The organism is Pseudoalteromonas sp. SG43-6, from assembly GCF_014164365.1.
GTDB classification, from domain to species: Bacteria; Pseudomonadota; Gammaproteobacteria; order Enterobacterales; family Alteromonadaceae; genus Pseudoalteromonas; species Pseudoalteromonas rhizosphaerae.
Map to the genome: position 1 here is coordinate 1 of NZ_JACJEZ010000036.1, position 51371 is coordinate 51371.

A 51371-nucleotide genomic window follows, 5' to 3' on the forward strand; every position below is an offset into this window, starting at 1 on the left:
GATTATATCAACGGATATTACAACAACGTTAGGCCGCATCATTATAATGCCGGTTTAGCGCCAAATGAATCTGAGATTAGATACAAAGATTCTAAAACTGTGGCCAAAATTAGTTGACCACTACAACTAGAGCCTTTTGATTCGGGTTTGGACTATGAAGAACAGCCATTAGAAACATTAATAGTTTGCGACTGGTACAAACTTGAATTATCCAATCCAGAAAATTTGGATGGGATTGATATGAATCATGATATATACACTGATGCAGAGGCTTCTGTTTATGTCGGCTGTGCTCATAATTGGTGTCATGTAAAGAAGCTGAGTCTAGAACTAATTTCACCTAGCACCTATCAAATCTCTGGCGAGCTATTAGTCGAGTTTGAAAATGAAGGTGTCGGAGAAAATGAACCATTTAATTTTACAACTGTAGCTACATATGCAAAGGCTTAATATGTTGCTCAAGCCTCGTTCCGGCGCAATAAAACGCGCCTCCTCTGGACAGTCAAACTGCTGCTTAGCAAAGCGTTAGTTGCCATGATGCAGCGGCACTCAAATTAGAGAATCTTTACCAAATTCTAAGGAAAGAACCATTGAAAGATAGCGATATTATAGATTTAGCATGTGATGTTTTTTCTAAGATTACTGGTGATTTAAATTCAAATTTATATAAGGGACTAAATGGCAATCTATCAATTCGCTGGAGTGAAAAAAGGTGCTTTTATGCATATGCCGCTGCCGATCCTGATGTAAGCGGCCCACCAAAACATTTTATTGGCCTAACATACGAGACTGCAATCTTGCTTTATCGCGATATAGAAGATTATCATCTCTATATTGGTTATGGCGCAAACAATCAAAAATTTGATGTTATTTTCCAAGATTTTGAATACCCAAAGACCCTATCTACTGAATCGACTAAAGAGCATTGCTGTAAAAACATGTTTATAAGCGGCATTACATGGATATTATTCCATGAGCTAGGGCATCTAATTCAAGAGCATGGGCATATACGATCTTTATATAATTGTAATGTAGGCAACAAGATTGTTGATTGCGCTGCAAACGATAGCGAAACTAATACTAAGCTATCCGGAAAAGCTTCAGCGGTTTCACATGTTACGGAAATGGCTGCAGATTATTACGCTATGGTTTCATGCCTTAGGGCTTTACTTCGTCACTTCGAAGAAGACGAACTTAAATCTGAGGTTAGGTCTTTCTCTTCTGTTCTAGCACTTGTACTTTATAGATTTCATGGGGTTAATTCATATATTCCAACAGAAGTACCTGAAGGCTCACATCCGCCTCCGTTAATTCGGCTTGAGCAAACAACACCATTGATCTTCGAGCTATATTCTAAATTAACAATAATAGGTCGACTCGAGCTCATCAATATAACTTCATGGTCATCTTATACTGTTGGTCTTTTCTGGCTTAGAAAGAATAGGCAGATGAATCCTCAGTTGCCAGATGATTTCTTTCTAGCTGGTAGTCTTCAAAGACCTGGAATGGTTAGGTATCATAAGGTTATGATTGATACATGGGATGAAATTAAGCCTATTATAGATAGTGTTAAGCGTATTGATGATCATTTTTCCGAATTACAGTTCAATGATGAGTACAGAAAAAAACTATTAACTTTAAAATCGATTTAGCTGTGATTAAGTGGCAACTAATCGGGTAGCCGGAGGTTTCTAACGTAAGCGTCTAGCAAAGTGCACCTGCCAGTAACTCGTCAAACCGATTAAACTATTTCTTAATTTCAATTAGGAGATAGCCATGAGAAAAATACGTAGCCTTGAGCAGTGGCGCAACATTATCGAAGAACAACAAGACAGCTATTTAACTATTACTGAGTTTTGCCAGCAACATGCCTTATCAAAAACAAGCATTTATGCGGCACGAAGTAAGCTTACTGCTGCATCTGGTAGTTTTGTTCGCGCAAAAGTCACTAAACACGTAAACAACTAACGCAGACAGCCACTCTTATTGAACAAGCAAAACTGTGTCACTAAATTTACTCTTTTAGGCTAAAATATATCTTTTGCTACTTGGTTACTTTCACCTCATCCATTAAATAGGTCATTGTCACTATTAAACCTAAATTACATGCATGACAATAACTGCATGATGAAGTTTTAAATTTTTACTGAGTAGTTTGATTCTCATGCAAGTAACTTTTCACAGTTACTCATATTCGCTCTTCGTTTCCTTCCTAAATTATCACAATAGCTTTCATGTGACGAAGGTCTTCCAACAGCGCCATGGAACACGCGGGTAAATTGCGTTGTGAGTTTTAACCAGTTCTCTGGGCTAATATTGACTCGCTCTAATAAAGGAAGGGATGTGTTTTCAATGTATCCTCGCTTATCTTCTCGCATTACACGGCCCGTTAATTCAACAAGTTCAAAATACGATTTAAGCTCAAACGGGAGTCCTTTTGGCATTCTTTGCCGTGGCATCCCTGCAAAACGTAATAGCTTTTTAGGTTGCTTACCTGTGGTTGCACTTTCAATTCGTTTTTGCACACTGGTATGGATTGATTCTTCTGGCGTGTTGGCTATTTTTGCTCTTATTGGGTTTAAATCAACATAGGCCATACAGGCTGCAAGTGCTGCTTCATCTAGTAGAGCTTGTTATTTAAAGCGACCTTCCCAGAATCGGCCTGTGCAGTTATCTTCTTTATTGGCTCTGCGGGCAATATCTTCATTTAACAACCGCATAAACCAGCTAATACTGGATAACCGCTCTCGATATTGCTCAACCGTTTGATTAAAAAAGATGAGCTCTGATTTACTTAATTTTTCACCTTGCAAATATTTTTTCGTCAATAACGTGCCTTTACACAGCTTATGCCAGCGTAGAATAATGGCTTTGTCATTAAGGCGTTTGGCTTTTTTATCATCAACATACAACACTAAATGTGTGTGATTGCTCATCACTGCATACGCACACACATCAATGCAAAATACCTTAGCCAATGCGAGTAGTTTATCTTCTACCCAGCCTCTGCGGTGCTCATAGGACTGACCTGTAAAACGGTCTTCACCGCATAAAAAAGCACGGCGTACACAGCGTGAAATACAATGATAGTACTTTGTATCAATCAAACTTACTTGACGCTTTCTTGCAATTGCCATGGAACACCCTATTTGTTTTTCATACTAATTTAAAGCTAGTAAAAAATAGGGGAAATACAAACTTTAGGGTGGGTGTCATCTTTGTTCCAAAAAGATCAAGAAAACACGGCAGCCTGCTTGACCAGAACTTTCTAATGGGTGACCCCTTTGGTTTCTCTTTTGGACATAAACACGTAGAGTATTTAATCAGTAACGCTTCGCTTAACCAGCGCAAAGTAGAAGGCTAAAATTAGCGACGAAGGAGCGCAAGCCTACTGTTGTGCGTCCTATGTGGTTAAAGCGTTTATTAGCTTTTAATTGCAAGTTGATCAATTAAACCCGGCAGCTCACTGCGCAATTGTTCCAAGTTTTCGTGGTCATCAAGAACCTTAACAATACCACCAACTTTATTAGCCTCGTGAATATATATAGATGCAAAGGCTGTCTGTTTATATGCTTCAAAAAGTTTAAATACTATATTGTTTTGAGTTGCTGTACCCGAACTATTTTTTTCTATAAATTCAACAATTGAATTGTATGCTCGGATATGATCACGGAATACACGAATATTGTATCGTTGTTCCTCAGTAAAACTATCAGCAACATCACAATAAAAAGCGTCAAGAACAGGTGTTGAAACAGGAGCACCTAGCGAGCAACTATAGTTGTGATTATGACCGTATTCTAAAGCTGATTTCTTAGCAGTTTCACTACGCTCACCAAGAAGTATTTCTAAATCTTTTAATTCTGTAGATATAGCTAACTTTAGTTTTTTAATTTTAGATTTTGATTTTATTAGTTCCGTCAGTTGTGATAAGCCCCAACCAACTACTAAAGCAATTAATGCTACTTGCAATCTATCCACGATTCTTCCTTAAAAGCTAATGCTTCAAGAAGAGGCACGCGCGGTTTGCGCGTCCTTCTTGCTTGACTTGTTAAGTTCCATTTCATCAAGCTGTGCTTCTATTGATTGAATGGCTTCAGCTGGGTTTTTTGGTATTTCAATTTTTTGAACCTGACCAAGGGCTAAAAATAGATAATAAATACCACCAATGAAGCCAATTATCCCTAACATGCTATAAACTGATTGAAACAAAAGCCCCAGGGATATCCAAATCAGCCCCTTAATAAGTTCACGCAAAGATGAATAGATAAGCCCTGTTTGGCAGGCATGCCCCTGCAGGTCTTCATTTTTATTAAAGTGTTCTACTCCAGTATATTTTAGCCAAAGCGTTTTAAGCCTTCGGCTTTTTATGCCTTGTGAATACTTCGACAAAACTCTCGCTATAAACCCTAATACTTTGGGAATTATAAAAACTATGAGAGCGAATAATGCCGATCCGAGTGCACCATAAATAATGTTCTCTATGTTTAAACTTTCAAATTCCAAAATTCTCTCCATTTGAACTTAACATTTTAGTATTTGTGCGACACGCAGTTTGTGTTGCATAATCGCTTGTTGGACTGAGGCGCTACCTGCTCGGTGTGTCAGAGTTAGTGTTACTAATGCTATGGGGATTTGCTTTTAATAGTCTAAGCGATATCAAGCCAACTTTACTGGCGTGTCTATCGTATCTAAGCTGTCCCTGCGTTACTCAGCGTTTATTATGTATCCATTAAACCTAATGTTTCACCATTAAGCAATTATATTTAGCCAACCCCCAATGACCGCTGATCGCTCAAAATCGACCTATAGAGTATTTACGTTAACTCATAATGGGGCAGAAACGAGTTACGCCTGAAGGTCTGATTTTGGCACATCTGTGACAGCCAGACTTGATTGAGTCCTATTTATCGGTTCTGACAAATCAAGTTAAGACGTAATCACATAGGTCTCTTAAGTACGTCTACTTACATTTTACGGATAGCATTTATTTTATTAATCTTCTTAATAACTCCTGACTCAAAAAGTTGCTGCGCGCTGGACTTGAGCAATTGAGTTTCCTCAAGCGTTATATGCTCTTTAATGATTAAGTTTGCATAGGTAATTTGCAGCCGGTTTATTGCACGGGTTTTCTTTCTGCATTCAAAGCACTTGATCGCATGTGCATCAATCCAAAACTTTAATTCTTCAAACCAATATTGCTGCTCTTTAGCAAAAAATATAAACGCTCTATGGCAATCTACACATTGCTCTTCTATATCAACATAGAGTTGCCTTGGATATAAACTGTCACATTGTTTTTCGATAACTGCGGGGATTGCCGTCTCAGGGAAGTAATGAACACTTGAATATCGCCAAAAGGCATTCTCGATTTCTTGCTTTGTATAACTATTACCAGAGAGGATTGGCTCGCTGCCATATCTTGGGTGGTTTACATAATTGGTCATCTTAGCTATTTACCCAGCACAAAAAGGATGGCTAAAGCGCCGACTGCTAGAGCAATAATTAAACTTTTATTTAGTTTACTCAACCAAGGAGAAACAATAACGTCATTTTCTGAGTCGTTTACTCGCGGTTGAGGCTGTTGAGCTGTTGGTCTTGCTGGCAGTTCGCTGTCTGCAAGCTGCTGCAAAGTCATTACAACCTGTTCAGGATTAACATGGTCGCCATTTGCAATCGTTATATTCTCAATAATGCCACTGCAGTCGGCCATTATTTCTAAAACAACTTTTTCAGTTTCAACATCAAATAACACATCACCGGCATAAACGAGTTGGCCTTCACTAACATAAAGTTTAGCGATATCCGCTGTGTTTATTGAGTCTGGAAGCGTGGGGACTTTAACATCTATGTTCATAATTCCTCCCTGGATATAATACCAATCGACTTAAATATTTAACCATTTATCTGTCGCTATAAATGGTCAGTAACTTAAAACGATTGGTACAACACTATATATTAACAATTAAAACTAAAAAACTGAAAGCTAAATTATCAACCAAACGCGACATTAGCGAACACGGCGGTCATCAGTATCGGACACACATAACGTATGTACTGAGCAAACCAATAACGCATGCCACTTGCAGCCTCATTTAATTGATTACCACGGCGCCACAACCACCCTACAGTGATAAAGTAAAATAAGCCCATAAGCGGTAATTGATACTGAGTCAGTACCATGATCACTAAACCAAATAGCCAATCAAAATTGAAAATAATCAACGATGACGCGGCTAAAACCGTTAAGCTCACTAAAAACGTCGCTTTTTTACGCTCTACTTGATGGTTTTCAACTAAAAAAGCCACTGGAATTTCAGTGGATGAAATAGTCGATGTGAGCGATGCAATCGACATAAGTACAAAAAACAGTAAACCAACCAATAAGCCAATTTCGCCCATAGTATTAAATAACTGCGGTAGAATTGCGAAAATTAGTTGCCCTTCTCCCACTAATTTTCCATCACTAAATACTTGCACGCCATTGTGCTGCGCCACGTAAATTGCAGGAATAATTAATAAACCCGCTAAAAAGGCAACCCCTGTATCAAGTAACGCTACCGACGCGGTTAACCGCGGCAAATTAGCATCAGGCTGCAAGTACGAGCCATAAATCATCATACAACCGACACCCAGTGACAGTGAAAAGAACGCCTGTCCCATTGCCGCAATAATTAAACCTGGGTCGAGTATTTGGCTAAAGTCTGGCACTAAATACGCAGCAAAGCCTTCACTTGCGCCATCAAGCGTGGCTATATAAGCAATTAGCACAACGAGTAACACCAATAGCATCGGCATTAACCGTCGCGACCATGTTTCTATGCCAGATTTAACACCTTTGAGAATAATACTCGCAGTGAGGATCAGCATCAGTGGTGTAAATACAAAATTACGCGCCATCGAATCCGTGTGTAAAAACGCACTGACGGTGGTAAATCCAAAAAAGCTAGCAATGGGTTCAAGGGCATAAGCAAGCATCCAACCTGCAACAATTGAGTAAAAGCTCAGCATCACAATCGCACCGGCTAAACCTAAATAACCAGCAGCAGCGCCTACTTGCGGTGCTTGCTCTTGCCATGCTTGTCTAAGTGCTTTAACCGGATTAGCTTGCGCTTTATGACCTAAGTACAACTCAGTGTATAAAGCTGGCAAGGCTAAAAAAAAGATAACTATAAAATAGACTAGTAAAAACGCGCCGCCGCCATGATTTGCCGCTTGCGTGGGAAATCCCCAAATATTACCTAATCCAACTGCAGCGCCAGAAGCTGCTAAAACAAAGCCAAGGCGGCTTTGAAAACCATCACGCAATTGTGCCATACATCTACAAATCTGTTATTATTTTTCATTATTGTGAATTAAACCATATTTAACTCTCACAGAGTAATAAATTTGCCTTGGCTTAATTAACCAGCGCACAACCGCACAAAATATAAACATGTTTGTTCTTTTATCACTTTAATTGTGGATTTTATGCCTGCATTATTTTTTCAACAGCAACTCGTTATCACCAAACACAGCGTGCAGCCGTTCAATGCGAAAACTATTTTATTATTTGATGCCCAGCAGTTAAATGTTGATGAATTCGATTTAAACGCACTATTAAGCCCATTTGAACTGACGGTGATCACCCGTAGAAAAAGTTACAAAGCCAAGCAAGAATATTTAGCCACTCGGCTACTGCTTAAGTATTTGGTAAAACAAACGATGCCACAATTTCGTGATCTAGCAAATAACCATATTAGCTCTGAATTTGACCAGCAAAGCAGTAAATTACTGCTACATATAACTGACAGTGACACTGTATTGCGTAGTTGTTTATCCCACTCTAATGGTTTTGTGGGTGCTGCATTAAATGTAGAACGAATTGAATTTGGTTTTGATATTGAAAAAATAAACCTGAAGCGCCCATTTGCAAAGCTCGCTAAGCATTTTTATCATCTTGATGAGGTAAATTTAATAACGCAAGATCAGCAAAGTGCAGAACGATTTTTTAGAATATGGACCTTAAAAGAAGCACTTGCCAAAGCCACCAGCCAACCAATTGCAAAATTACTCAGCCCCAATGTATTTACTGAACTTGAGCGAGCAAATTTAACAGCGCTGAGTTGTCAATATCATGAGTTTGATATCAGTGTGGTAAGTGACAAGAGCACTGACTGGCAGTGCTCTGTGGTAAATTCTACCGCCCAATTACGCGGCGTTTTGAACTTCTAATAAACGGCTGTGGATCGCTTGCACAACAAAGTCTGACTCGCTCTGCTCCACTAAAAAGCACAGGTTATGTTTACTTGCGCCATGACAAATTAAGCGAATATTAAAATCGCTTAATACATTCATTAAGTTAATTTCTTGCTGACGTAATTGAATTTGTGAACCAATTAATGCCACTAAGGTTAAGTTGTTCTCAACCGACACGTGGCAAAACTCCGCTAACTTATCAAGGCATTCTTGATCAAGCTCAGGACGCGAGGCATTTGGCGCATTATCTAAAGTAATTGCAACACTTATCTCTGAGGTAGTTACCAAATCAACCGAGATATTAAACTCACTTAAAATTGTAAACACGTGAGCTAAAAAGCCACTAGCCAAAAGCATTTCGGGGCTTTTTAAGGTTAACAATATTTGATTTTTACGCTGCGTGACAGCACGAATTCCGGGGATTTGTGATTTCTCACGTTCGATCCAGGTACCACCACGTTCAGGCTCACGGCTAGAACCAACAAACACACTAATATGGCTGCGGCTCGCAGGTAAGATAGTTGCCGGATGTAATACTTTCGCCCCAAAGGTAGCCATTTCGGCCGCTTCATCAAAACTTAAACGCGCAATCGGCGTAGCCTTAGCACATAAGCGCGGATCGGTGCTAAAAATGCCCACGACATCAGTCCAAATGTGCACGCTTTTAGCGTTTATGGCTTCGGCCAGTAATGCCGCACTGTAATCTGAACCACCACGACCAAGTGTGGTAGTTTGACCATGTGCGTCGCTGCCTATAAAGCCTTGAGTTACAATAACCTGTTCAGCTAATAACGGAATTAAATGCTCTTTTGCGGCCATTGCTGTTGCAGCTACATCTGGGGTTGCTTTAGAAAACTGGCTGTCGGTTTTTAATACCTGTCGCACATCAAAACGCACCGCATTTAAGCCATTTAAACGCAGTACCTGAGTAAATAAATAGGATGATAAACGCTCACCAAAGCTCAATAACTCATCATGTTGTTGCTTTGATTTTAGTGGTTCACTGGCAAGTGACTTAAAAGCTTTAATGGTTTCATCAAAGCCATGAGCTAAATCAGCATCCAATGACAGCTCATTTAAAATAGCTTCTTGAATAGCAATAACGCCAGCAATATTCTCATTGCGCTCTTCTGCTGATAAATCTTTTTTACATAAGGTCACAAGGTGATTAGTCACTCCTGCGCTGGCACTAACGGCCACTACTCGTACGTTGTTATCGGCTACAATAATTTCACTGCAACGGCTCATCGCTTCAAAGTTAGCCACACTGGTGCCACCGAACTTTGCGACTACGTAGTCTGATTTTTGATTTTGTGCTGACTGTTGCAAGTTAGTTGCAGCTAATTGGGTATTCATGTCGTCTCCTTTTGTGGCATTCATACCACGATAAAACAAGAAGAACTTGGCAAGGGGGTGCTCGATAAGAAAAGTCCACTGCCAGAAGCTCTCCACCTAATTGGTGACAGTTTTGAGGATTCAGCCCCATAAACCGAAAAACCACTGTGACGTCCAGTTGCTTTCCTCGGCGAGTACTTCCCTCCTTAATGATTACAGGCATACGTCGCCTAACATTAAGTACCTAAGTACCGCACCTCTTCTGAATGTTAGATTAATTACGTAAATTATTAGCAATTAAATAACAAAACCCGCTATTAAGCGGGCTTTGAAAGTTATCGTTTAGACGTCTAGCTGTCAAGTTGTTTTAAATAATAAAAGCAATTAAATAAAACTACCTGCTAAATACGATCCCATATAACCAATTGTATAAGCGATTAATAAATACACCGACATACGTAAATAACTCATAAAGGTAAGCGCTTTTACTTTACTCATAGCGATAATACCGGCAGCCGAGCCAATAATAAGCATGGACCCACCCACTCCAGTTGCATACGTAAACGACAACCATTGTTGTGGACTCATCACTATTTCAGCTTTAAGTAACGCAGCCGTTAGTGGTACGTTGTCAACCGCAGCTGATAATATACCCATTAAATAATTAGCGTATTGTGCTGGCATTAACTCGTAAAGATGAGTGAACTTACTGAGCATACCGACTTCTTTCAGAGCGCCTACAAGTAATAATACGCCAACGAAGAACAGTAAGGTGTCGTATTCTATTTCGCGAATATAATCGATGATTTTTTTATTCACATCTTTTTTGCGCATTAAAAATTGCGCTACTAAAAACATCAACGACAAACCAAATAAGAAAGTTAACAAAGGCGGCACATGATAAAGCACGCTTAACGTTAATGTCCCGACAATCGTTGATAAGAAAATCACTGCAATAGTGATATCTGTTTTCTCAATGCGACGGTCCTCTTGTTTGGTAAACTCAACTTGGCCGTTGAGTCCAAATGACAGCATAATGGCCAATAGCGCCACGCTAAATAACGCAGGCACAACCAACAATAGCAAGTGACCAATGGTAACTTTGTCATCAAGGAAAATCATCAAGGTAGTAACATCACCGGTAATTAACGACACTCCGCCCGAGTTCACACTAAAGATGATAAGCGTAGCGTATTTAATTAGCTTTTTCGGATCGAGTTTTAACGACATCACCACCGCAAGGGAAATTAATGTGGCTGTGATATTGTCTGAAATCGACGAAAATAAGAAGGAGAACCCGCCAATCAAAAACATCAGTTTGCGTTCGCTAATAGCACTGGGCATTATCTTATGCACAATATTTTGGATAAAACCTTTGGAGTTCAAATAGGCTACAAAGGTCATTGCAGCCATTAAAAACAACCAGAGTGTGGCAATCTCTAAAATATTGTGGTCAAGTTGATGTTGTACGTTTTCGGGGCTTTGCCCGTGAAGCGGCGAGATAAATAAGATAATCCAGCATAAAGTACCAAAGAAAAGCGTGGTTTTGGCCTTGTTTACATGGATAATATCCTCTATAACGATGAGCACGAATGCTAGCGTTATCAGGGTTAGGATAATTGCAGTTACCATGGTGTTTGAACAACCTTTATAAAAATGTAAAAATTGTATGTTATGAGCCGCAGGACGACACGGCGCGCAGTCTAGCACCAAAGAATGTGTAAAACTATTGTCAATTTGCTTTTCTACGACTAATCGCTGAGGCCTAACAAGCCGGCTTTACAAGATAAATTAGGATTTTTGGAGTTTTATGATCCCAGCTAAAAAGTTGCTAAATACCCTAACAGAGCACTGGGGAATGTTAGAGCTGCTATTTAAACGTTTTAAAATGGCTGATTTCAGCCTAAAAGACGTGCAAAATGCGATCAAACAAAAACAACCTACGTGGTCAAATGAGCGCATTTACAAAGAAACCAACCGCCTTTTAAACCAAGATATTATTATTCCCTTGGCTAAATCGTCACAACTTGAAATTAACCGTGCAATTGCAGATTTTGCCACTTTTTTATTGCAGGAAGAACATTTAGGCTTGGCGCAAGAAATTAGCGTGCTGGTTGAAGATTTAGCCCGTTTGGGTAACCGTTTAGACAATGCCGGTAGTATTGAAGACTACGACGAGATGCGCCGTTTTAGCCGTATTATGGATGATCGGGTGCGTAAAATAATGAAACTATTTGCCCACAACGAAAATGCCATTTTAAATATTGTAGAACAAGCAAAAGCTAATAATGCGGTGCAATCATTACAAAAGCGTTATCAAGCGGTAATTGAAGCGTTCGATGAATACATTGAACCAATGCTTGAAATGGTCGATATTCGTGGCGATTTTCATGCTTGTTTTAATACCATCGAAACACAAATCAGCACGCAAATCGAACATATTGAACGCAGCGGTAAAGCTTATCAAGATAAACGCATGCTTGAACGATTACGTACCCGAATTTTAGAAATGCATTTAGTTGGTCGCGAAAGCCTGCGTAAAAGTGCCGATATGCTAATGCCACTGCGTGAAGAGTTGCGCCGTAATAATATGATCACTCGTCAAGCAGCTAAAGTACTTGGTTTAGTACGTAAAAATGGCGTTGATAATATGCTCAGCGCCGTACAACCACATTTTGTCTCTGACACGCAGCGATTCTCATTGGGGCAACAGCGCCATATGGTCGCTTATATGGCTGCACTTGTTGAGTTTGAACACAGTGAATACGAACTTCCTGATCAACAAGATGTGCCTGCTTTTGTTACGCCCAATATTCCAGATTACAATAATGTTAAAGCAAACTTTAAAAAACGCTTCAATGCTAAACGTAAAAAGCCACAACCATTATTGACCTTTTTAGAGCAAAGCTACCCCGACCTTGAAGCCGACGAAATGCTGTTTTTATATCAAAAGCTGGTAAGTGACAGCGATATTGAAATCAATCAAAGTGATGAGAAAATGCGCGTGAAAATTGCCGGGCAACATTTTTCTCTTTTCCCTTTTAATTCTAAGCCTGTTGACCCTCAGCAAACACCAACAGTGGATGAGTAACCGTTATGACACAGATAAATTTAGATGAACTTAGTCATCTACAAGCAATTAATAAAAAATTAGTCACCGGCTATCACATTAGCGAACAAGACACCGTAATGTGGCAAGAGCTTGATCAACAAATTGATCATTACCGCGCATTATTCAGCGCCCTTGGCCACGATTTACAACATGACAGCCGTGGTTTTTATTACTTTGCCAGTGATGAAAGTACACCCAATATGGGGAAAATTTCCCGCGCGATTGCCTTAACCATTTATATCTTAATTGAGCACTATGCAAACTCAGGTAAAGACCCAATGCGTGCCCTATTTGATGAAGTGAATGATTTAGAACTGATGCAAACTTTAGTGCAAATGAACAAGCACTTATTTGATCAACTCGAAATTTTTTCAGGATCAGACCTACGTAAAGACGTGTACTTACGCATGATACGACTTGGCCTTGCCCGTGAAGTAGAAGGCGGCTTTATGCTGCAAGCACCTATCTACCGTTATATTGATGCCTTAATGGAAGTAAACGAAGAAACCTATATTGGAGAGGACGAATAATGAAAAACCTATACGGCCTCAGTAAGCTGGCATTATTAAACACCGCCGGTTATGCCAAATGTGTGATCCCGCTTGATAAAAGCAGCTCAATTTGTGCACCAAATAACACCGGTAAAAGCTCGGTGATCAATGCTCTACAATTTCCGCTTATTAATGATTTACGCCTAACAGAATGGGACGGTCATGATTTAGACGAAACCCGTAAATTTTATTTTTCGTCAGATCAATCCTATATTTTACTCGAAGCCGACCTACCCCATGGCCCGGTGGTGATTGGTGTAGCTGGGCTTGGTAAAATTGCCGGTTACGCACATCAGTTTTTTTGTTACCAAGGCAAGCTTGATCTTGAGCAGTATACTCAAGGTAAAACCATCATTAAGTTCACTAAACTGTTTAATCATTTAAAAGAGCAAGGCTTTAACCCTATCGAGCTTAAAGCGCAAGAGCTCAACGCGCTATTAACGGGTGGTGCCACGCCATTTGACGGCGACATTAACTTAAAGATGATCCCGCTTAACAACGTGCAAGATTCGGCAATTTATAAAGAAATTTTCCGCCGTATTTTGAACCTGCATAAATTAGGCGCTGCCGACGTAAAGCGCTTTATGTTACGCGTATTTGAACGCCACATGTCAAACTCAAAGGTCGATTTTTATGAAGTATGGCGTCGCTCCTTTGATAAAGTAAACCGCGCAAAACGTGAGCTAAAAGCACTCGAGTCGATGCAAGAGCCTATCAGCGCCCTTGAATCTATGCTTGAAAACCAAACCGTACTCAAAGGTAAATTAGCCGCATACGCCCCCAAAATTGACCAAGCATTAATCGATTTTGATAGCTACCAAGAGGCGCAATTGAGCGAGCTTAATGTTGCCCTTGAAGACATTGAACACGAAAAGCACGAGTTTGAACAAAAACAACAACTTTATGTACAACAATCGCGCGATATTGAACGCAGGCAAACACAAATAGAGCAATGGTTTTTAGACTTTGGTGCTCTAAAATCTGAATTTGAATTGGTTAACATGGCAACCTTAAAAGTAAGCCTTGGTCAATTAAAGCAAGATTACGAGTCACTATCGCATTCTATCAACAGTGCGCAAGGGCAAAGCCTGCATACTCTTGATTACCGTATTAGTGAAACACAAAAGCAGATCAAAAGCTTAAAGCTGCAACTTAAAAATCTTGAGTTTAATTTATTTACCCGTATGCGCGAGGATTTATCACTTAAAGAAGTTGAAGAGATCTCGCGTATTCTAAACCCTGACATTCTGTCATTTGCCACCACCAGTAATGGTGATATAGATATCACTGATGAAGATGCCTTTGGTGCATTTTTAGAGCAATTATCAGATAACGTGAAAGGCGGCGTGCTCACCCTGCCAGGCGCGACCATCAAGCTGAAAAAACTCTCCCCGGTGCAGATGCAAAGCGGTGAAAATAAAGAGCAACTTACTGCGCAACTCAGCGCCCTTGAACAGTCACTCAATGAATTTAAGCAACAGCGTGATGTGGCCGCCAATGTGGCCGACAAACAAAAAGAAAAAGATGCCTTATACGATGAACTCATGGCAGCAGAAAGCGCACTTAAACGCTTTGAACAATTCCAGGTTATGCTGCAATCTATTGATGCACAAACACTCTTAAAAGAGCAATTATTGGCTGAACGCGAGCAAGTTGATAGCTACTTACAAGATATTCAAAATAACAGCGGTTCAATTAGTGATCGACGCTCGATTATTAAATCGAAAAAAGATTTAATTTCACGCCAAGCCGAGCGCCTACGCCAAGTGAAATCTGAACGAATTGACCACACGCTGGATTTATATAGCGGTAAAGTCACCCCGTATATGATAGATATTCAAATTGATTTTGATAATCTCAGTGACTTAGTTCATCACTTTAATAAAGATTGCCAAGAGCTGCGTAATTTTGATATCAACGTTCGTAATACCTATTTGCATATTTACAATGCCGGTATTACCAAATTTGATAACGAAAATGACGAGTTTAGTAAATACCAGAAATTGATTGGCGCGTTCCATAATATTGATAACGAACGTGATGCGGTTGAACGCCAAGCCCGGGTTGCACTCACAGAAGTAGCCGCGACGATTAAGGGACTGCGTGAAGATTTAGACAGACTGCGCCGTGAAATGAACAGCTTCAATAAAGGCATTAGTCAGCATCGTATTTCAAACTTACAAGCATTTAAAATTAACGTGATACCACGCAAAATGTTGGTTGATAGTATTGATACCATCATCAGTACCTCAAATCAGTTTGAACAAGGTGATACGCTGGATTTACTCAGCCAAGAACCCTACAGTGAAAGTGCTGTCAACGAAGCAAAAGATCACTTAATTAAACTTGCCTCTGATAAAGCCGGTTTAACCCTTACTGACTTATTTGATATTCGCTTTGAAGTAGTAAACCGTGCAGGCGAAACCGAGCATTTTGAGAAAATTGATTCGGCTGGCTCAAACGGTACGCGTATCACCATAAAATTATTATGCGGTATGTTGTTTATCCGCTACTTATTAAGCGACCAAGAGCAAAACTTATACCGCATCCCGATTTATATTGATGAAGCGGCCGATATCGATCCGCAAAATCAAAAAGCAATTATAGAAACCGCACTCAGCTTTGGCTTTGTGCCAATATTTGCCTCGGTGAAACCACAAATTAGCTGTGATTATATTGTGCCAATTCGCTCCGTTAAAGACGGCACCCAGAACTGGGTAGATGAAAAGGATTGGATAGAAGTAGAGCATGAATAAGACAATAGCCACGTTTGTGTAAATTAATGCATCATTCAGTCAAGGACGACTAAACTAATTAGTACTTATCATGTACACAAATTACAGGTAAAAAATAACATTTCCTTGAATTAATTCTATGTTATGTTATCAAACGAATAGTAATTAAATTTGCCAAGGAGCAAACTCCATGAAAAATATACTAATTGCAGCTGCTGTATTACTACTAGCAGCGTGTGCAAAAACGCCTGATATTGACTACGACAAATCTGTGGACTTTGGTAACTACAAAACATTTGCTTGGTTTCCACAAGCGACCTTGGCTGACGCTGGTAACTATCAAATCAGTCCATTGATGGAAAAACGTGTGCGTGAAGCGGTAAATGCACAATTACAAGCAAACGGTATGACACCTGCCGATGAAGCATCAGCAGATGTATTAATTAACTATCATGCCTCTGTTGATACTAAAGTTGACGTTGATACATTTAATGTAGGTTACGGTGCACGTTGGAACTACTGGGGCATGGGTTATAACACGCAAACAACAACCCATGAATATGATGTGGGCACTTTAGTGATTGATGTTGTTGACCGTGCCTCTAACCAGCTTGTTTGGCGTGGTGCTCGTGAAGGTCGCCTTCAGAAGAAACAAACACCTGAAGAGCGTAACAAAGCAGTACAAGAAGCCGTTGCAACAATTTTAAGTGGTTTTCCACCAGAAAAACTAAAATAACACTTTAAATTAGCATTCAAAAAAGCTCACTATTTAGTGAGCTTTTTTGTAAGTCTTATGCCTCTTTTAGCACATTCGCCACAAATTCTGTGAACGAATTGGCTATAGGACTAGTAAAGCTAGCATTGTATACATTGCTTGTATCGGGTCTAATATAAATAGTACCATCTATATCGTTTGAAAAGACCATAAGAAACCCATATCTAAAATGTTCAGTGTGCTTATTTTGTTCGTAAATATCTAAACGTTTTATCTCAGGGTTAATCCCATAAATAGGCTCATCAAATATTTCTGCATAATTTAAGTTTACCAGGTAATCAAAAAAATCTTTTGGTAAATCAATATTTAATCTTGCTTCTAGCTCATAAACTTTTTTTCTTGCTTGGCCTTGGCCAACTACACTAGAATGATCTTTCAACATTTCTACTAGATTCATAAGTCCTTCTTATAATTAATTATACATAGCATTTTTTATGAAAGTTAAACTATGCAGGTTTATTAAATTAGTAAATGCTAATCCGCCTTATATTTATGCAGTAAATCTAGCGGTATATGGCAGTAATCATCTGGATGATTAGTTAGTCGGTCTTGGTGCTCAGCATCACTGGGGACATAATTTGTTAGCGGTTTAACCTGCACAGCTATTTTGTCGGCATCATCTCGTTGGCTGATATAATCGCTTGCTAACGTTAAGTGACTTTGCTCTTCACTATAAATAGCCGTGCGGTACTTTTCACCCACATCATCACCTTGCTTATTAATACTGTATGGGTCAATAATTTCAAAGAAATAATCAATTAGTTTATTAGGCGTGACAGCATCAGTATCAAAAATGACTTTGACACACTCTGCATAACCATCGTACTCACTTTGTGTATTATCACTTGTACCATTAGCCCGCCCTGCTTCTGTAATAACTACTCCGGGTAAGTGCTTCATAAACTCTTGCACGCCCCACAAACACCCTCCCGCAAAATAAATAGTTTGCTGGCGAGCATAAAAGTTAGCTGGTTGTTTTTCATTCATAGAGGGACCTAATATATTTAACAAGCAAAGACAGTGTAATGCTTTCATTTTAAGAATGATTATCAAATGCAGTTTTTTCGAATTAATGTACAATAGCGCCAAAAATCGTGACTGTTTAATTTTGCTATTTTATCACGCTATAAAAAAGTGTTACGACTTTAATTTTTAGCGCAATCGCACATAAAGAATATGAGAAAAACAACATGAACCGTACCTCGCACCTTATTATACCCGCAGTACTTGCCAGCATATCCAGTGTTGCTTATGCGGCAGATGACTCTGAAGAATCGACAACCATTGAGCAAATAACAATCGAGGCATCCCCTACAGCAAATACGTTACCAGTAGGTACCTTTGACTCACCTATATCAAATTTAGAGTATGACCCTCGTGTTGATTTGCAATCGCGTAACATGGCAGAAGCACAAGCTGATGTTACTATTCGTGGCGGTATCTTTGAAAACACCGGTTTTAGAGTCGGCAATGCTACTTTACTCGATCCGCAATCAGGCCATTATTTTGCAGAAATTCCTATTGCACCACAAATGCTCACTGGCGCAAGTGTATTGACCGGTGCTGATAATGCACTTTATGGTGTAAATAGCTCAGTAGGTACTGTGTCGTTTGGTTGGAAGCCAATTACCACTGGTGGCAGTGTATCTGTAGGAGTCGGCACTAACGACTTTAATTTACAGAGTGTTCATGCTGGTAAAAGTATCCCTTTAGATACAATCGCCGATTGGCGCCTAGGTTTTGAAGGGGAATATTCTCATTCACAAAGCGATGGCTCAATTGATTTTGGCGATCATGATTTTAATCGCGCTACTGCTCGTGTGCAATTAACGAGTGCAGATTCACAAACTGATTTATTTTTTGGCTCACAAGAGAAATTTTTTGGCTGGCCGAACCTCTATACCCCATTTGGCGTGAATGAAACAGAAGACTTAGAAACGCAACTGTTAATGCTTAACCATAAACAAAGTTATGCAACAAACAGTGAGTTTGAAGTATCGGCTTATTATCGAAAAAATAACGACCATTATATTTACTCTCGTGAAAACCCAAGCGCGTTTGAAGCTTTTCACGAAACGGAAGTTAAATCATTCGCCATCTCCGGGCGACATGCTCAAAACGATGTGTTCTCACTAAACTACTCAGCACAATATATTGAAGATTCCATTGAATCAACCACGCTTGAGAATAACTTTACTTCGCGTAACTATTATAAAATCAGTGTATTGCCAGAATACACTATGGCTCTTGAGAACAATCAACAGCTAACAGTGCGTTTAGGCGCAGCCTTCGATGATACCAACCGCGATGACTCACAATTATCGCTGATAGGTGATATCACATTCAATACAATTAATAGTAACGCCACTGAGCGGACATTTTATTTATCCTACGCTGAGGCCAGTCAAGTTGCAGGTTATACTGCTATTGGTGGCAATGACTCTGGTGGATTGTTTAGAAGTAATTATAACCTTGAGCGTGAAACCACCAAAAACTTAGAACTGGGTTTATTACTAGAACAACAAAGTTGGCAGCTTAATTCGGCTATTTTTTACCGCCAAGATAATAACTTAACTGACTGGACATTTAGCTTTGATTCAACCTCAGCGCGTTTTGCCGAACCGGTTGATATTGATACCGCTGGCCTTGAATTTTTAGCCACTAAGCAATTTGAAAATACTGAAATTATAGCCAGTTACACCTACCTCCATAAATCAGAAACCTATGGCTCGCCAGATGTCGATGCAAGCTTTTATGCCTTAAACTTCCCTGATCACCGTTTAACTCTTGGTGCTGTATGGAGCCCGACGGATATATTAGAGTTTCGGATTGATAATGAATGGCGTAAACAGCATAAAAATGCGCTGCGACGCTCTGATGATGAAGCCTTGTTTACTCAGCTGACGTTAAAAGTAACGCCACCGATACTGCAAAACTTCTTTATTACCTTAGCAGCAGATAACCTTTGGGATGAATCATTTGAGGAAATTCCAGGCACACCTGGGCGCGGTGAGCAATACACACTAACTGCAACTTATAGCTGGTAAATAAAAAATATGTATAAAAACCGCATTTTTAAGATGCGGTTTTTTTATGTCATTTGTTCAAGCTCGGTAATTAATTGCAGCGCTTGCGCATTCGTTGTTCCACACACATCAATCGTCGCACTAAAATCACTGCATACTTTTGGCCGCCTTTCATCACCAAATAACTTACATAAATTGTTGTTATCTAACTGAATACAGCGCTCTCCTGCTTTTTTGCCATTAGGCATCCCCGGAATTGGTGAGCTAATACTTGGTGCGATACAACAAGCCCCACACCCGAGTCGACACGCCATTGGTGATGTATTCATCTTTGCCCCTTTTGTAATCTATTTCGCTAATTTGTTAATTGTGTAATGACTTGTTACATCTTAATACGCCTTGTAAACACTTTATTCATTATAATTGCTGTGTCACCTAATTATGAGGAAAGCCCAGTGGCTACTAAAAAACAAATAATTCTACCTATTGCCGTATTAGTCGCCGGTGTAGGTCTTGCGGTTGCGTTTTCAGCAATGAAACAACCGCCAGAAGAAAAGCCAGCACAAGATACACGCCCTCTGGTATCAGTTAGCGCAGTTCACCTTGATGCAATTACGCTAGACGTAAAATCCTATGGTGTAGTAAAAGCAAAAGATCACACCCCACTGGTTGCGCAAGTAAGCGGTCAAGTGGTATTTGTCTCTGAGCAATTTGTGCAAGGTGGATTTGTCAAACAAGGCGATATTCTAGCACGAATAGATCCAAATGATTATGAAGCAGCGTTAATTGAAGCCCAAGCAGGCATGGCGCAAGCCAGCTCTGATCTAGAAATTGAACGAGCGCAAGCTCATGTAGCACAGGCAGAGTGGGATCGAATAAAAGACGATTCAAATCAAATGATCCCATCTCAATTATATTTACGCAAACCACAATTAGCCGAAAAACTAGCGCGTTACCGTGCAGCACAGGCGTCTGAAAAACGTGCAAAACGTAATTTAGAGCGCACATACATAAAAGCGCCTTATGATGCGATTATTTCTGAACGTGCAATTAGTTTAGGCAGCGTAGTTAATCCTGGAAGCCAATTTGGCGCTCTCAGTTCAACCTTAGTGGCTGAAATTCGCCTTCCTGTGGCAGATAAAGAATTACAATACCTAATCGATAGCGGTATCGGCGCGAATGTAACACTCAGTGCAGACTATGCTGGTAAGCCAACTACTTGGCAGGCAAAAATTGTCCGCAGCGAAGGTGTTATTGATCAAAAAAGTCGTATGAGCTATTTAGTGGCGCAAGTAAATACACCTTATGCCAGTGAGCAACCGCTGCGCTTTGGCTCTTATATCAATGCGACCATTTCTGGCCGCGAGCTTGATAATGCGATTATCGTTCCTCATCACTTAGTGAAAAACGGTAAAATAGTGGTAATGAATGATGATTTAACTCTTTCGTTCAAACCTCTTAATATTATTAGAGAGCAAAATGGCATGGTCATCGCTTCACAAGGCTTAAATGATGGTGAGCAATTGATCACCTCGGCTTTAGATTTCCCAACCGAAGGCATGCAAGTAAAGCTAAATGACTCTGATAAACCTGCAGCTGCAACTCAACTTGCACTGAAAGAGGAATAGAGCATGACCATCCATAGCGAAAAAGGCTTAATTGCCTGGTTTGCTCGCAACCCTGTTGCAGCAAACCTATTAATGATTTTTATTTTAGTGGGTGGTATTTTAACCGCGTTTTCTATTCGCAAACAAATGTTCCCACAATTTGAAAATAACTGGATCAGCGTCCAAGCTGTCTACCCTGGTGCTGCCCCACAAGAAGTAGAAGAAGGCATCACCATCAAGGTAGAAGAAGCTCTCGAAGGCCTAGAGGGTATTAAACGGAAAATTACTTATTCAAACCGCGGTTATTCTCAAGCGTGGATCGAAATTGAAGAAAAATATGATACTAAAGAAGTGCTCGATGAAGTAAAAATGCAGATTGATGCAATCAACACCTTCCCTGCAGACATGGAGCGTCCTATTGTGCGCCATGATAAGTTTGAGCAAGAAGTAATGATCCTCGCCTTATACGGTGACATGAGCAATTATCAGCTCAAAGAACTTGGCAACAATATCAAAGACGAACTGCAAGCACTGCCACAAATTAACTTAGTTGAATTTAATGGTGGCCTTGACTATGAAATTGGTATTGAAGTTAGCCCTGATAAACTTCGTGAGTATGGTTTAACTTTTAGAGACATTGCGAATGCAGTGCGTGCTTTTTCAGCCAATATGTCTGCAGGTCAGATTCGCTCTGAAAACGGCTATATTTCGATGCGGGTTGAAAAACAAGCTTACCGAGGGGATGAATTTGCCAAACTGCCATTGATATTACTACCTGATGGTGCACAAGTGTATTTAGGCGATGTAGCAACCATTAACGATGGTTTTGCAGAAGGCTTACAATACTCTAAATACAATGGTAAAAATTCCTTGTCGTTTGAAGTAAATGCCTCAAAAGATCAAGATATTACCAAAGTTGCAAAAGTTCTTAAGCAGTACCTTAATGATAAAGCAGGTCAACTTCCAGCGGGTGTTAAACTCACGCCGATTGTCGATTTAACCTACTACCTAGAGGGTCGATTAGACATGATGATCGACAACATGGTGTGGGGTGGTCTATTGGTTATGGTGGTCCTTGCGCTATTTTTACCCCTACGCTTAGCATTTTGGGTAATGATGGGTTTACCTGTGTCATTCCTAGGCGCGTTTTTAATGATGCCGATGGGCTTTTTAGATGTCACCATCAACTTAGCATCACTATTTGCCTTTATATTAGTGCTCGGTATTGTGGTTGATGACGCCATCGTCGTAGGTGAATCAGCCAGTGCTGAAATTGAAAAACATGGCCACTCTCTTGATAACGTAGTACGTGGTGTTAAACGCGTCGCAATGCCTGCCACCTTCGGTGTATTAACTACCATCGCCGCTTTTTTACCGCAAACTTTAGCAAGTGGCCCTGGTGCTGCGTTTTCAAAAGCCATTGGCGGGGTTATTATTCTGTGTTTGATTTTCTCTCTGATTGAATCAAAACTTATTTTACCAGCCCACATAGCAGCAATGAAACACCGAGAACCAAATCCGAAAAACCCATTACATCGCCTCCGTAAAGTGATGGATGGCGGTTTAAAACGGTTTGTTGATAACTATTACACGCCATTTATTGGCCATTGTATTCATTATCGTTATACCGTAATTATTGGTTTTATTTGTGTATTAATTGTCAGTGCTGGGATGTTTGCCGGTGGTTTAGTGAAGTTTGTAGCGAACCCTAAAATTCCTCATGACTTTCCACGTATCTCAGTCGAAATGAACTTAGCATCGTCTGAACAAGCAACCCTAGAAACCGCGCAAAAAATAGAGCAAGTTATTATCAATGTTGATAAACAACTTAAAGAGCAATATGGCACAGCTATGGTACGCGATCTTTCCGTTAGCTTACGTGGACGTACCGATGCCAGTATTATGGCGGTATTAATTGATCCTGAGTTACGCCCTATCGATACCTTTGCATTGAGCGCACTATGGCGTGAACAAATGCCTCCTTTACCGGGTGTGAAAACACTAACCATTCAAGACAGTATTATGAATGGTGGTCGAGACGACGGTGATGTGAGCTTCCGCCTAGAAGGAAAGGATGCCAAACAATTAAAAGAAGTAGCAGCAAAACTTAAAGAAAAACTCAACACCATGGAAGGTGTGGGTGATGTAAATGACTCAATGCAAAGCGCTACAGATGAAGTACAGCTTGACTTAAAACCACTGGCGTACAGCATGGGTTTAACCCTTGCCGATGTTGCCTCACAAGTCAGCTTTAGTTACTACGGCCTTGAAGCACAGCGTATTCTACGTGACGGCGAGGAAGTGAAAGTAATGATCCGCTACCCTGAAGAAGCTCGTAACTCGATCAGCGATATCGCCAGTGCTCGTATCATTACACCTAGTGGCGCAGAAGTACCTTTGGCTGAAATTGCCGATGTAAAACTGGTTGATGGTGTAAACCGTATTCGCCGCGAAAACTCAAAGCGTACTGTTAACGTATGGGCAGCAGTTGATACCGACCAAGTTGAACCTTTTGCCATTGCTGAAGAAATACGTGATGAGTACTTACCGGCACTACTGAAAAACTACCCAGGTGTACAAAGTAGTGTTGCTGGACGTATTCAAGAAGAAATGGATAGCGTTGCTGAGCAAGTGCGTGATTTTGCTCTTTCAATGATGATTATCTTCGCGTTATTGGCAATCCCACTACGCTCATACTCACAACCATTGATTATTATGTCAGTGATCCCATTTGGGGTTATTGGTGCCATGTTTGGCCATATGATTTTAGGCATGACTATGAGTGGCTTATCAATTTTCGGGATCATTGCTGTAGCCGGTGTTGTTGTAAACGATTCATTAGTAATGGTGGACTTTGTTAATAAAGCACGTGCTGATGGCGTAGCAATAAAAGACGCAGTAATGCAAGCTGGTGCACGTCGTTTTAGAGCGATTATGCTCACCTCAATCACTACCTTTATTGGCGTATTACCAATCATTATGGAAACCAGCTTACAAGCTAAAATTGTCATCCCAATGGCAGTATCACTGGCCTTTGGTGTGTTATTTGCCACGGTGATCACGCTGATCCTGATCCCATGTCAATATGTCGCACTAGAAGATGCTAAACGATTAATTCGTAAATGGCGTGGAAAAGAAGCGCTGGTAGATGGTGAATCAATTCATAGCAAAGTGAATACTATAATAAACCGCTCACCTTTATAAAATTTTATATCCCAACCAACTAGCCCGAGCTGTATACAGTTCGGGCTTTTTTATGCTTATAATAACAATGAAATATAATTTATTCACATAAAATCAACACGATAATAATTTACTTTGTATTTTATCCACGGTAAAAGTAGTACATAAAACAAACTAAAAAACCAAGGAAGCTCATGAAACTCACCTCGAATATGTTTTACCACACTATTTTTATGACAGCTCTACTACTGCTCTCACACACTGCAATTGCAGGCGAACACGCGAAAGAAATGGATGCATTTATTGAACAATTTCATGGTTTCAAACAATTCAATGGCAACGTACTGGTCGCCAAGCAAGGTAAGGTAAGGTTATTTTTGAAAAAAGTTATGGCTACGCCAATTTTGAATGGGACATCAAAAATACTGCCGAGACTAAATTTCGAATAGGCTCAATTACCAAGCAATTCACTGCGTTGCTTATTTTACAGTTAGCGCAGCAGAATAAAATACAGCTTGATGCTCCCCTTGCTACTTACCTACCCGACTATCGCCAAGATATAGGAAATAAAATCACCATTAGGCAAATACTTAATCATACATCAGGACTTAGTAATTATACTCAAACGAAGACCTTCAGAAGTGAATACAGTCGCAACCCTTACAGTGTAGATGAATTTATAAAATTACTGTGTAGTGATGATTTATTGTTTGAGCCTGGCACGCAATTTCGCTATAGCAATTCAGGCTACTTTATTTTGGGCGCCGTGATTGAAAAAGTCACTCAACAACGTTACCAAGATGTACTGCAAGAAAATATTTTTAAACCACTCAATATGCATAACACCGGTTACGATTCGCATGCAAAAATAATCAACCAACGTGCATCTGGTTATAGCAATAACTTAGACGGTTACACTAATGCTGGTTATCTAGATATGTCGATCCCTTATGCAGCGGGGTCAATATACTCAACCGCACGCGATCTCGTTAAGTGGGACCAAGCGCTGTACACAAATAAGCTAATAAATAAAGAACTAAAAAAACAAATGTACACCGTATCTGAACAGCTTAATTACGCACTTGGCTGGGAAGTTAATCAGCTAGATGCTGATAAATATGGTAAACCATTGACACAAGTACAACATGGCGGTGGTATCGAAGGGTTTAATGCATTTATTAGCCGTATTATTGAAGATCAGCTACTGGTGATAATTTTAAATAACACTGGCGGTGCACCAATGACACCTATGACTAAAGGATTAACCAATATTTTTTATGGTAAGCCCTATGACGGTGCAACTGAAAATGTGGATAGCCAACTTTATCATGCCTTGCAAAATGGCGGTATTGCACAGCTTAAAAGCAAATATAATCAATTGGATGAGCAAAAAGTTCCGCTGCGAGAAAGAAGCATAAATTACTTTGGTTATGAATTAATAGCAATGAAAAAACTCGATGCCGCAATCGCAGTATTTGAACTAAATGCTGCTAAATACCCCGATTCTGCTAATACTCACGATAGTCTGGGTGAAGCGTATTTAACTGCTAATAAACCCGTACTTGCATTAAAAAGTTACCAGCGCGCCCTTGAATTAAACCCCGACAGTGAAAGCGCAAAGCAAGCAATTATAAAACTACAATAATTCTAAAAAGTCGCGTTATATTATTTAAAATCTGCAACATTAAACTCGCTTATGCTACGAACATAAGCGAGTTAGTAGTTTATAATTTCAAGTAATTAGTCATCAAGAACACTAGGTTCAAGTATACCTTTATCAATTAGTTGGCTTATCATCGTACGTGCTTTTTCTCTGCATATATCACGTAATAAACGCACTGCAGGCGTTATTGATTGACGGCTTGGACAAATTAACCACAGCTCACCACAGGTATGCTGGTAATTATTCATCACTGTAACTACCCTATCGTTAAGAAGATCATCAGCAATATCTAATGCCGATTTTACGGCAAGCCCTTTGCCAGCAACACACCAGCGCCTGACTAAATCACCATCATTTGAGGCACGCTTGCCTTGCATTTTTACTTTGTATTTTTTTTGCCCATTGGTAAATTCCCAAACATTATTGATAATATCTTGCAGTTGATAAAATAACCCTTGATGCTGTGCTAAATCATCTGGATACATAGGCGCACCATAACGTTTTATATAGTCAGGTGAGGCGCATAATAAACGTGGAATATTACAAATTTTAAACCCGTAAACATTGGCATCAGTTGGCGAGCCATAACGCAGTGCTATATCCACCGAATCTCGGTAGAAATCCACGTTACTATCACTAATATGTGTGCGCAGGCTCACCTTCGGGTAACTATCCATAATTTCATCAATCCAAGGGATAACTAAATTACGGCCAAGATCAGAAGATAATGCAACCCTTAACTCACCTTCAACCTCATCATGTTCGCCTTTTAGGTTCTGCCGAGCTTGCTCAAGTATCGCTATTGCTTGCTCACACTGTGGGATATAGCGCTCCCCTGCGGCAGAAAGCCTTAGATGACGTGTTGTACGCACAAATAGGTCTACACCTAATGTTGATTCCACCCGTTTGATAGCAGCACTGGCGGTTGCTGTACGCATATCAAGTTTTGCCGCTGCAAGGGTAATACTTTTAAATTCAGCAACTTTCAAAATAAGTTTTAAATCGTCAATCTGCATATTATCTAAATATATTTGATAATGATTCAATAATTATGCTGTTTATCAAAAGTAATGCAAGCGCTATCATCTGCCTCATTCAAGGGCTTTGATTAAATAAAGCTATTCGCTACAGGAACCAATTATGACACACCCGATTATTACCGACTTAGAAGCGCGTTACACAGCAAAAAAATATGATGCAACTAAACGTGTATCGGCAGAAGATTTAGCTGTGATCTATCAAGCCATGCGTTTATCTCCGTCATCAATTAATTCGCAGCCATGGAAATTCATTGTTATTGAGTCTGAGCAAGCAAAACAACGTATGCATGATACTTTCGCTAACAAGTTTCAATTTAATCAGCCGCATATTAAAACTGCATCACACATTATTTTGTTTGCTTACAACCCGAAATACACCAGAGAAGATTATGCAAAAGTGATTGACACTGATATCGCCAATGGCCGTACGCCAGCAGAAAATCGCGAGCAAGCCTTTGGCGCATACGCATTTGTTGACTTAAATACTGACGCATCTGGCAATAATGCCGCATGGACCAAAACACAAACTTACCTTGCACTTGGTAATACTATGCATGCTGTTGCGCGCTTAGGTATTGATTCAACACCAATGGAAGGCGTAGATAGCGCGCTAATTAGTGAACTTTTTGCGGATGAGTTAGATGGTTATATTTGTGAAGTCGCACTTGTCATTGGTTATCACGAAACACAAACCGACTATAATGCAAAGCTTCCAAAATCACGTTTGAGTCAAGATCAAATTATTCAAGTGGTTTAAGTTTTACATTACCGGTTACGAAGAGCCTGTTACAGGCTCACTTTAACAAGCTTTTGGCATTATTGCCTCTGCTATGTGCTCTCTTTAGCAGCTCCACAAACAATTTTTTCTTCGCCAAGATGATATATATTATTTATTGCTACATAGGCGCCAGATACAACGCCTGTAATAGGGACTAATAATATCCCACTAATTGAATAGTAGGTATTGGTATCCTCAAAGCCATTAATTATTTTTAATGTCTTACGGTCAGAAGATATTTCACATTTATTGACTGCTGACATGTCCTTAGTTGGTACAACGATACAGCCTGATAACATCGTCAAAGTAAAACATATAGTCGTAACTAATTTCATCTTGTAACATCCTCGTTTTTAATTGTCATATAGAAACCATAAAAATTAATATTTATAGATTGTTGGGTAACTATCTTATAAATACTTTACTAAACAAAGTATGCGCTCCACGCAACCTGTTAGTAAATAATGGTAAAAAATTTTTATCTAAGAAAACCGCTTTTTACAGGCTTGCCTCCATAACTCCCCGCAAACCTTGCACATATAAATCAAGCTTATAGGTTCAATTTTCACTAATAAACATGCACATCAGACACAATACTATGCACCGTTTTATATTGAGGAAACTTATCTAAAATTTTCTTGCAATAACAATAGCATAGATGGGCAACTTACTTTAGCAGTGATTCTGTTAAAGAAATCAAATAAAAACCAATAAAGAAACTATTAATTTAACAAAGGTAATGAATTGCAATCAAATTGTAAGCAGTAATGTATTTAGAAAAGTAACTTATTCAGTTAATTATTATATTTAATTCAGGTATAGAAACAACGTCAAACCATAGTATATAATAGTACAATTAAAATTAACTTTGATAAAAATCAAATTTAGATGTCTTAAATATGGCTGTTACGACTCATATTAATTATTTTTATATGGAGCCTAAAACCCGTAAAATCTAATTACAAAGCATTAAAAAAGTATTTTTGTACAATGTTACTTTTTAGGCTAATTAAAGAGTTTTAAATAGATCAATGACAACCACATTACTAGATCACACTCATTTAAAAGTATCATTGAATGATATTTAGAACTGATCGTTATCAGTACACAAATCCCCCCGGTTATTGCAGCATGCTATTAAATACTGCAATAAATATAAAATATTTATATAGGTACACGATGATCAGAAATATAAAAATAGGCATGCGCTCAGCCTTGGCATTTGGGATTTGGGATTTTGGGTTTGATTACTCTGATTCTAGGGGTATTTTCCATTATGCAATTATCAAAATTGAACTCTATATCAGATGTCATTAGCCTGCATCGAATTCCAGCACTCACAACAGCGGTTGAGTTAGAACGATACTCAATGCATACACAGCTATTGATTACTGAACTTTCTGACACTAAAACTCAACAAGAACGAAATGATATACAACGACAATTAGACAAAGAAGAACGTGACTATAAAAGTGCAGAAAAACGCATGGCAGCTTTAGTTCGTTCAGATGAGGCGAAGAGGCAACTTGATAACGTTATAAATTTGCATGATGAATTTACTGCAACATTTACTAAGTTGTTTCGACTTTATGAGCAACAAAATGAAGAGGAAGCGTTAACTTTTCGACGTAAAAAAGTTATGCCAGCTGCTGAGCTGTTAATATCTGAATTAGAGAAATTATCTCAATATCAAATTCTTCGAGCTAATCAGATAAATGATGAAGCAACGCAAACATACCTTAATTCAAAAGCAGCACTTATTAGTGGCATTGTGATTACTTTAATGTTGCTTAGTGTTATTGCTTTCTTTTACAGCCGCAGCTTAACACTCCCGTTACGTTACGTTATGCTGTTGCAGTTGCAAGACGCGTGGCCAAAGGCGATTTAACTGAAAGAATTAATGATTCTCACAGCGATGAAGCGGGTGAAATGCTTCAAGCATTAGCTGACATGCAAAATCAATTACGCGAAACACTTTCACAAATTGGTGGGTCGTCTCAGCAACTGGCTACAACCTCTGAACAGTTAACGGTTGTAACTAACCAGTCTACACAAATTGCAACCCAACAAAGAGATCAGCTAGAGCAGGCAGCTACGGCGGTTAATGAACTAACAGCAGCCATTGAAGAGGTTGCGCGTAGTGCAAACTCTACGAGTGACAATGCTGAGGTTGCGGATGAAAAAGCACAGTTAGGCCAGGCTAAAATAAACGAAACCATCAAAACAATAGGTTCATTGGTTTCAGAGATCCAAAACTCAGCAGCTGGTATTACCACCTTAGCCGCAAATATAAAAAATATAGAGTCAGTACTTGATGTGATTAGAGCGATAGCAGATCAAACGAATCTGTTAGCGTTAAATGCCGCTATCGAAGCTGCATGCGCTGGAGAGAGTGGTCGCGGTTTTGCTGTCGTAGCTGATGAAGTAAGAGCTCTTGCTCATCGAACACAAGAATCTACTAAAGAAATTGAGCAAATGATTCAGACTGTTCAGTCAGAGACAAGCCAAGCTGTTGTGAATATGAATAACAGTAATCAACTAGCTGAAGGTACGCTGCTGATAGCAAATGATGCAGGAGCGGCATTTAGCGAAATAACCGGTTTGATAAGTCAAATTAGTAATCAAAATATAACTGTTGCTAGCGCTGCTGAAGAGCAAACAACCGTTGCAAGAGAAGTAGATAAAAATTTAGTTTATATTCGCGACTTATCAATTCAAAGCTCTGATGGTTCGGAACAAACGAATGCTTCTAGTACTGAGCTTGCAAAATTAGCAGAGCAACTCAATAACCTTGTATTACGATTTACTATTTAACTAATCAAATGTAAAAATTTACGAATTTACGAATTTACGAATTTATTATTTAATTACAACACACAATAGCAAGCATGAGTTTGCTATTGTGTGTCGTAATAAAGTACATACCTACTCAATTAATTTGCTAAAACTATCCCGCTCTTCATAAATAAAAATAAAACCATACCAGCAAAAGTATTATTGAATTCTCACCTAAACAACGCATTAACTTATCTATGTCGCAAACAAGGTTACCCACACTTTCTTACAACTTAAAACAACAACACACAAAGCCCACACATATTTTTTCAATTTTGACCGCTATGATAATAACTTATCGACATGAACATAAATGGAATCATCTCATGAAAAAAAGCTTACTGATCTTTTTATTACTTTCCGGCTGTGCATCACAAGGCATTGACCGTAATGATCAAAATCAAATGGTTAAACGCTATTACGCTACTGTAGGGTCAATGCAGCAAGTAACGCTATCATCTGAGGTAGGTACAGGCATCGCAGCAGGCGCAGGCTTCGGCTTCGTTGACAACCTAGATGGTAATACTGAAGAAATGGTAGGCGGCGCAATTATTGGCGGCCTCGTCGGGGGCTTATTTACTGCCCTGTTTGAAGGCGGAAATACCGCATACCAGTACAACTTATACGCAGCTAACGAAGGTGACTTTACTGTTATTCAAAAGCACAAACTAGATAAAAATACGCAATGTGTAGTAGTAAATGCTGGAGGTAAAATAACTCTAGAGCCTGTAGATAACGCATATTGCGAACCAAGCCTAAGCACGAATGAAAAAGCCAGCATTGCTAAATAGCGCTTTAGCAATGGCATAGTATAGTTGCTAGATCTACACTAATAACTTTTTCGAACAATATTAACTTATAGCAATATTGTGACCTCTTTTTAGCTATTTTGTATTTAGTTATAAAAAGAGGCTGCTCGAAGCAACAGCCTATAATTCTAACTACACTATCTAAGGTGCCCGCTTTCAACAATAGGCGTAACCCAATATTTTAATGAGGTGTATTGGCACACAGGGCTTAATGCCGTTTTAATTGTTTGCAGCTGCGCTAATAATATATGCACCTCAAACTGATAAAAACTGCGATGCCCTTCTACTTGCTCGGCAATATCAAATTCACTGTGCTCTTTACTGTAGCCTTCAATGTTTTTTAAGTTAAAGCCGGTAATGCAGTCTATGCCAATTAATATATCAACCACGTCATCTTTTATGTATGTGGGTACATTTAGGGTAAAAAGTAACTGTTCAGCCATGTTTTTTCTCCAACCAACCATAAAAGATAGGTAATAAATAAAGTGTTGTAATTGTTGAGGTAATTAACCCGCCAATAACCACAATTGCCAATGGTTTTTGAATCTCAGCGCCAGGGCCGGTGGCAAATACCAGTGGCAGTAAACCAAACATGGCGGTTGTGGCTGTCATTAACACTGGGCGAAGGCGTCTGCTTGCGCCATCTAAAATGCGCTGCGTTACATTGGCAGAAAACATTTTCATTTGCTCAAAGTAGCTGATCATCACAATACCATTGAGTACCGCTACGCCAAGTAAAGCAACAAAACCAACCGATGCAGGCACCGAGAGGTATTCATTACTAATAAATAGGGCAATCACTCCTCCCATTAATGCAAACGGAATATTAGCAATTATCAGCGTTGATTTAGATAAGGATTTAAACGTGGTAAATAAAATAATGAAAATCAGTATTAATGCCACCGGAATAAGCACCAGCAAGTTTTGTGTTGCACGTTGCTGGCTTTCAAATTCGCCACCAAACGACAAGGTAAAACCACTGGGTAATTTTATGCTGCTATTAATTTTAGCTTCCAGTTCATTCACATAACTAACCACATCGCGGTTATCCACATTAACGCTTACAGAAGCAAAGCGCTTTGCTTTTTCTCGCTCTATTAACAATGGCCCCGTTTTAAAGCTAATATTAGCCACCTCTTCAAGTGGTAGTAGGCTGTTGTCGGGCATTAAAATTAGCTTTTGCTTTAATGCGCTCATTGACGATAACTCAAAGTGTGCTGCGCTTTCGCCTTTTTGTGCATTAAACACAATTGGGATCACGCGGTTTCCTTCTTGCAGTGCCGATACCTGTAGGCCTTCTAATTGCGACTTTAAATAATCGCTTAATCCTTCGGTGGTTAAACCAAACTGACTGGCAACCTCAGGAATAAGTTTAATATTTACGTATTTACCCCCTTCAATAAGCGCCATTTGCACATCACTTGCGCCGTCAATATTAGTGGCAAGTGCAGTGACTTTTTCAGCTAATGAGGCAAGTGTCGCAATGTCATTACCGAATACTTTAATCGAAATATCACCGGTGCCACCGGTGAGCATTTCTGATACCCGCATTTGTATTGGCTGAGTAAAGCCAATATTTACTCCTGGAAATTGCGCAAGTGTTTGTCGAATATCCTCGATTAGCAGCACTTTGGAGTCAAAACGCCACGTATCTTTTGGCGCTAATTCCATAAATACATCGGTTTCGTTTAACCCCATAGGATCAAGCCCGAGTTCATCGGAGCCGGTACGGGCAACAATTTGTACGATTTCTGGGGTGTTTTTTAACAGTGTGGCTTCAATTTGTTTATCGATATCCAGCGAGGCTTGCAAGGAAATACTCGGCGATTTTTCCAGTTGCACAATAATGTCGCCTTCATCTAAAACGGGCATAAAGCTTTTACCAAGCCCCTGAAATAACACCCCACTGAGCACTAAAACAGCAACTGATATAACACTTATTGCCACCGGCTTTTTAATTGCACGAGCAAGTGTTTTAGTATAAAAACCTTGTAATAGCGTGACCATTTTAGGCTGGGTTACGGGTTCATTTTTTAATAACAATGAGGCTAAAATTGGAATAACCGTTAACGACAACAACAGCGCACTAAGCATGGCAAACACGATAGTGAGCGCCACTGGGGTAAATAACTTGCCTTCTAACCCTGTTAGCATTAATAGCGGTGAAAACACGATAATTATAATGATTGTGCCTGAGAACACTGGCGCCGCGACTTCTTTACAGGCGCGATAAATAACATGCAGCCGAGGGAGGTGCTGATTATTAGCCAACCGATTCACTATGTTTTCAACAATAACTACCGATGAGTCCACCAGCATACCAATGGCAATCACTAAGCCACCTAAACTCATTAAATTAGCCGATAAATCAAACTGCTTCATCATTATAAATGTCAGCAATGCCGACATAGGTAAAGACAAAGACACCACCAATGAAGAGCGAATATCACCTAAAAACAAGGCAAGTAGCACTATCACTAAAATAATCGCTTGGCCTAATGCGCTGGTAATGGTGCTAATTGCGGTATTTATTAAGTTAGAACGGTCGTAAAACACATTAATTTTTGTGCCTTGCGGTAATGACGCTTCAATAGTGCGAAGCTTATCTTTTACATCTTCAACAACTTGCGCTGTATTACTATTTTTAAGCGCAATTATAAGCCCTTGTACCGCCTCTTCACTGTTTTTAGTAACTGCGCCATAACGGGTTAAACTGCCAACATGTACCGTGGCAATATCACTTAACCGAATAACCTTATTTTGAGTGGACTTAATCACGGTATTTTCAATGGCGGTTATATCGGTGTATTTGCCCTCAGTGCGCAGAATTAAGGTGTCGTTGCCTTTTTCTAAGCGCCCTATGCCACCGTTTTGATTCGTTTTCGTGATTGCCAACTTCATTTCATCAAAGCTGACTTGATGCTGTTGCATCAATAAAGTATTGGGAAGTATTTCATAAGTTTTTGAAAAGCCGCCAAGGCTATTTACATCAGCAACGCCGGTTACAGTGCGCAGTAATGGACGAATTTGCCAATCTAAAAGCTCTCTTTTTTCAATCAGCGATAAGTGAGTACTTTCTATGGTAAACATGAACACCTCGCTCAAAGGCGTGCTCATTGGCGCCATGCCGCCACTAATATTACTGGGCAAGGTGGGCAAAATATTTAATAAACGCTCATTCACTTGCTGACGCGCCCAATAAATGTCGGTGCCCTCTTCAAAGTCAATGGTAATATCGGTAATAGAATACTTAGTGGTAGAGCGCAGCATTTGCTGTGACGGAATACCCAGTAATTCGGTTTCAATCACCCGTGTTACTTGCGATTCTATTTCAAGGGCGTTCATGCCGGGTAATTTGTAAACTATTTTAACTTGGGTGGGCGATATTTCTGGAAAAGCATCCACCGGAATACTTAACCAAGATTTAGCACCAATGGCCATAGCAACAATAACAAAAATACTAACAAACAAACGCTGAGTAAGTGAAAACTTAATAAGCTGGTTTAACATTTACTCTCTCCCTAAGTGAAGCAACATACCCTGTAGCGCACTTACCGAGCTTATTAGTACCTGCTGATCATCTAGGTTTTTGTTAGCAGTAAATACATAGTCTTTGCCTTGTGTACCCTTGAGCTCAATCGGCAGTAACTCAAGCTTATCGCCAGACTTTAAAGCAATGTAATTAACATCTTCAAATTCAAACACCGCTGACTTTGCTATTTTAAAGCCCGTTAATTTATTTACCGGTGTGACTTTGATAGTTTGCCCCAGTCTAAGCTGGCACTCATTTGAGCTTGGCGACGCCCACACTATTTGATGGTATTTATCTGCAATACTGTCATAGCTCTCAATATTTAAGCTGCAACTTTCTGACAGCTTGAAATGCGCTAACGTGTTGGAAAAACTAAGAGGGACTTTAATCTTAACGCGAATACTACTTGCATCGATAATATCAAACGCGGTGTCACCCATCACACGGTTTCCCGACTCATTAGTGAGTTTTAAAATGCCCGTTTTTGGACTCACTAAGGTCACGTTTTCATTATCATCAATGTTTAAAAATGCCATTTGATGTTGCATATGTTCAAAATTTAGCTTGGCTTCAAAATAGCTTTTTGTGATTTCAACCCATTCAGAACTTCTTATTATTTTGTTTTTTAAGTGTTGTTGGTTTATGTCGTAATGGCTTTTAGCAATAGCGAGCATGTCTTTTGCTGATTGATAGGCATCTAAAAAATGGTGTACATCACTGCCCTCAACGCTTGCAATAGTGGCGCCCTTTTCAACCATGCTGCCGTTAGGGTATAAGTAACGAACCTGCTGTATATCAAACGCAAACAGCACCGTATAATTGACACCAGGTTTGAAATTAACTTCACCAATTAAACTTTGCCCGTTAATAAACTCTGTTTTTTGAATCGGCGCAAATTCAACATCAAAACCACTGAGTGAAGAAAGCCCTACAGGTGCTAAATTTTGCGAAGCAAACACAGGATTAAATGTTAATAAAGTCACCGTAAAGAAGAAAAATAACGTATATTGAATACGCAAAAAATGACGCATTTTTTTTGTAAAATTTAACAGCATTTAGTTTGTTCACATTTGATTAATTTTATAGAATCAACCATGACTTTTTTAGACTGTTAAATCATCAGGCAAACGCCTTAACATACCCAAAAATAGCGAAAATTACGCTATGGTACATTTGTCCATTGTATTTATAAAGCATTGATAATGGAGGTTTTAATGAGAGACAAGTTAATAGCAGCCACCTTGTTAATAATAATGGTGCTAAACTTTTTTGATGTACTAACGGATATACATTTAGGCGTGCCGCAGTGGCATATTTTTTCTGAGGGCTTAATCGTTGTCATTTCTGCAGCCTGTGCTATTTACTTAATTAGCGATATTCGTGCGCGTACTGCCAATATTAATGCGCTGAAACAAGAATTAGTGAATTCAAAAAAAGAACTTAAAAACATATCACAGGCAATGATGGATGCGCGTCATGAATACAGTGGTGTTATTCAAACCCAATTTTCACAATGGACATTGACTCGCAGTGAGCAAGAAGTCGCGATGTTATTACTTAAAGGCTTAAGCTTTAAAGAAATAAGCGCACTAAGAAACACAAAAGAAAAAACCGTACGCCAACAAGCGTCCGATATTTACAGCAAAGCCGATGTAGAAGGCCGACATGAATTTGCTGCATGGTTTTTAGAAGATTTTATGCAACAAGGACAATACCAACCAACAAGTTCAAGCCTCAATTAATTGAAAAGCTACAAAGGTGAGGCCTCAGGTTATTTCTATAGCTTTGCATCCGCTGTGCATCAAATCTTAAAGAATAATTAAAAACCTTAATGATTATCTCTGTGTAAAACTAGATGAGTTCATTTTTACTATGACAACCATTGCTCAACTTAGCAAAAACATAACCCCCTACAGCCCCTGCAAGCAGCTGCATATAAAAACCCCAGCCTCTTGCGCCCGCTATAATAGTAATATTCATAATTGACTCAATAGCAATTAAAGCCGTAGCAAACGCCACAATACCCGCAATTACAAATAATTGCGCACCTTGTTTTTTAACTTTTTTAGCAATAAGCCAGGTAACCGAAAACGCGATGGCAAGTGCAATAGCAATAATAGCGCCATAGGTCGGTAGCAAGCCGAGCCAATCTTCAAGGGTTAAGTTAACACGGTCATTAAAGCCCACCACAACACCCACATTAACTAATTGATTGACAACGTATTGACTATGAAACAAGCTAGCGAGTGTAAATGTAAGTAACCAAGAAACTAAAAATGAAGGGAGTATACGTGTTAAAAACGACATGGTTATCTCAACTTAAAATGAAACTTTTTTCTTACAGTAGCAAAGGCTTGCAGGGTAAACAATCTCTACGTTGTATTACTCTACTCTCGCTTTTAGCGTTTTCTTGTAACGCCAGTGCCGAGTTACCAAAACAGCAATACACTGCTGATACCTTAGCAACGGGACTCAATTCACCGTGGAGCATGGTTAAACTCCCAAACAATACCTGGTTAGTCACAGAACGTGATGGTCATATTGTTATCATTAAAAACAACCAACAAACCCGAGTTAAACTAGATTTCGAGGGCTTATACGTTGCAGGCCAAGGCGGCCTACTCGATATAGTGCTTTCGCCAAATTACAGTGAATCAAAAGAAATTATATTCACTTACGCTCAAGGTGAGCTTGATGCAAACAGGCTAGTTATTGCCAAAGCTACGTTTGATGGTGCGCAATTTTCAACGCCAAAAATTATTTATAAGGTTGCCACAGATAAAGACACACCGCAGCATTACTCTGGCCGCGCTCTTGTACTACCCGATAATACCTTATTATTTTCAAGTGGCGATGGCTTTGACTACCGTGAGCAAGCACAGGTTATGACCAGTCAACTTGGCAAAACATTACGCATAAACTTAAACGGCACGATACCAAACGATAACCCATTTATTAATCACAAAAATCCTGCAGCTCATGCTGTGTACTCACTCGGGCACCGTAACTTGCAAGGCTTGGTTTATGATTACGATACACAGCAAATTGTTAGCCACGAACACGGCCCCGCAGGCGGCGACGAACTAAACTATTTAACCCCAAGCACCAATTACGGCTGGCCGGTGATCACCAACGGAGATGATTACTCACAAGCACGTATTTCACCGTTTAGAGAATACCCTGGAATGGCTAAACCAACGGTTGATTGGACGCCCTCAATCGCCCCTTCTGGCATGGCTTATTATGGCTCAAAGCATTTAGCTTTTCCCTCACTACAACAGCATGTGCTAATCACTACGCTGGTCGATAAAAAGCTCTACAGCGTTAATTTAGCGAATGGTGAACTTACCCAGACTCATGTTTTACCAGAGGTAACTGGGCGTTTGCGGGATGTATTTGTTACAACCGAGGGTAATATCGCGGTGTTAACCGATGGAAAAGATGCAAAATTGCTGCTGATAACGCCAAAGTAAGCAGATTATTCAATCAGTGTGCTGTTGAGATGACAAGGTTTTTCTTTAACTGATTTAATGCGGGAAAAAATATATTTTTCCATATCATTTTAGTTGTCACCGCATTGGAAATGAGGATTATTATATTTTACTGGGGTGAATATGCAGGTGAAGGAAAAAGAAATACCTGTTCTGTTCTCTTGTTTTTGTATATTCCGATCGTTATCTATCCCATAGCAGGAACATAATGTCAGTACTTGAAAGCTCTGCAGAGGCCATTAAATCTGCACTAATTAAAGGTATTTCTAATGAACCACAACATATAAAATACTTCATTATAATCATCAAAAATTATTCGCCTATTCAGCTTTGGATCGAAAATTACAGAAAAACCTTATCAATTAGTATTATCAGCTTTCAAAGCTTCTAATATTTTAACCATTACAAGGTTAATAGATTTAAAATATCGCCATATTTTATCGCCGTTTCCTATGCAAATAGTTAAACAACCTTTGTGTTCTAAGAACAGACTATAGCATCATAAAATGCACGGGTAATTTGATGGGAATATATTTACTGAGGTGTTTTAGCTAAAAAAACCATGCACATAAACTAATAAATCATTATGCACATGGCTTAATTTTAATTAAAGAGCATTTTCTACAGTATCTTGTAGAGCTTTTGCGCGATCTTCAATTTGGTTTTCTGCATTGGCAATTGATGAATGGTTTAATGTCAACACGCCATTGCTGTATGAAGAGTATTTATTGGCATTGCTGATATCACCAATATTTTGAATAACAACTTTTTTCAAATCGTCTTGAATTGCTTCTTGAGAAAAGCTATCAGCACACATTTTGCTGAACGCAATAATCATTGGCTCGAAGTAAATTTGAGTCCAAGTCTGACTATAAAGATGAGCATAATTATCAACTGACAAACTATCCCAATCAATTTCTATTTCAAATTCAAATTTTGCAGCATCAAAAACTTTTTTCTTTAGATCTTCAAGGTTGTTTTCTTGGAAATCTCTTGCTGCTTTTTTCTCTTTAAGTCCCATTATCATTCCTTATTTTGAGTTGAAAAGTACATATAAAAATTTGAATAAATCAGAATACGTTGTTTATTCCGTTTTCAATTTTTGTTTGAAGTTCAGCCGGAAGCTCACCTTCAAAATTGAATCTCACCAAAATTGTAGAATTCGTTTTTTTAAAGCGAACGCCATCTCTTGGCTCATTTTTAATATAAAAATCGGTTATTTGACTAATATATTCTTTACTGAAGTCATCATTAGCAACAGCCATAAGAGTATCACCAAGCACTTCTAGAATAGCTTTAATTTTGTCAGTGTTTTCAGCTGACACATCATCAATAGTGAAATTAAAGTCAAGCCCATGAGTGTTATTAAGCGCAGACTTAATTAAAGTTACAGACGTTTCAATATCATCTGCTTTAAATGGAGATACTAGTTTAATCGGTTCTTGGCCTAATAAAAAGCGCTCATGCTTTGCGAAATCATAAATAGAAATATTTACAATACTATCTGTATCAATAAAAGAAATTTCACGCTCTTTATCAGTTAGCAATACCATTTTAATTTCAGGGTCATATTTTATAAAGAAACCAGAATAGCGATTATTGTACCTGTCAGCGACTATAATGTGAAATTCTGTGTCATAGTCAGTTTTACTTTGTTGAAAGCGTTCTAATAACTGCTTAGGAGATGCTAAAACGATATTGTTGATATAGTTATCCATGACTACTCATATTCCTTCTTAAATGTAATCATTATTTCAATAATGCAGTGAGCGGTTAAGAAAAGTCAAAATATAATTTGAAATTTCTTAATTGGATTATACATTTATATGATTAATAAAACATGAATAAATATTCACGAGGCAAGTCCTTCTGCTAACGCATAACTCACCTATTGAGTCATGCGGGGATCACACTTTGTAAATAAACACTATTTATGACCTAATACATAAATTTCATTATCTTAAACTTACTATGTCACTCTTCTCACATTTAGAGCTCGTCAAAGACAATCGTTCACATATAAATCAGCATAATAATTTATTTGATGTGCTTTTTCTGATTATTACTGCCGTCAAATCGGGGGGGAAACTGGTAAAACATTGATGTATATGGTGATAGTAAGCTTGATCAGTTAAGGGGATTTCGCTCTTTCGAAAATGATATACCCACTCGACATAGTATTGCTCGGATTTTTAGAGCTGTTGATACTGACTTATTACTACTGCCGATGTACAGCTGGGTCAATCAAAACCGCGTTAAATCAGCCCATCCTATCATTGCCTTCGATGGCAAAACTATTCACGGAGCAAGTAAACACATTGCTGATAAATCACACCTTGTCTCAGCAGTTAATTGTGAGGCAGGTCTCACGTTATTCCACCAAACAGTTGGCAGTAAGACAAATGAAATACCGACAGTTCGGGATTTATTGTAAATACTCGACATCAATAACACCGTCATTACATACCAACTGGCAACTCTAAACTGTGTTCGGTAGGTTGTGGTGTTATAGTCATTACTTTAACGCCATTAGGTGATTCAAAACGATGCCAACCCCCCTTTGGAATTACCAACATTTGACCTGAAAATAATGTATTGCGCTGCTCGATTTCCCCGTCTAAAAGAATCAAGGTCGTTTCACCACCGAGAACCTGAACGAACTCGTCACCTATTGGGTGCCTTTCCCACTCACTCGACCCAGAATAATTTGCTATGTATACTCCACCATCTCTATATTCAGATAAAAGAGCAAATGCATTTTTTGCTTCTTCTTCAGATGTTTCTGGCGTTCTATTTTTTAGTAATTTGATTCTGGAAAACTCATCACTGATTGTAATTGATACTGACTTAGGCACTTACTCAATCCTTGTAGATACAAAAGGAACCTATAGAATTGCTCATTTTTATTTATTATTAATATATCAACCATAGTCTAATTCCTACTTTTATTCAATCACTTAGTCTTTTCAACTTCAATAATTACTCGTGTGATTTGCTGTCGCGTAAACCTAAAAAGTCCAAATAACCAAAGCTTTATTAAAGGAATATGGTTAGCCGTATTAAACCATTTTGAAAAATAATCACAAGGTGAAAAAAGGTTGAATGCAACAGATATTCATGGCTCGCTTTAACATTATGATTATTTGGTTACCATTGCAGGTTGATAAGTTTGCAGCCTAAAAGTGCCTCTATAACCACATGAAATATAAATACTAAAAATCAGATAGTTGAAGCTTTAAATAATTCTATGCTTATCATTTTATATTCCGCAATTTAACGTGCCTTACGTAAGTTACAAATAAAAACAATAGAATAATTACTCTATACGTATTGAAAATCAAAAATTTCAAGGTACACTTGTGCGCTGAAATTTGAACTTACAGGTGTACGCTCAAATTATTAAAGTAATTATTGCAGTGCTTACCCTTAAATAAAGAAAACACAGGCCAATAAGCACTCGGTTTAGAAAGAGATGTAATGACGATGTTTACGCAGGCATTAGACCAATTTTCAAAATGGTTTTTACACCATCAAAGTTTTGCAGGTTATATAGAACCAATTATGCAGGTATTTAAACCTGCATGGCGTGCAGGCCAATTTAGAGCACAAGTGATCCATACAGAATCACACAAGGGTGAATATTTAAGTATTCAACTTAAGCCAAGTAAACAATGGCCTGTTCACATTGCTGGACAGCATATTAGCTTAACAGTTGAAATAAATGGGCGGTTATTAACGCGTGTTTTTACTATTGCTTCAAGCGCTCAACAATTTAAAAACACTGGGCTTGTGCGCTTACTAATTAAAACAAATGCACTCGGGCGCTTTACTGGTTTACTTAAAGAAACACTGCAAGCTGGTTCGTGGTGTAGTATCACCGCGCCAAGTGGTGAATTTATATTTAAAAACACTGGCGCACCAGTCACTTTTATCGCGGGAGGCTCTGGTATCACGCCAATACTCGCTATGCTTGACGAACATCTTGGCCAAATATCCACCAATGTCATATTAGTGTATTACGCAAAAATGTCTGAACATCAATGTGTTGATGAACTTAGCGAATTGGCTCTGCGATTTAAGCACTTTTCATTTTTATTATTAACCCGCGAACAATCAAATCAGATTACCAGCCATATTAACCTCGCAGAAAAACCTGATGTTTATTGTTGTGGTCCTTTAACCTTTATGCAAACGGTCAGTGATTTTGCTAAAAAACACGCATTAAATTATAACCAAGAAGCTTTCGGTTTAGCCCTGCCAAGCACCCATAACGCAGGCCAACTTAATGTTAAAATTAATAACTATGCACATGTTGTAACAAATACTGATGTGCTACTAACACAGTTTGAAGCAAAACAGCTGCCAGTAAAACGCGGCTGTGGCATTGGAATTTGTCATCAGTGTCAATGTATTAAAAAGTCTGGCGTGGTACGTAATTTAAAAACTGGTGAACTATCAGATAACGGCGAACAGCTCATTCAACTGTGTGTCAGCCAACCTGTTAGTGATTTGGAGTTACAATTATGAAAACTATTAACTATGAGCAACTAGCAAGCGAATTAGATGCTATAAAAATGCAGACGCTTGATAAAGTGGGTCAAAAAGATGCCGACTATATTCGCTCTATTGTACGTAAACAGCGCCTATGTGAATGGAGCGGACGTATTCTATTAATGCTTGGGTTTATTCAACCATTGCTATGGGTTGCGGGAGTATTGCTACTCGCATTAGCTAAAATCCTTGATAATATGGAAATTGGTCACAATGTCATGCATGGCCAATACGACTGGATGAACGACAAACAACTTAACTCCCAACACTATGAATGGGACATAGCATGTGATGGCCAAAGCTGGCACCGCGTGCATAACTTTGAGCATCATACCTACACCAATATTATTGGTAAAGACCGTGACTTTGGGTATGGTTTGCTACGCTTGAGTAATGACTTTAAATGGCGTTTGAAAAATATATGGCAGTTTATTACCTATATAAACTTAACTGTATTGTTTCAATGGGGTGTGTCATACCATGAGCTGGCAGCTGAGCGTGTATTTATGGGTAAAAAGAAAGAAAGCCGCGAAACTGACGTGTCTCACGCGATGTTAAAACGACGCTTTTTTAGTAAAGGTGCGCGCCAGTTAACTAAAGATTACGCGTTATTCCCGCTATTAGCTGGTCCATTATTTTTGTGGGTTTTAGCTGGTAATTTTCTTGCTAATTTAATTCGTAATTTGTGGACATCAACCATCATCTTTTGTGGTCACTTTACCGAAGAAACTAAAACCTTTAACGAGCAAGACTGCGTAAATGAAACTCAAGGTCAGTGGTATTATCGCCAAGTTTTAGGTTCATCAAATATTAACGGCGCTAATTGGTTTCATATATTAACGGGGCATTTGAGCTGTCAAATAGAGCACCATTTATTTCCTGACATGCCATCATCGCGCTATCAAGAAGTTGCTCCTAAGGTGCAAGCCGTACTAAAAAAACATGGTATTGCTTACAACACAGGTGGATTTTTTAAGCAATATACGTCGGTATTAAAACGCATTTTACGTTACTCTTTTAAATGATTTTTAATCACCCTAGATAACTAACCTGAGCTTAGGAGAATAAAAATAATATTAATACTTTTAATAAGTATCTGAGTAAATCTCTTAACCAAAGTTCAAGTTAACTAACTTTTTCGCTCGCCTTTAACCTTGCACCTATAAATTGAACTTACAAAAAAGCCACTGTTCATTACAAACAGCGGCTTCTCTTCTTAAAGCTTACAGCTCTAAAGCTTATTTAATTACTTCAAGGCCGTTCATATATGAACGAAGTACTTCAGGCACGACTACTGAACCATCCGCTTGTTGGTAGTTTTCTAAGATAGCCACTAAAGTACGTCCTACTGCTAGGCCTGAGCCATTGAGTGTATGCAGTAACTCTGGCTTCTTCTCACCCGCGCGACGAAAACGTGCTTGCATACGGCGCGCTTGGAAATCAACCATGTTTGAACATGATGAGATTTCACGGTAGGTATCTTGCGCTGGTAACCATACTTCTAAATCGTAGGTTTTTGCTGAGCCAAAGCCCATGTCACCCATACATAAAATTACTTTACGGTATGGTAGCTCTAGCGCTTGTAATATTTGCTCTGCGTGACCTGTTAGCTCTTCCAATGCTTGCATTGAATCTTCTGGTTTTACCAGCTGTACTAGCTCAACTTTATCGAACTGGTGCTGACGAATAAGGCCACGAGTATCACGGCCATAACTGCCAGCTTCACTTCTAAAACACGGAGTGTGGGCAGTTAAACGAATTGGTAAATCTTTTTCGTCGTAAATTTCGTCACGCGCGCTGTTTGTCAGTGGTACTTCTGCAGTAGGAATTAAGCTAAAACCTTCTTGCTCTTCACCGTCATCATTTACAAGACCTTTAGTATGGAATAAGTCTTCTGCAAACTTAGGTAATTGGCCTGTACCGTATAAACTGTCGCGGTTTACTAAATACGGTACGTACATTTCTGTATAACCGTTTTTATCTGTATGCGTGTCTAGCATAAATTGCACTAGTGCACGGTGCATGCGAGCCATTGCGCCGCGCATTACAGTAAAGCGTGAACCGGTAATTTTAACGCCCATTTCAAAATCAAGGCCGTTTAGATCTTGTCCTAAGTCTACATGATCTTTTACTGCAAAATCATACTTTTTAGGCTCGCCCCAGGTTGAAATCTCAACGTTGTCAGATTCGTCAGCGCCCGCTGGTACTGATTCATCAGGTAAATTGGGGATAGCTAAAGAAATTTGCTTGAGCTCTTCTAAAATAGCGTCTTGCTCAGCTTTAACACTATCAAGTTGCGCGCCTAAGTTGCTTACTGCATCTAACAATGGTTGTGCATCTTCGCCTTTAGCTTTAGCTTGGCCAATCGCTTTGGAGCTACTGTTACGCTCACTTTGTAATTCTTGTGTTTTTACTTGTAATGTTTTGCGTTTTTCTTCAAGTGCGCTGACAGTCGCAGTATCTAGCTCGTAACCACGTGCTGCTAGACGCGCAGCTGTTTGCTCGAGATCTTGACGTAATAATTTAGAATCTAACATGTTAGTTTTTAACCTTTTTGCATTACCAGCTGAAGGCCCAGCCAAGCCATAAAAATACACACCACCACATTTAAGGTGATATTGAGGGCCATTTTAAAAAAGTGACCTTGTTGTAATAACAACAACGAATCCATTGAAAATGTCGAGAAGGTGGTCAAAGCACCTAGAAAGCCAATCCCTATAAGGGTTTTAGCGGGGCTAACGGTGATAATTTCGCGCTCTATCAAACCGTATAATACGCCCATCAACAATGAACCAAGAATATTAACCGTCAACGTGCCAAAAGGGAATCCCCTACCAAGTAGTTTTAGCATGGTTTCACTAATAAAAAACCGTAAACAGGCACCTGAGGCTCCTCCTGCGGCAATCATGAGATATATCTTAAGGCTTGTCATAGCGTTTTATGTCACTGTGATGATCGCGCTCTTTCAAATAGTCGAGCTTTTGCTTTATTTTTTGTTCTAAGCCACGATCCGTTGGAAAGTAATATTGCTTATCGGCTATCTGCTCTGGAAAGTACTTTTCTCCTGCAGCATAGCCGCCTTCTTCATTGTGCGCATAGCGATACTCAGCACCATAGCCTAAGTCTTTCATTAAGTTAGTTGGTGCATTACGTAAATGCTCTGGCACCGGATAGCTAGGCTCGTTCTGCGCATCCGCCTTGGCTTGATTAAACGCCGCGTACACCGCATTACTCTTCGGTGCGCTAGCTAGGTAAATCGTAGCTTGTGCAATTGCACGCTCGCCTTCACTTGGTCCAACTCGCTGAAATATATCCCATGCATTGAGGGCCACTTCCATGGCACGCGGATCAGCATTACCAATATCTTCAGTGGCGATGGCGAGTAACCGCCTTGCAACATACAGCGGATCGCCGCCACCGGCTAAAATACGACAATACCAATACAAAGCACCATCTGGGGAGCTACCTCGAACTGACTTATGAAAGGCTGAGATCAAATCGTAAAATTCATCCCCCCCTTTGTCATACTTGGCTAAATGCGTTGGCAATACTTGACTGAGTACGTGCTCATCAACTAGGTATTGGCCGTTTTGCTCTACGGTTAAATCAATCGCCTGCTCAAGTAAATTAAGCACTTTACGAGCATCGCCATCACTGGCTTGGCACAACGCTTGTTTAGCATTTTGTGCAAGTACCACCGTTTTATTTTTCAGTTCATCATCGCTTGCAAGCGCTCGCTCAATAACAAGATGTAAATCAGTGTCTTGCAGCGATTTTAGGACATATACTCGTGCTCGCGATAAAATCGCATTGTTTAGTGCAAACGAGGGATTCTCGGTGGTAGCACCAACAAAAATAAAGGTACCGTCCTCTATATGTGGTAAAAACGCATCTTGCTGAGATTTATTAAAACGATGTACTTCGTCAACAAACAGTAAGGTACGTTGGCCACGACCTTCAAGGTTAGTACGCGCTTCACTCACCGCATCACGAATGTCTTTAATGCCTGCCGTTACCGCCGACATTTGAATCAGCGCCGCATCGGCATGGTTGGCAATAATTTGCGCTAAGGTCGTTTTACCAACGCCCGGCGGCCCCCACAAAATAAGACTGTGGCAACGCCCTGCTAAAATAGCTTGATAGAGAGGCTTATCTTGGCTTAATAGATGTTGCTGGCCAATATACTGATCTAAACTGGTTGGTCGCATGCGCGCCGCAAGTGGGCGCACATCGGGGCCAAAATTAAAGCCTAAATTACTCACCTTGACTTTGATCGTCTATTTCAACGCCTTCTGGAATACTAAACTCAAAGGTTGAAGTAGCAAGGCTTTGATTTACTTTAGTGTCGCTAAAAGTAAACGTAGATGATTGCCCTGAGCTGTCTTTAACCAGTAATGATGCTAAGCCTACTTTATCTGCTGCAAACACAATATCCAGCTGTTCAACTTGGCTTTCAACGCCTTTATTAGGTGTAACACTGAACCCAGTATCCGTGGCGTGTACTTGGTACTTTTGCCATTGCGCCGGATCTTTGGAGGTAAGTAATACAAACGGTGTTGAATCAATCAAACTGTGAGTATTCATAATCGTTACTTGCTCAGCAAAGCTGTCGAAGTAATAGGTTTTATCGCCATTTGATACAAATAACGTGTCATCAGGGCTCGCTTGTTGCCAACGGATCATCATTGGCTGTTGCAAGGCGATAGTACCTTCACCTTGCATAATTGATTGGCCTTGGTCGTCATTAACTTGCTGCGCAAATTGCGCTTGAAAACTCTTTAAACCGGCCAGTTTATCTTGTAATGCTTGGCTGTCATCCGTTGCACTGTCACTTGCAAATACTGATGCTGATAAAAAACAGCTAATTGCTAAGGCTAAATATTTAATTTGTTTCATTTAATTTGCTCCACCATTGGGCACTAATACATCACGGGCACCGTTATGACCTGGTGCGCTTACAATACCCGATGTTTCCATTTGTTCAACTAAACGTGCGGCACGGTTGTAACCAACACGTAATTTTCGCTGCACACTTGAAACTGACACTTTGCCTGTTTCAACAACAAATGACACGGCTTCATCATAAAGCGGATCTGATTCTTCATCCGCGTTTTCACTGGCTTCGCCTGGCAATAAAATATCCTCAGTGGCGTCACCATTTAAAATTTCGTCTATATAATTTGGTTTTGCACGTGCTTTCCAGTCATTCACCACCGCATGTACTTCATGGTCATCAACAAACGCGCCATGTACACGTATCGGTACGCTGGTGCCCGGCGGTAAATAGAGCATATCACCCATACCTAGCAGGTTTTCTGCGCCTTGTTGATCTAAGATGGTACGCGAGTCAATTTTACTTGATACCTGAAACGCCATTCGCGTTGGGATATTCGCTTTAATTAAACCAGTAATTACATCAACCGATGGGCGCTGTGTTGCTAGTATTAAATGAATACCTGCCGCTCGGGCTTTTTGCGCAATACGGGCAATTAGCTCTTCAACTTTTTTACCAACAATCATCATCATGTCAGCAAATTCGTCAATCACCACCACGATACTCGGTAACTTACCTAACTCGTCTGGTCCTTCTTTCATACCATCAGTATCTTTAAATAATGGATCGAGAATCGGGTAACCCGCCTCTTTCGCATCCAATACCTTTTGGTTGTAACCTTTTAAGTTACGAACACCTAACGCCGACATTAACTTATAACGACGTTCCATCTCACCTACACACCAACGCAGCGCATTGGCAGCTTCTTTCATATCGGTGACCACTTCACACAGTAAATGTGGGATACCTTCGTAAACAGAAAGTTCCAACATTTTCGGGTCAATCATGATCATACGCACATCATCAGGGCCTGATTTGTACAGTAAGCTTAATATCATTACATTAACGCCCACTGACTTACCTGAACCTGTGGTACCTGCCACCAGTAAATGCGGCATTTTACCCAAATCAGCACAGATTGGTTCACCGGCAATATCTTTACCTAAGACCATAGTCAGTGGCGATGGATTTTGCTCAAATTTTGGCGCGTCGATTACTTCTGATAACCGCACTATTTCGCGGTGTTTATTAGGTAATTCAATCCCTACATAGGTTTTACCCGGAATAACTTCAACCACTCGGACACTAACCGCTGATAGCGAGCGGGCTAAATCTTTAGCAAGACCAGTAATTTTAGAAACTTTAATACCCGGCGCTAAATCAAGCTCAAAACGGGTTACAACAGGTCCAGGGTATACGGCAACAACCGTAGCTTGAACGTTAAAATCAAGGAGTTTAGTTTCAACTAACCTCGATACAGCTTCAAGCTCTTCTGGTGAAATTGGGTTTTTGGCTTTATCAGGTCTATCTAACAAATCAAGCGTAGGCAATGGCGTACTTGGCGGCTTTTCTTCGAGTAGCTGCTCAAACTTTTCTTTTGCGGTAGGTGGAGGCTGATAGGTACTCTTTGGTTTTGGCATTGGTCTTGCTGGCGAAACCACAGTAGTAACTGGTTTTTCAGGCTCTGTAACATGGCTTTGATCAAGCGCATTTAAGGCAGCCGCAGTGTCCATTGGTTCATCATCAATGGCGCTAAAATTAATTTCTTGATCCAGAATGTCATCCAAATCATCAAATGCAGGATGAGAGTCTTGATTTGACACCGCACTATCAATATCCACTTTTGGTTCTGAAAAGCGAATGGCGGGTGTCTCTTTACGTGTCTGTTGCTCATTAACAGGGTCTTGTTCAATTGCAACTTCAGTATTTGCAGTGCGTTCGCGTTGTAACCATGCTTTTAAGTGATGGGCAATAAAACGATAACCTCGCATGATCAAATCGCCAATAAAATCGACACATTGCACCCACGACACGCCTGTTAATAATGTTAATCCAGCAAAAAAGAAACATAATAATAAAATCGAGGTACCGGTAAAGTTAAATGCAGGCATCATCGCTGAAGCTATCACATCACCGACTACCCCACCGGATGAAAAATTATAAATATCATCAAAATTAATACTACTGATAGCCGTTGCTGAAGTGATAAATAATGCAAAACCAATCACTCTAAGCGATAACGTTGTATAGTCGAGTTGAAATATTCTATGAGGTTGCTTAAATAATAAGTAGCCGAATATTTGTAGTGCAGCTGGCACAAAATAAGCTAACCAGCCAAATGTCAGCAATAAAATATCGGCGATCCACGCACCTGCAGCTCCAGTTATGTTTCTTACATTGTCATAACCTGTTTGCGACCAACTCGGATCAGCAGGATCAAAGCTTACCAGCGCACACAATATAAATATTGCGGCAAAGGTGCTAATTATTAAACCGGTTTCTAATAGTCTTTGTACACCATTTAGGCGCATAACTCGCTATTCCTCATTTTTCTTTGTACTTCTTTGTACTCATTCTTAGCAATGGAATACCTTAGCAGGAAATACTTTTTGTTGCACTTTATCTTAACCATGATGGCCTGATTATGAACAGGTTTTTATTAATCGCGCATGTATCAATAATACAACTTAAGTCGTTACTAAAAAATAGCGCATAGTTCAGCCGATATATGGGCGAATAATCACCCCTTGCTCGCCTTTTACTTCTTCCATAACAACATAGGTACGGCTTTCACTAACGTTCGGTAGCTTGAGCAGAATATCCCCTAATACACCACGATATTCAGACATATCATTTACGCGGGTTTTTAGTAAAAAGTCAAAGTTACCCGAGACTAAATGGCATTCGATAATTTCATCATGCTTTTTAACTGCAGCACTAAATTCATCAAACACATCAGGTGATGTTTTAGTGATTGTCACTTCGACGTACACCGACAAACCTTGCCCAAGTTTAGCAGGGTCAACCACGGCTTTATAACCGACGATGTAACCTTCGCGTTCGAGCTTTTTTACACGCTCTAAACAAGGCGTTGCACTGAGCCCCACACGTCGAGCTAATTCAACATTAGACACTCGGCCATCGTGCTGTAGCTCTATTAAAATCTTACGGTCAATACGGTCTAATAACTCATGCATAATAACGACTAGTTTTTTGTACTGTTTAAATGGTGTTTTCAGATTATATCACTAGCATACCGATTAAAAAAGGTGAGAC

Annotated in this window: 46 protein-coding genes, 2 pseudogenes and 1 riboswitch; of the genes and pseudogenes, 22 read left to right on the forward strand and 26 right to left on the reverse strand. The window is 39.5% G+C overall.

Annotated elements, in window-relative coordinates:
- Positions 1-147 precede the first annotated feature (147 nt).
- The 3 genes from H5201_RS15115 to tnpA all read left to right on the forward strand — a co-directional run bounded on the left by H5201_RS15115 (position 148) and on the right by tnpA (position 1968).
- The gene (locus H5201_RS15115; RefSeq protein WP_182785008.1) at positions 148-450 is read left to right on the forward strand and encodes a hypothetical protein; all 303 of its coding nucleotides are present in this window, start codon (positions 148-150) and stop codon (positions 448-450) included.
- Between the two features lie 140 nt (positions 451-590).
- Entirely contained in the window at positions 591-1652 is a 1062-nt protein-coding gene (locus tag H5201_RS15120) for a hypothetical protein (RefSeq protein ID WP_182785009.1), read from the forward strand.
- 124 nt (positions 1653-1776) lie between these two features.
- Complete coding sequence (gene tnpA, locus H5201_RS15125; protein ID WP_259399704.1) at positions 1777-1968, forward strand: IS66 family insertion sequence element accessory protein TnpA; 192 nt, start codon at positions 1777-1779, stop codon at positions 1966-1968.
- 194 nt (positions 1969-2162) lie between these two features.
- Here the strand turns inward: tnpA and H5201_RS15130 are convergent.
- The 6 genes and pseudogenes from H5201_RS15130 to H5201_RS15155 all read right to left on the reverse strand — a co-directional run bounded on the left by H5201_RS15130 (position 2163) and on the right by H5201_RS15155 (position 7317).
- Positions 2163-3137: pseudogene (locus tag H5201_RS15130) on the reverse strand (transposase).
- 286 nt (positions 3138-3423) lie between these two features.
- Positions 3424-3981, reverse strand: a complete 558-nt coding sequence (locus H5201_RS15135; RefSeq protein ID WP_182785010.1) for a hypothetical protein — start codon at positions 3979-3981, stop codon at positions 3424-3426.
- 24 nt (positions 3982-4005) lie between these two features.
- Positions 4006-4506, reverse strand: a complete 501-nt coding sequence (locus tag H5201_RS15140) for a hypothetical protein (protein ID WP_182785011.1) — start codon at positions 4504-4506, stop codon at positions 4006-4008.
- Between the two features lie 461 nt (positions 4507-4967).
- The gene (locus H5201_RS15145) at positions 4968-5447 is read right to left on the reverse strand and encodes a zinc-ribbon domain containing protein (protein WP_182785012.1); all 480 of its coding nucleotides are present in this window, start codon (positions 5445-5447) and stop codon (positions 4968-4970) included.
- A 5-nt stretch (positions 5448-5452) separates the two neighbouring features.
- On the reverse strand, positions 5453-5857 hold the full coding sequence (locus H5201_RS15150; protein ID WP_182719137.1) for a biotin/lipoyl-containing protein: 405 nt from the start codon (positions 5855-5857) through the stop codon (positions 5453-5455).
- A 137-nt stretch (positions 5858-5994) separates the two neighbouring features.
- Positions 5995-7317, reverse strand: coding sequence for a sodium-dependent transporter (locus tag H5201_RS15155; RefSeq protein WP_145242282.1), 1323 nt, complete (start codon positions 7315-7317; stop codon positions 5995-5997).
- A gap of 153 nt (positions 7318-7470) precedes the next feature.
- Between H5201_RS15155 and H5201_RS15160 the strand changes: the two genes are divergently transcribed.
- Entirely contained in the window at positions 7471-8214 is a 744-nt protein-coding gene (locus H5201_RS15160; RefSeq protein ID WP_182785013.1) for a 4'-phosphopantetheinyl transferase superfamily protein, read from the forward strand.
- Here H5201_RS15160 and lysC read toward each other — a convergent pair.
- Positions 8191-9594, reverse strand: coding sequence for a lysine-sensitive aspartokinase 3 (gene lysC, locus H5201_RS15165; protein ID WP_182760611.1), 1404 nt, complete (start codon positions 9592-9594; stop codon positions 8191-8193). The genes H5201_RS15160 and lysC overlap by 24 nt on opposite strands.
- 77 nt (positions 9595-9671) lie before the next feature.
- Positions 9672-9843, reverse strand: a riboswitch (Lysine riboswitch).
- 114 nt (positions 9844-9957) lie between these two features.
- On the reverse strand, positions 9958-11205 hold the full coding sequence (gene nhaD, locus H5201_RS15170) for a sodium:proton antiporter NhaD (protein WP_145242276.1): 1248 nt from the start codon (positions 11203-11205) through the stop codon (positions 9958-9960).
- A gap of 178 nt (positions 11206-11383) precedes the next feature.
- Here nhaD and H5201_RS15175 point away from each other — a divergent pair, with 178 nt between their 5' ends.
- The 4 genes from H5201_RS15175 to H5201_RS15190 all read left to right on the forward strand — a co-directional run bounded on the left by H5201_RS15175 (position 11384) and on the right by H5201_RS15190 (position 16707).
- Positions 11384-12664 (forward strand): hypothetical protein, encoded by a 1281-nt coding sequence (locus H5201_RS15175; protein ID WP_182785014.1) that lies wholly within the window; start codon positions 11384-11386, stop codon positions 12662-12664.
- A gap of 5 nt (positions 12665-12669) precedes the next feature.
- Positions 12670-13215: a condensin complex protein MksE gene (locus H5201_RS15180; RefSeq protein WP_149982697.1), complete on the forward strand. Its 546-nt coding sequence runs from the start codon at positions 12670-12672 to the stop codon at positions 13213-13215.
- A complete protein-coding gene (locus H5201_RS15185; protein WP_182785015.1) occupies positions 13215-15992 on the forward strand; it encodes an ATPase in 2778 nt (925 codons plus the stop codon). Before H5201_RS15180 ends, H5201_RS15185 begins: the two co-directional genes overlap by 1 nt.
- Positions 15993-16161: 169 nt before the next feature.
- Positions 16162-16707, forward strand: coding sequence for a DUF4136 domain-containing protein (locus tag H5201_RS15190; protein WP_145242267.1), 546 nt, complete (start codon positions 16162-16164; stop codon positions 16705-16707).
- Between the two features lie 55 nt (positions 16708-16762).
- Here the strand turns inward: H5201_RS15190 and H5201_RS15195 are convergent, their stop codons facing one another.
- Both H5201_RS15195 and H5201_RS15200 read right to left on the reverse strand, forming a co-directional pair.
- Positions 16763-17143, reverse strand: a complete 381-nt coding sequence (locus tag H5201_RS15195) for an SMI1/KNR4 family protein (protein WP_182785016.1) — start codon at positions 17141-17143, stop codon at positions 16763-16765.
- Positions 17144-17220: 77 nt separating this feature from the next.
- The gene (locus H5201_RS15200) at positions 17221-17733 is read right to left on the reverse strand and encodes a peptide-methionine (S)-S-oxide reductase (RefSeq protein ID WP_182785017.1); all 513 of its coding nucleotides are present in this window, start codon (positions 17731-17733) and stop codon (positions 17221-17223) included.
- A gap of 203 nt (positions 17734-17936) precedes the next feature.
- Between H5201_RS15200 and H5201_RS15205 the strand changes: the two genes are divergently transcribed.
- Positions 17937-19793 (forward strand): TonB-dependent siderophore receptor, encoded by a 1857-nt coding sequence (locus H5201_RS15205; protein ID WP_182785018.1) that lies wholly within the window; start codon positions 17937-17939, stop codon positions 19791-19793.
- Positions 19794-19837: 44 nt separating this feature from the next.
- On the opposite strand, the gene H5201_RS15210 is transcribed toward H5201_RS15205, so the two are convergent.
- The gene (locus H5201_RS15210) at positions 19838-20101 is read right to left on the reverse strand and encodes a YkgJ family cysteine cluster protein (protein WP_145242261.1); all 264 of its coding nucleotides are present in this window, start codon (positions 20099-20101) and stop codon (positions 19838-19840) included.
- A 126-nt stretch (positions 20102-20227) separates the two neighbouring features.
- Here H5201_RS15210 and H5201_RS15215 point away from each other — a divergent pair, with 126 nt between their 5' ends.
- The 4 genes from H5201_RS15215 (at position 20228) to H5201_RS15230 (ending at position 26207) form a co-directional block, all read left to right on the forward strand.
- The gene (locus H5201_RS15215; RefSeq protein ID WP_145242259.1) at positions 20228-21400 is read left to right on the forward strand and encodes an efflux RND transporter periplasmic adaptor subunit; all 1173 of its coding nucleotides are present in this window, start codon (positions 20228-20230) and stop codon (positions 21398-21400) included.
- Between the two features lie 3 nt (positions 21401-21403).
- Positions 21404-24583: an efflux RND transporter permease subunit gene (locus H5201_RS15220; protein WP_182785019.1), complete on the forward strand. Its 3180-nt coding sequence runs from the start codon at positions 21404-21406 to the stop codon at positions 24581-24583.
- 173 nt (positions 24584-24756) lie between these two features.
- Positions 24757-25011 (forward strand): hypothetical protein, encoded by a 255-nt coding sequence (locus H5201_RS15225; RefSeq protein WP_182785020.1) that lies wholly within the window; start codon positions 24757-24759, stop codon positions 25009-25011.
- Positions 24978-26207, forward strand: a complete 1230-nt coding sequence (locus H5201_RS15230) for a serine hydrolase (RefSeq protein WP_310736947.1) — start codon at positions 24978-24980, stop codon at positions 26205-26207. The genes H5201_RS15225 and H5201_RS15230 overlap by 34 nt, the downstream gene beginning before the upstream one ends.
- A 95-nt stretch (positions 26208-26302) precedes the next feature.
- On the opposite strand, the gene H5201_RS15235 is transcribed toward H5201_RS15230, so the two are convergent.
- Positions 26303-27241 carry a LysR family transcriptional regulator gene (locus H5201_RS15235; protein ID WP_182785030.1) on the reverse strand — a complete coding sequence of 313 codons (939 nt, stop codon included), beginning with the start codon at positions 27239-27241 and terminating at the stop codon, positions 26303-26305.
- A gap of 124 nt (positions 27242-27365) precedes the next feature.
- On the opposite strand from H5201_RS15235, the gene H5201_RS15240 reads away from it, so the two are divergent.
- Complete coding sequence (locus H5201_RS15240) at positions 27366-28022, forward strand: nitroreductase family protein (RefSeq protein ID WP_145242253.1); 657 nt, start codon at positions 27366-27368, stop codon at positions 28020-28022.
- A 71-nt stretch (positions 28023-28093) separates the two neighbouring features.
- Here H5201_RS15240 and H5201_RS15245 read toward each other — a convergent pair whose 3' ends face one another.
- On the reverse strand, positions 28094-28378 hold the full coding sequence (locus H5201_RS15245; RefSeq protein ID WP_145242251.1) for a hypothetical protein: 285 nt from the start codon (positions 28376-28378) through the stop codon (positions 28094-28096).
- 887 nt (positions 28379-29265) lie between these two features.
- Here H5201_RS15245 and H5201_RS22980 point away from each other — a divergent pair.
- From H5201_RS22980 to H5201_RS15255, 3 genes are all read left to right on the forward strand, one after another.
- On the forward strand, positions 29266-29931 hold the full coding sequence (locus H5201_RS22980; protein WP_259399705.1) for an MCP four helix bundle domain-containing protein: 666 nt from the start codon (positions 29266-29268) through the stop codon (positions 29929-29931).
- Positions 29913-30857 (forward strand): methyl-accepting chemotaxis protein, encoded by a 945-nt coding sequence (locus tag H5201_RS22985; RefSeq protein WP_220493301.1) that lies wholly within the window; start codon positions 29913-29915, stop codon positions 30855-30857. The genes H5201_RS22980 and H5201_RS22985 overlap by 19 nt, the downstream gene beginning before the upstream one ends.
- A 347-nt stretch (positions 30858-31204) precedes the next feature.
- Positions 31205-31669 (forward strand): hypothetical protein, encoded by a 465-nt coding sequence (locus tag H5201_RS15255; protein ID WP_182785021.1) that lies wholly within the window; start codon positions 31205-31207, stop codon positions 31667-31669.
- Between the two features lie 155 nt (positions 31670-31824).
- Here H5201_RS15255 and H5201_RS15260 read toward each other — a convergent pair whose 3' ends face one another.
- From H5201_RS15260 to H5201_RS15270, 3 genes are read right to left on the reverse strand one after another with little or no spacing between them, the layout of a single operon-like run.
- The gene (locus tag H5201_RS15260; protein WP_182785022.1) at positions 31825-32130 is read right to left on the reverse strand and encodes a DUF3240 family protein; all 306 of its coding nucleotides are present in this window, start codon (positions 32128-32130) and stop codon (positions 31825-31827) included.
- Complete coding sequence (locus tag H5201_RS15265; RefSeq protein WP_182785023.1) at positions 32123-35197, reverse strand: efflux RND transporter permease subunit; 3075 nt, start codon at positions 35195-35197, stop codon at positions 32123-32125. Before H5201_RS15265 ends, H5201_RS15260 begins: the two co-directional genes overlap by 8 nt.
- Entirely contained in the window at positions 35198-36250 is a 1053-nt protein-coding gene (locus H5201_RS15270) for a hypothetical protein (RefSeq protein ID WP_259399706.1), read from the reverse strand.
- Between the two features lie 183 nt (positions 36251-36433).
- Between H5201_RS15270 and H5201_RS15275 the strand changes: the two genes are divergently transcribed.
- Positions 36434-36961 (forward strand): helix-turn-helix transcriptional regulator, encoded by a 528-nt coding sequence (locus H5201_RS15275; RefSeq protein WP_182785025.1) that lies wholly within the window; start codon positions 36434-36436, stop codon positions 36959-36961.
- A gap of 109 nt (positions 36962-37070) precedes the next feature.
- Here H5201_RS15275 and H5201_RS15280 read toward each other — a convergent pair whose 3' ends face one another.
- Complete coding sequence (locus H5201_RS15280; RefSeq protein WP_182762048.1) at positions 37071-37526, reverse strand: hypothetical protein; 456 nt, start codon at positions 37524-37526, stop codon at positions 37071-37073.
- Between H5201_RS15280 and H5201_RS15285 the strand changes: the two genes are divergently transcribed.
- Positions 37511-38692, forward strand: a complete 1182-nt coding sequence (locus tag H5201_RS15285) for a PQQ-dependent sugar dehydrogenase (RefSeq protein ID WP_182731958.1) — start codon at positions 37511-37513, stop codon at positions 38690-38692. The genes H5201_RS15280 and H5201_RS15285 overlap by 16 nt on opposite strands.
- 625 nt (positions 38693-39317) lie before the next feature.
- Here H5201_RS15285 and H5201_RS15290 read toward each other — a convergent pair.
- Positions 39318-39731 (reverse strand): hypothetical protein, encoded by a 414-nt coding sequence (locus H5201_RS15290; RefSeq protein WP_182719383.1) that lies wholly within the window; start codon positions 39729-39731, stop codon positions 39318-39320.
- A 49-nt stretch (positions 39732-39780) separates the two neighbouring features.
- Complete coding sequence (locus H5201_RS15295) at positions 39781-40428, reverse strand: hypothetical protein (RefSeq protein ID WP_182785026.1); 648 nt, start codon at positions 40426-40428, stop codon at positions 39781-39783.
- A 253-nt stretch (positions 40429-40681) separates the two neighbouring features.
- On the opposite strand from H5201_RS15295, the pseudogene H5201_RS15300 reads away from it, so the two are divergent.
- Positions 40682-41141: pseudogene (locus H5201_RS15300) on the forward strand (ISAs1 family transposase); the annotation flags it as partial.
- A 28-nt stretch (positions 41142-41169) separates the two neighbouring features.
- Here the strand turns inward: H5201_RS15300 and H5201_RS23465 are convergent.
- On the reverse strand, positions 41170-41565 hold the full coding sequence (locus H5201_RS23465) for a cupin domain-containing protein (RefSeq protein WP_182785027.1): 396 nt from the start codon (positions 41563-41565) through the stop codon (positions 41170-41172).
- 628 nt (positions 41566-42193) lie between these two features.
- Here H5201_RS23465 and H5201_RS15310 point away from each other — a divergent pair.
- Both H5201_RS15310 and H5201_RS15315 read left to right on the forward strand, forming a co-directional pair.
- Entirely contained in the window at positions 42194-43237 is a 1044-nt protein-coding gene (locus H5201_RS15310) for a flavin reductase family protein (protein ID WP_182785031.1), read from the forward strand.
- Positions 43234-44286, forward strand: a complete 1053-nt coding sequence (locus H5201_RS15315; protein ID WP_182762040.1) for an acyl-CoA desaturase — start codon at positions 43234-43236, stop codon at positions 44284-44286. The genes H5201_RS15310 and H5201_RS15315 overlap by 4 nt, the downstream gene beginning before the upstream one ends.
- A 213-nt stretch (positions 44287-44499) precedes the next feature.
- On the opposite strand, the gene serS is transcribed toward H5201_RS15315, so the two are convergent.
- The 6 genes from serS to lrp all read right to left on the reverse strand — a co-directional run bounded on the left by serS (position 44500) and on the right by lrp (position 51292).
- Positions 44500-45798, reverse strand: a complete 1299-nt coding sequence (serS, locus tag H5201_RS15320) for a serine--tRNA ligase (RefSeq protein ID WP_145242225.1) — start codon at positions 45796-45798, stop codon at positions 44500-44502.
- Between the two features lie 8 nt (positions 45799-45806).
- Positions 45807-46169, reverse strand: coding sequence for a fluoride efflux transporter CrcB (gene crcB / locus H5201_RS15325; protein ID WP_392352509.1), 363 nt, complete (start codon positions 46167-46169; stop codon positions 45807-45809).
- 10 nt (positions 46170-46179) lie between these two features.
- Positions 46180-47523: a replication-associated recombination protein A gene (locus tag H5201_RS15330; RefSeq protein ID WP_182785028.1), complete on the reverse strand. Its 1344-nt coding sequence runs from the start codon at positions 47521-47523 to the stop codon at positions 46180-46182.
- Positions 47516-48157, reverse strand: coding sequence for an outer membrane lipoprotein chaperone LolA (gene lolA, locus H5201_RS15335; protein WP_149982719.1), 642 nt, complete (start codon positions 48155-48157; stop codon positions 47516-47518). The genes H5201_RS15330 and lolA overlap by 8 nt, the downstream gene beginning before the upstream one ends.
- The gene (locus H5201_RS15340; RefSeq protein WP_182740749.1) at positions 48158-50626 is read right to left on the reverse strand and encodes a DNA translocase FtsK; all 2469 of its coding nucleotides are present in this window, start codon (positions 50624-50626) and stop codon (positions 48158-48160) included.
- Between the two features lie 186 nt (positions 50627-50812).
- Positions 50813-51292 (reverse strand): leucine-responsive transcriptional regulator Lrp, encoded by a 480-nt coding sequence (gene lrp, locus H5201_RS15345; RefSeq protein ID WP_145242214.1) that lies wholly within the window; start codon positions 51290-51292, stop codon positions 50813-50815.
- Positions 51293-51371: the final 79 nt, after the last annotated feature.

Bases quoted from the DNA above. Each gene is read 5' to 3' on its own strand.
- tnpA (WP_259399704.1), top strand. From the start codon at position 1,777: ATGAGAAAAATACGTAGCCTTGAGCAGTGGCGCAACATTATCGAAGAA.
- H5201_RS15145 (WP_182785012.1), bottom strand. From the start codon at position 5,447: ATGACCAATTATGTAAACCACCCAAGATATGGCAGCGAGCCAATCCTC.
- H5201_RS15150 (WP_182719137.1), bottom strand. From the start codon at position 5,857: ATGAACATAGATGTTAAAGTCCCCACGCTTCCAGACTCAATAAACACA.
- H5201_RS15155 (WP_145242282.1), bottom strand. From the start codon at position 7,317: ATGGCACAATTGCGTGATGGTTTTCAAAGCCGCCTTGGCTTTGTTTTA.
- H5201_RS15160 (WP_182785013.1), top strand. From the start codon at position 7,471: ATGCCTGCATTATTTTTTCAACAGCAACTCGTTATCACCAAACACAGC.
- lysC (WP_182760611.1), bottom strand. From the start codon at position 9,594: ATGAATACCCAATTAGCTGCAACTAACTTGCAACAGTCAGCACAAAAT.
- nhaD (WP_145242276.1), bottom strand. From the start codon at position 11,205: ATGGTAACTGCAATTATCCTAACCCTGATAACGCTAGCATTCGTGCTC.
- H5201_RS15175 (WP_182785014.1), top strand. From the start codon at position 11,384: ATGATCCCAGCTAAAAAGTTGCTAAATACCCTAACAGAGCACTGGGGA.
- H5201_RS15180 (WP_149982697.1), top strand. From the start codon at position 12,670: ATGACACAGATAAATTTAGATGAACTTAGTCATCTACAAGCAATTAAT.
- H5201_RS15185 (WP_182785015.1), top strand. From the start codon at position 13,215: ATGAAAAACCTATACGGCCTCAGTAAGCTGGCATTATTAAACACCGCC.
- H5201_RS15190 (WP_145242267.1), top strand. From the start codon at position 16,162: ATGAAAAATATACTAATTGCAGCTGCTGTATTACTACTAGCAGCGTGT.
- H5201_RS15195 (WP_182785016.1), bottom strand. From the start codon at position 17,143: ATGAATCTAGTAGAAATGTTGAAAGATCATTCTAGTGTAGTTGGCCAA.
- H5201_RS15200 (WP_182785017.1), bottom strand. From the start codon at position 17,733: ATGAATGAAAAACAACCAGCTAACTTTTATGCTCGCCAGCAAACTATT.
- H5201_RS15205 (WP_182785018.1), top strand. From the start codon at position 17,937: ATGAACCGTACCTCGCACCTTATTATACCCGCAGTACTTGCCAGCATA.
- H5201_RS15210 (WP_145242261.1), bottom strand. From the start codon at position 20,101: ATGAATACATCACCAATGGCGTGTCGACTCGGGTGTGGGGCTTGTTGT.
- H5201_RS15220 (WP_182785019.1), top strand. From the start codon at position 21,404: ATGACCATCCATAGCGAAAAAGGCTTAATTGCCTGGTTTGCTCGCAAC.
- H5201_RS15225 (WP_182785020.1), top strand. From the start codon at position 24,757: ATGAAACTCACCTCGAATATGTTTTACCACACTATTTTTATGACAGCT.
- H5201_RS15235 (WP_182785030.1), bottom strand. From the start codon at position 27,241: ATGCAGATTGACGATTTAAAACTTATTTTGAAAGTTGCTGAATTTAAA.
- H5201_RS15240 (WP_145242253.1), top strand. From the start codon at position 27,366: ATGACACACCCGATTATTACCGACTTAGAAGCGCGTTACACAGCAAAA.
- H5201_RS15245 (WP_145242251.1), bottom strand. From the start codon at position 28,378: ATGAAATTAGTTACGACTATATGTTTTACTTTGACGATGTTATCAGGC.
- H5201_RS15255 (WP_182785021.1), top strand. From the start codon at position 31,205: ATGAAAAAAAGCTTACTGATCTTTTTATTACTTTCCGGCTGTGCATCA.
- H5201_RS15260 (WP_182785022.1), bottom strand. From the start codon at position 32,130: ATGGCTGAACAGTTACTTTTTACCCTAAATGTACCCACATACATAAAA.
- H5201_RS15265 (WP_182785023.1), bottom strand. From the start codon at position 35,197: ATGTTAAACCAGCTTATTAAGTTTTCACTTACTCAGCGTTTGTTTGTT.
- H5201_RS15270 (WP_259399706.1), bottom strand. From the start codon at position 36,250: ATGCGTCATTTTTTGCGTATTCAATATACGTTATTTTTCTTCTTTACG.
- H5201_RS15275 (WP_182785025.1), top strand. From the start codon at position 36,434: ATGAGAGACAAGTTAATAGCAGCCACCTTGTTAATAATAATGGTGCTA.
- H5201_RS15280 (WP_182762048.1), bottom strand. From the start codon at position 37,526: ATGTCGTTTTTAACACGTATACTCCCTTCATTTTTAGTTTCTTGGTTA.
- H5201_RS15290 (WP_182719383.1), bottom strand. From the start codon at position 39,731: ATGGGACTTAAAGAGAAAAAAGCAGCAAGAGATTTCCAAGAAAACAAC.
- H5201_RS15295 (WP_182785026.1), bottom strand. From the start codon at position 40,428: ATGGATAACTATATCAACAATATCGTTTTAGCATCTCCTAAGCAGTTA.
- H5201_RS15310 (WP_182785031.1), top strand. From the start codon at position 42,194: ATGTTTACGCAGGCATTAGACCAATTTTCAAAATGGTTTTTACACCAT.
- H5201_RS15315 (WP_182762040.1), top strand. From the start codon at position 43,234: ATGAAAACTATTAACTATGAGCAACTAGCAAGCGAATTAGATGCTATA.
- serS (WP_145242225.1), bottom strand. From the start codon at position 45,798: ATGTTAGATTCTAAATTATTACGTCAAGATCTCGAGCAAACAGCTGCG.
- crcB (WP_392352509.1), bottom strand. From the start codon at position 46,169: ATGATTGCCGCAGGAGGAGCCTCAGGTGCCTGTTTACGGTTTTTTATT.
- lolA (WP_149982719.1), bottom strand. From the start codon at position 48,157: ATGAAACAAATTAAATATTTAGCCTTAGCAATTAGCTGTTTTTTATCA.
- H5201_RS15340 (WP_182740749.1), bottom strand. From the start codon at position 50,626: ATGCGCCTAAATGGTGTACAAAGACTATTAGAAACCGGTTTAATAATT.
- lrp (WP_145242214.1), bottom strand. From the start codon at position 51,292: ATGCATGAGTTATTAGACCGTATTGACCGTAAGATTTTAATAGAGCTA.